The following is a 57205-nucleotide window of genomic DNA, read 5'->3' on the forward strand; positions in this document are numbered from 1 at the left end:
CGGCGTACTCGAGATCGGAAAAGCTCGTTTGCATGACGTCTGCTCACCCCCGCTGCGGACCAGGCCGCATTGTCTCAGGACCAAGGTCTCATGCCACCTAGACGTGGGAATAAATCAGCGTTTCCTTAGATCCCATATAAACCCAGCCCTGATATGGGTCGAGCTTTGGCTGGTGCTTTCCGTTCCAGTGGCCGTGTGGAACAGAGGGAAAGAAGTCGTCGTCGTATTGATGAAATTCCCAATTTGAAAGACCGGTGTGTGTTGCGGCGAAAAAGGACGGAAAAGCGCCGTCTTCATCCTCGTCAGGGGAATAGTCGGGAGTGCTATCGAACGAGGAGGGGCGATCCTTGCCCCGACAGCTGCTGGATGGCGACTCACCTTCATATTCCCAATCATCTTGAGCCTCCCATTCTTCGACTTGGAGAATGCGACCGGCGGCGATGCCCGAAGGATTGGATGGCGAACACATGCCTCTCAGGGCAACGAGCCTATCCATGAGTTGAGACCAACTGATCAAACCCAACAGAAATGCATTTCTTGAGCTATTGAGGAATAGTTGTGCAGCGTCGCGGGTGAGGTATTTCATGGTGGCCAACGTAGATTATCCGACATTTGTCGGAATAAATGAGTTGACAGGCATGTCCGATAAGCTGGGGCCTGCACATGAACGCTGCTCCTGCCGATCCGTCGGCGCCCCGGCCCCCAGGCTGCTCGATCAGCTTCGGGATGGCGTTCGGTTGAAGCACTACAGCTTGCGTACCGAACGTGCGTCAGCTCAGTGGGTGAAAAGATACATCTACTTTCACGGCAGGCGCCACCTGGCGGGGCTGGGCGCAGCCGTCAGGCGGGCGTCAGGCCCGCCATGTCCAGCATCAGCCATTTGCTGCCGGCGCCGGCGAACTTGACCTGCACGCGGGTGCGCGGGCCTTGGCCTTCCAGATCGGTGATGACGCCTTCGCCGAACTTGCCGTGCCGCACGCGCTGGCCTACCCACAGGCCGCTGTCGCTGTCGGGTGCCTTGGGTGGATCGTTCCAGGCGCTGACGCGGCGCGGTGGTGGTTGCAGGTCGGCACGTCCGCCGCCGTCGCGGCGGCCGGGGCTCCAGTCCGAACGCGATCCGCCGTGGCCGTAACTGCCCCGTTCGACGCCACCGGCCGGACGGGCGCTCACCGGTCGGTCGACGGTGCCGCGCAGGCGCACTTCGGTCAGGTGTTCGGCCGGGATTTCCTCGATGAAGCGCGAGGCCATGGCCGGGCGGGTCTCGCCGTGGATGCGCCGGCTCTCGGCGTAGCTCACGTACAGCCGCTCGCGGGCGCGGGTGAGGCCGACGTAGCACAGGCGGCGCTCTTCCTCCAGGCGCGCCGGGTCGTCGATGGAGCGCTGGCTCGGGAACAGCCCCTCCTCCACGCCGACCAGGAACACCTGGCGGAATTCCAGGCCCTTGGCGGAGTGCAGGGTCATGAGCTGCACGCAGTCGGCGCCGGCCTCGCCCTGGGCGTCGCCGGCTTCGAGCGCGGCATGGCTCAGGAACGCGGTCAGGTCGTCGAGGTCTTCTTCCTCGTTCACGAACAGGCTGGCGGCGTTGACCAGTTCGTCCAGGTTCTCGACCCGGCCTTCGCCGCGGCCGTCCACGTCCTTGGCGTGGTGGTCCTTGAGGCCGCTGTCGCGGATGGCGATCAGCGCCTGATCCATCAGCGCCTGGCCCTGGCAGGCGGCGCGCAGGCTCTGGATCAATTCCGCAAAGCCGCCCAGCGCCGCCGCCGTGCGGCCGGTCAGGCCGCCGCCCTGCAGCAGCCGGGTCAGGACCTCCCACATCGGCAGGCCGCTGGCACGGGCTTCGCCACGCAGGGTGTCGAGGGTTTTGTCGCCGATGCCGCGCGGCGGCTGGTTGATGACGCGCTCGAAGGCGGTGTCGTCGGCCGGGTTGGCGATCAGGCGCAGGTACGCCAGTGCATCGCGAATCTCGGCCCGGTCGAAGAAGCGCTGGCCGCCGTACACGCGGTACTTGATGCGCCGCACCATGAGCGCTTCCTCGAAGGCACGCGACTGGGCATTGGAGCGGTACAGGATGGCCGTTTCGGCGCGCGGGTTGCCGGCGGCGGCCCAGGCCTCGATCTGCTCGACCACGAAGCGGGCCTCGTCCTGCTCGTTGTAGGCGGCGTACAGGCGGATCGGCTCGCCGCTGCCGGCGTCGGACCACAGGTTCTTGCCCAGGCGCTCGCGGTTGTGGGCGATCAGGGCATTGGCGGCGGCCAGGATGGTGCCGGTGGAGCGGTAGTTCTGTTCCAGGCGGACGACCTTGACGTTCGGGAACTGGCGCTCGAACTCGCGCATGTTCTCCACCTTGGCGCCGCGCCAGCCGTAGATGGCCTGGTCGTCGTCGCCGACCGCGAACAGGCTGGTGTCCGGCCCGGCGAGGTTGCGCAGCCAGGCGTACTGCAGGGCGTTGGTGTCCTGGAACTCGTCGACCAGGATGTGGCGGAAGCGCCGCCGGTAGTGGTCGCGCAGCACCGGTTGCTGCACCCACAGCTCGTTCGAGCGCAGCAGCAGTTCGCCAAAGTCCACCATGCCGCCGCGCTCGCAGGCGGCCTCGTAGCGGCGGTACAGCTCGGCCAGCACGGCGCGGTCGGCAAAGCCTTGCGTGTCCACGTGGCGGGCGCGCTGGCCCTCGTCCTTGCGGGCGTTGATGAAGGCGGCAACCTGGGCTGGCTTGAGCGTGTCGTCGCCCAGCTCCTTGAGCAGGCGCTTGATCAGCCGCTGCTGGTCGTCGGAGTCCAGGATCTGGAAGGTTTCCGACAGGCCGGCCTCGCGCCAGTGGGCGCGCAGCAGGCGGTGGGCGATGCCGTGAAACGTGCCCACCCACATGCCCCGCGGCGGCAGCGGTACCAGCTGGCCGATGCGCTCGCGCATCTCGGCCGCGGCCTTGTTGGTGAAGGTGACGGCCAGAATCTCCAGCGGCGCGGCACGCTCGACCTCGATCAGCCAGGCGATGCGGTGCGTCAGCACGCGGGTCTTGCCGCTGCCGGCGCCGGCCAGCACCAGGGCGGTCTGGCCGGGGTCGGTGACGGCCTCGCGCTGCGGCGGGTTCAGGCGGTCGATCTGGCGTTCGAGACTCATGCTCATTCCACGATTTTCAGGATGTCGCCGGGCTTCGGTTCGCCCTGCGGATAGTGGCCGTTCAGCAGCCGAAGTTGGGCCTGGGCATCGCCGGGCAGGCGCGAACCTTGGGCCAGGCGGGCGTAGGTGTCGCCGGCCACGGCGGGTTTCAGGCGCAGGCGCAGCGGCTCGGCCAGCGCCTTCTCGTCGTCGCGCAGCGGGTGAAATCCCAGCGCCGTCTGACGCATGGCCGCGTCGACCGCCTGGCTGTCCGCCCCGTCCAGCGCCACGCTGGCCAGCACATAGGCCTGGTTGCGATGAAAGATGACGCTGACGCGGCCGGGCCGGCCCTGGATTTTCAGCGGCGCGGTGTAGCCGGGCAGCCCGCCGGGGCTGATTTCCTCGCCGGCTGGGTTCTTGATGCCCAGGCGACGGATCATGAACTCGCGCGGCGTCTCGCGCTGGTTGAGATCCTGGCTGGTCAGCTGCGCCTGGGCCTTGCCGCCGGGGGCGACGGCGAGCAGCCGATCGGGCCGGTTCTCCAGCCGCCAACCGGCCGGGAATTCGAGAGCGAAGTCCAGGTCGCGGTGATAAAAGCGATTGCCGCGGCGGATGCCCTGCGCCGCGCTGTCGCCGAACACCAGGCCGTCGATGTGCTTAAGGAACGCCTGGCGGCCATTGTCGGCCGGCTTGTCGGGGGCCAGGAAGGATGCCTTGGTGAGCACTTCCTTCAGGCGCGTGTCCTCGTCCGGGTGGCTTGCGAACAGACCGTGGTAGGACTGCGGCTGGCGGCCTTCGGCCTTGGCCTGCGCGGCGGCGTAATCGCCCTGCGCCTTGAGCGTGCGCAGCACGTCCAGGATGGCCTGCGGGTCGTAGCCGGCGCGGGCCAGGTATTCGGCGCCCAGGCCGTCGGATTCGAGTTCGTGCTCGCGCCCATAGCCGCTGAGCATGGCCTGCCCGAGCACGCCCATGACGTTCTGGCCCACATTGCTGCCCAGACCCGGCACGAAGATGCTGCCCAGCGTCATGCCCAATTGCGCGGCGGTGGCCGCGGTGTACTGGCGCACCGCATGGCGGGCCGTGACGTGGCCGATTTCGTGCCCGAGCACGCCGGCCATCTCGGCCTCGCTGCCCAGGTACGCCAGCAGGCCGCGGGTGATGTAGATGTAGCCGCCGGGCAGCGCGAAGGCGTTGATGTCGGTGGAATCGACCACCGTGAAGCGGTAGATCAGGTTGCTGCGGTGGCTGTGGGCGGCGAGCTTCTCGCCCACGCCCTGCACGTAGGCTTGCAGCGCCGGGTCTTCGTACTGGCCGTACTGCTGGAGCACCTTCGGGTGCATCTCGCGACCGATGGAGATTTCCTGCGCCTCGGACATCAGCGCCATCTCGCGCCGGCCGCTGACCGGGTTGGTGGCGCAGGCGGCGAGTGTCAGACACAGACCGGTGACGGTGAGGAACTTGCGCATGGTGACTACTTGGACAGTTCGATCTGCGCCGGGTGCCACAAACGCATCTGAGCAGCGCCGTTTCGGGACTGGATTTTGCCCCGCGCGATCACATCCCGGCCACGCCAGGCCAGGTGATCGGCCGGTTCGAAGCCTGTCCAGTCGGCGCGCGCGATGCGCAGCTGCACGCGCCTGTCGAGCTTCAGCAGTACCCAGTCGCCACGCTGCAGGGCGCTGGTGACCCGGCCGCGCACCAGACGATAGCGGCCGTCGGCCGGGACCTTGCCGGCCGCCTGCGGCTGGTAGTCGGGCAAGGCCCACAGGCCGCGGCGGGCCACGCGGGCCTGCCGCTCGGCAGCCAGCAGGCAGTCCGCCAGGGCGACGTTCGGCGGCATGATGAAGCTCACCGCGAGTCCCTCGCGCAGCAGGGTTTCCTCCACGCTGGTGCCGTCCGGGGTATAGGCATGCGCCAGCAGCCGGCCGTAGCGGTCCTGTGCCTGCCGGTCGCGCGCCAGACGCACCGGCCCGCCCTTGGGCAACAAGCTTTGCGTGCGCTGCAAGGCGCGCTGCGCCAGCGGCTGCGGCGTGCCCTTGCGGTAGTTCATCTCGGGCGTGTCGATGCCCAGCAAGCGCACGCGGCGGTCATCGACCAGGCGCAGCGTGTCGCCATCGTAGTACCCGGCCACGGTGGCCTGCTCCACAGGCCCTGGGGGCCGGCAGGCTGCCGGCGAGTTGCTCGCAAACAGAACCCCGGCCAGAAACACAAAGGGCGCCAGCAGGCGCCCTTTGTGAGCGAGGCCGGCGAACCGGCCCGGCATCACGCCATGCCGTAGCGGCGCTTGAAGCGCTCCACTCGGCCGCGGCGGTCGCCGACCTTCTGCTTGCCGGTGTAGAACGGGTGGCAGCTCGAACACACGTCGATTGCCAGCTCCGGCTTGGCCAGCGCGGAACGGGTCTGGAAGGTGTTGCCGCAGCTGCAGGTGACGGTGACTTCTTCGTACTTGGGATGGATATCGGGTTTCATGGCGCGGTCTGGGTTGGGAGGGCACGGCGCGGCGGGCCGCGTAGGGTAGAAGAAAGCGGCCCGCCGGGCAAGTTGCACTGCAAGTCACAGCAGGTGCTGGACGGCCTCGCGTTCTTCCAGCAGCTCCCGGGCGGTGGCATCCATGCGGGCGCGGCTGAAGGCGCTGATGGGGAGGTTCTGCACGATCTCGTAACGCCCGTCGCGGCAGGTCACCGGATAGGAATAGATGATGCCGTCCGGGATGCCGTAGCTGCCGTCGCTGGGAATGCCCATGCTGACCCAGTCGCCGTCGGCGGTACCCAGCGCCCAGCTGCGCATATGATCGATGGCTGCCGACGCAGCCGAAGCCGCACTCGACGCACCGCGGGCGGCGATGATGGCGGCGCCGCGCTGCTGCACGGTGGGGATGAAATCGGTCTCCAGCCAGGCCTGATCGACCAGTTCCGGCGCCGGACGGCCATCGACCAGCGCGTGCGAAATGTCCGGGTACTGCGTGGACGAGTGGTTGCCCCACACGGTCATGCGGCGGATGGCCGGCACCGACGAGCCGGTCTTGGCGGCCAGCTGGCTGATGGCGCGATTGTGGTCCAGGCGCATCATGGCCGTGAACTGACGCGGGTCCAGGTCCGGTGCGCTGCGCATGGCGATCAGCGCGTTGGTGTTGGCCGGGTTACCGACCACCAGCACCTTCACGCCGCGGCTGGCGTGGTCGTTCAGGGCCTTGCCCTGCACGGTGAAGATGGCGCCGTTGGCCTCCAGCAGGTCCTTGCGCTCCATGCCCGGACCGCGCGGGCGGGCGCCGACCAGGATGGCGTAGTCGGCATCCTTGAAGCCGACCGCCGGATCATCGGTGGCCACGATATCGGCCAGCAGCGGGAAGGCGCAGTCGCGCAGTTCCATGACGACGCCTTCCAGGGTCTTCATGGCCGGCGTGACTTCCAGCAAATGCAGGATAACCGGCTGGTCGGGGCCGAGCATGTCGCCGGCGGCGATGCGGAACAGCAGCGCGTAGCCGATCTGGCCAGCGCAGCCGGTGACAGCGATGCGGACGGGGGTCTTCACGGGGCGGGTCCTCTGCAGGTGGCGGATTGAAGGGTAGGCCGGCGTCAGGCCTTCATGGAGGCGAAGAATTCGGCGTTGCTCTTGGTGTTCTTGAGGCGCTCGAGCAGGAATTCCATGGCCGCCACCTCGTCCATGGAGGCCAGCAGGCGGCGCAGGATCCAGACTTTTTGCACTTCGTCCGGCTTCATCAGCAGCTCCTCGCGGCGGGTGCCGGAGCGGTTGATGTTGATGGCCGGGAAGATGCGCCGCTCGGCGATCTTGCGTTCGAGGTGGATTTCCATGTTGCCGGTTCCCTTGAACTCCTCGTAGATCACGTCGTCCATGCGCGAGCCGGTCTCGACCAGCGTGGTGGCGATGATGGTCAGGCTGCCGCCTTCCTCGATGTTGCGCGCGGCGCCGAAGAATTTCTTCGGCTTGTCCAGGGCGTGCGCGTCGACGCCGCCGGTCAGCACCTTGCCCGAGGACGGGATCACGGTGTTGTAGGCGCGCGCCAGGCGGGTGATGGAATCGAGCAGGATCACCACGTCGCGCTTGTGCTCGACCAGGCGCTTGGCCTTCTCGATCACCATGTCGGCCACCTGCACGTGGCGCGTGGCGGCTTCGTCGAAGGTGCTGGCGATGACCTCGCCGCGCACCGTGCGGCGCATTTCGGTCACTTCCTCGGGCCGCTCGTCGATCAGCAGCACCATGAGGTAAATCTCGGGGTGGTTGATCGCCAGCGAGTGGGCAACCGACTGCAACATCATGGTCTTGCCGGCCTTGGGCGGCGACACGATCAGGCCGCGCTGGCCTTTGCCGATTGGCGCCACCATGTCGATGATGCGCGGGGTGATGTCCTCGGTGGTGCCGTTGCCGCGCTCGAGCGTGAAGCGCTCGTCGGCGAACAGGGGCGTGAGGTTCTCGAACAGAATCTTGTTGCGGGCCGCTTCCAGCGGCTCGAAGTTCAGCTCGTCGATCTTGAGCAGCGCGAAGTAGCGCTCGCCGTCCTTGGGCGGACGAATCTTGCCGGAGATGGTGTCGCCGGTACGCAGGCCGAAGCGGCGAATCTGACTGGGCGAGACGTAGATGTCATCCAGGCTGGCTAGGTAGGAATTGGTGTTCGAGCGCAGGAAGCCGTAGCCGTCCGGCAGCATTTCCATCACGCCTTCGCCGAAGATGTCCTCGCCCTTGCGGGCGTGGGCCTTGAGCAGGGCGAAGATGATTTCTTCCTTGCGCTGGCGGGAGGCCCCTTCCAGACGCGATTCCTGGGCCATGGCCACCAGCTCGGCCACCGGCGTTTGTTTCAGCGCGGTCAGATTCATATGTGTCTGCGGATTTGACGAGGAGCACCGCGAAAGCGAAGCGCGGCGCAGTTGGAAGAGGCAGTCCGGGAGACGGACCGGGAATGAAAACCTGCGAAAAAATTGTTGTTGTTGGCATGTCGCGGCAACAGCCGGACACCCTGAACCTTCAGAACGTCTGCCGGTAATCGTCTACAGCCGGGCGGCCGGAATGAAGATGAGAGCCCGCCCGAGCCAGTCGAGCTATCGGCACCGGCGATGGGCGACTTGAGACAAAGCCGGGATCAGAGATTGCTGTCCAGCCACGCGGTGAGCTGCGACTTCGACAAAGCACCGACCTTGGTGGCCTCCACGTTGCCACCCTTGAACAGCATCAGGGTCGGAATGCCGCGAATGCCGTAGCGCGGCGGGGTCTTGGGGTTCTCGTCCACGTTCAGCTTGGCCACCGTCAGGCGCCCGGCGTATTCCTTGCCGACCTCGTCCAGCACCGGCGCGATCATCTTGCACGGGCCACACCATTCTGCCCAGTAATCCACCAGAACCGGCCCGGGGGCCTGCAGGACATCCTGCTCGAAGGAGTCGTCAGAAATGTGCTTGACGTGTTCGCTCATGGGCTCTGGTTATGGATCGACGGTGGCAGGGACGCAGGACAGGCCTGCGTGGGCGGTGGCATTGCGCCGGGCCGACGGGAAACAAAGGCTTGTCGGCATTCTAGTCGCAGGCGGACGCAAGTCAACAACCTTTCAATACGCGCTATGGGGCCGCCGATCGAGCAAGCGGTACTGCAGCGCCTCGGCCAGGTGCGGCATGTCGAGCGCGTCACTGCCGGCAAGATCGGCACAGGTGCGGGCAATGCGTAGCACCCGGTGCGTGGCACGCGCGGACAGGCCCAGGGCGCCGATGGCCCGCGCCAGGAACTGCTGCTGCGACTCGGTCAGCCGCGCATGCCGGCGCAGGCCGGCCGGGTCCAGACGCGCGTTCAGGCAGCCACTGCGGGCGAACTGGCGCTGCTGCGCCGCCTGCACGCGCTCGCGCACTGCGGCCGACGGCTCGGCGCCGGCGTGCTCCTGCGCCAGCAACAGCTCGTGCGCAACCGGCGGCAGCTCCACGTGCAGGTCGATGCGGTCCAGCAGCGGTCCGGACAGCCGGCCGCGGTAACGGCGCACCTGCTCCGGGGTGCAGCGACAGCGGCCGCCGGCATCGCCCAGATATCCGCAGGGGCACGGATTCATGGCCGCCACCAGCTGAAAACGGGCCGGGAATTCGGCTTTCAGCGCCGCCCGGGCAATGCTGATGTGCCCGGACTCCAGCGGCTCGCGCAGCACTTCCAGCACCTGGCGGTCGAACTCCGGCAGCTCGTCCAGGAACAGCACGCCGTGGTGGGCCAGCGAGATCTCGCCCGGCCGCGGCGTAGTACCGCCGCCGGCCAGTGCCGCCGCGGAGGCCGTGTGGTGCGGCGCGCGCACCGGCCGCTGACCCCAGTGGCGAACATCGAAACCGCCGGCGCTGATCGATTGCACGGCGGCCGTCTCGAGCGCCTCCTGCTCGGTCAGCGGCGGCAGGATGCCCGGCAGGCGCGTGGCCAGCATGGTCTTGCCGGCACCGGGCGGGCCCAGCATCAGCAGGCTGTGACCCCCGGCGGCGGCGATTTCGAGCGCCCGGCGCGCAGCGGGCTGACCGCGCACGTCGGCCAGATCGGGCACGCTGGTGCCGTCCTGCGGCAAGGCGCGCTGCGCTTGCGCAAGCGGCGCATTGCCGGTCAGGTGGCCGCACACCGCCAGCAGGTGCTCGGCACCGTAGGCGGTGAGGTCCGGCGCCAGGGCCGCCTCGGCCGCGTTGGCCTGTGGCAGCACCAGGCGGGCACCGGCGCGCTGTGCCTGCAAGGCCACCGGCAACACGCCACGCACCGGACGCAGTTCGCCGCCCAGGCCGAGCTCACCGATGAACTCGTAGCCTTCCAGGCAGGCCGGTGGCAACTGGCCGGAGGCGGCCAGGATGGCCAGCGCGATACCCAGATCGAAACGTCCGCCTTCCTTGGGCAGGTCGGCCGGGGCGAGGTTGATGGTGACGCGCCGGGCCGGGAACTCGAAACCGCTGTTCAGCAGCGCGCTGCGCACGCGGTCCCTGGCCTCGCGCACGGCGGTTTCCGGCAGGCCGACGATGGCCAGCGCCGGCAGGCCGCCGGTCAGGTGCGCCTCGATGGTGACCGGCGGCGCGTCGATGCCGAACTGGGCGCGGCTGCGCAGGGTCGCCAGCGACATGGGCGCCTGCGGACGGTCAGGGACTGCCGTCGAGACGGGCGGCGAGGGCCTCGACCTGTGCCTGCACCCGGGCCAGGCGCTCGCGGGCATCCTCCAGCAGCGCGCGCTGCACCTCGAATTCCTCCCGACTCGGCAAACCAAGTCGCTGGCTCAGGCGCTGCACCGTCACAGTGCGAAGGCCCTCCAGTTCGCTGGCAATGCCGTGCAGCCAGTGCAGCGGCGAAGGTGGCACGGAATCGGTCATCGCAATCACTCCGGACGGGGCGCCGCCGCTCGCTACGGGGTCGCCCTGTTTAAGGTCAGCCGCCCAATTCAAATGCACTCATATGGTGCAATCGATCGCCTGGGACGTCGTACGAACCCTATTCTCGCTTCGTTTCCGACTATACCCCAATGCCCGATAGCCACTCTGGCACAGGCCGTGCTTAACAGGCCCTACTGGTACATGCCGGTTCAGTCCGCACCGTCTCGCCTCCCTGAACGGGGGCTGGTGATGCGCTTGATATCGCGGTGCCGGGGGCAGGCTGCCCAGGGGCCTGCCTGCGGTTCCGTCTTGCCCGAGGAGTACTGCAATGAAGATGGTCTGTGCGGTGATCAAGCCGTTCAAGCTTGACGATGTGCGCGAGGCGCTGTCGGGGGTCGGGGTGCAAGGCATCACGGTCACCGAGGTGAAAGGGTTCGGTCGCCAGAAAGGGCATACCGAACTTTATCGCGGCGCCGAATATGTCGTGGATTTCCTGCCCAAGGTAAAAATCGAGGTCGCGGTCGACGAGACGGACGTCGACCGTGTCATCGAGGCGATCACCAACTCTGCCAACACCGGCAAGATTGGTGACGGCAAGATTTTCGTCTATGACCTAGGGCAGGTCATCCGTATTCGTACCGGCGAGACCGGTGCCGACGCGCTGTAGCGCCGACGTGCCGGTTCTTGGCCGACGAATCCTTAACTGAGGGAGTTTATCGATGAAAACCCTGATGCGACGCGGGCTTGCCGCACTGGCAACGATCGGGCTGTGCCTGCCCGGCCTGGCATTGGCAGAAGATGCGGCAGCCCCGGTCTTGAATTCTGGCGACACCGCCTGGATGCTGACCTCGACCGCCCTGGTGCTGTTCATGACCATCCCGGGCCTGGCCCTGTTTTACGCCGGCATGGTGCGCAGCAAGAACGTGCTGTCGGTGTTGATGCAGTGCTTTGCCATCACCGCGCTGATCACGGTGCTGTGGACGATTTACGGCTACAGCATGGCGTTTGACACCACCGGCATGGAGCAGGGAGTTGTCAACTTCAACAGCTTTGTCGGTGGCCTGGGCAAGGCCTTCCTGAGCGGGCTGACCGTCGAAAGCCTGACCATGACCATCCCGGAATCGGTGTTCATGTGCTTCCAGATGACCTTTGCCATCATCACGCCGGCGCTCATCGTCGGCGCCTTCGCCGAGCGCATGAAATTCTCGGCCATGCTGTGGTTCATGGCACTGTGGTTCACCATCGTCTATACGCCTACTGCGCACATGGTGTGGAGCGGCAACGGCGGCCTGATGTGGGACTGGGGCGTGCTGGATTTCGCCGGCGGTACCGTGGTGCACATCAATGCCGGCATCGCCGGTCTTGTGGCCTGCCTGGTGCTGGGGCCGCGCAAGGGCTTTCCGACCACCGCCATGCCGCCGCATAACCTGGGCTACACGCTGATCGGCGCCTGCATGCTGTGGGTCGGCTGGTTCGGCTTCAACGCCGGCAGCGCGGTGGCGGCCAACGGAACGGCCGGCATGGCCATGGCGGTGACGCAGATCGCCACGGCAGCGGCGGCGCTCGGCTGGATGTTCATTGAGTGGATCAGCCACGGCAAACCGAGCGTGCTGGGCATCGCCTCGGGTGCGGTCGCCGGTCTGGTTGCCATCACCCCGGCCTCCGGCTTCGTCGGCCCGATGGGCGCGCTGGTGATCGGCGCCGTGGCCGGTGTGCTGTGCTTCCTTGCCGCCACCAAGATGAAGCGGGCCTTCGGCTACGACGACTCGCTCGACGTATTCGGCGTGCATGGCATCGGCGGCATCATCGGCGCGCTGCTGACCGGCGTGTTCGCTGCGGCCAGTCTGGGCGGCGTCAAGACCGAGTTCGACATGGCCGCCCAGCTGTGGATTCAGCTCAAGGGCGTGCTGGTGACGGTCGGCTTCAGCGGCATCGCCACCTTCATCATCCTGAAAGTGATCGACCTGGTGATCGGCCTGCGTGTCACGCCCGAGCAGGAGAACGAAGGCCTCGACCTGGCCCTGCACGACGAACGCGGCTACAACCTCTAAAGCCATTCGGTGTGCCAAAAGGGCCGGGGGGCACCCTCCCCGGCCCTTTTTTTGTTGCCGGACGCGAGCGTCGTCGACCAAACGGCGCGGTGTAAAATGCCCCGCCGCTGCAGCCCCCCAAATGAAGCCGCGTCCCCGCGCCGCCAAAGCCCCCGGGGCGCGATGCGCCGAGGCACACGCCCCTATAGCTGGAAGGTCTAGCAGACGCCTTGTAAGCGTCAGACCCGAGTTCGATTCTCGGTGGGGGCACCAACACGGCACGACGGTCGATCATCCGTCGCTGCGCGGGCCCCTCCTGTTGCCGATGTCCGGGGGTGCCGGCTCAGCGCCGTCGTTGGGCAGGCCGCCCGGCTGCCTCCCAGCCCCCTGCTAAACTGGCCATCACTCGCATTCCCAACGCAACGGCCACGGCATGACCCATCCCGCTTTCGAACTGCTGCGCACCGAGCGCGTGTCGGCGCTGAGCCTCACGGTCGAGGAATACCGCCACCGCGTCACCGGTGCCCGACACATCCACCTGGCCGCCGCCGACGACAACAACGCCTTCCTGGTGGCCTTCCTGACCGTACCGCAGGACTCGACCGGCGTCGCCCACATCCTGGAACACACGGCCCTGTGCGGCAGCCGCCACTACCCGGTGCGCGATCCGTTCTTCCTGATGCTGCGCCGCTCGCTGAACACCTTCATGAACGCCATGACGGCCAGCGACTGGACCGCCTACCCGTTTGCCAGCCAGAACCGCAAGGATTTCTTCAACCTGCTGGACGTGTACCTGGATGCGGCGTTCTTCCCGACGCTCGATCCGCTCGACTTTGCCCAGGAAGGCCATCGGCTCGAATTCGCCGAGGCCGAAAACCCGGACTCCGAGCTCACCTTCAAGGGCGTGGTGTTCAACGAGATGAAGGGCGCCATGAGCGCACCGGTGTCGGCGCTGTGGCAGGCCCTGGCGCGCGAGGTCTACCCGACCACCACCTACCACCACAACTCCGGCGGTGACCCGCAGCACATCCCGGACCTCACCTACGAACAGCTCAAGGCCTTCCACGCCCGGCATTACCACCCCAGCAACGCGACCTTCTTCACCTACGGCGACATCCCGGCCGCCGAGCACCAGGCGATCATGGAAGACCGCGTGCTGCGGCACTTCCAGCGTCTGGACATCGACCTTCGCGTGCCGCCGGAACAGCGCTACCCGGCCCCGCGCGTGGTGGAGGAAACCTACGCCGCCGAGGACGGCGACACCGCGCGCAAGACCCACATCGTGCTCGGCTGGCTGCTGGGCGACATGACCGATCTGGACCAGGTGCTGCGCCTGAACCTGCTGTCGCGCCTGCTGCTGGACAACTCATCCTCGCCGCTGATGCATGCGCTCGAAACCACCGAGCTTGGCAGCGCGCCCTCACCGCTGTGCGGCCTGGACGATTCGGCGCGCGAACTGCTGTTCGCGGCCGGCGTCGAGGGCTCGGAGCCGGAACACGCCGAGGCGGTGGAGAAGCTGGTGCTCGACGTGCTGGCGCAGGTGGCCGAAAGCGGCGTGCCGACCGAGCAGGTCGAGGCCATGCTGCACCAGATCGAGCTGTCGCGACGCGAGATCGGCGGCGACCGCTACCCCTACGGCCTGCAGCTGATCATGAACGCCCTGCCGCAGGCCGTGCACCACGGCGATCCGGTACAGGCGCTGGCCATCGACGCCGCGCTGGAGCGCCTGCGCGCCGCCGCCGCCGAGCCCGGCTTCGTCCAGAACGAGGTGCGCCGCTGGCTGCTGGACAACCCGCACCGCGTGCGCCTGACCATGAAGCCCGACCCGACGCAGGCCGAGCGCGAGCTGGCCGCCGAGAAGGCCCGCCTGGCGGCGCTTCGCGAAGGCCTGGACGCCACCGAGCGCGCGCGCATCGTGGCCCAGGCCAAGGCGCTCGAAGCCCGTCAGGCACAGCAGGACGACCCCGACATCCTGCCGCGCGTGACCCGCGAGGACGTCGCCCCGGCGCTGAAGATTCCGCCTGCCGTACACGAACCGGTGGTCGGCCTGCCGGCCACTTGGTACGACCAACCGACCAACGGCCTGGTCTACCAGCAGATCGTCATCGACCTGCCGCCGCTGGATGACGATGCCCTGGCGCTGCTGCCGCTGCTGGCCGAGACGCTCAGCGAAGTCGGCGCCGGCGGCCGCGACTACACGCAAACGCAGGCCCTGCAGGCGGCGCTGACCGGCGGCATCAGCGCCAGCGCCAGCGTGGGCGCACTGGCACAGGACAGCCAGACCAGCCGCGGCCTGTTCGTGGTGTCCGGCAAGGCGCTGGTGCGCAACCACGGCGCGCTGTCGAAGCTGCTGCACGAGACGCTGCACACGGCGCGCTTCGACGAACTCGCCCGCCTGCGCGAGCTGATCGCCCAGGCCCGGATGAGCGACGAGAACTCCGTCACCGGCAACGGCCACGCGCTGGCCATGGCCGCCGCCAGCGCCAGCATGAGCCCGGTGGCGCGCCTCGCCCACCACTGGTCGGGCCTGGCCGGTATCAAGGCCATCAAGGCGCTCGACGACAGCCTGGACGATCCGGCCGCGCTCAAGGCGCTGGGCGAGCGATTGGGCGAACTGCGCGCGCGCATTGCCGCCGCGCCGGTGCAGTTCGTCATCGTGGCCGAGGACGAACAACACCCCGACATCGCCCTGCGCCTGGCGCAGGTGTGGCAAGACACCGGTGCCCAGCCCAGCGGGTCTGATCAGACCCTCGCCCTGCCGCCGGTCAGCGGCCGCGTGGCCGAGGCCTGGACCACCAACACGCAGGTCAACTTCTGCGCCCGCGCCTATCCTGCCGTGGCCTGGAGCCACCCGGACGCGCCCGCCCTGACGGTGCTGGGCAGCTATCTGCGCAACGGCTTTCTGCACACCGCGATCCGCGAAAAGGGCGGTGCCTACGGCGGCGGCGCCGGCTTCGACGCCGACAGCGCGGCGTTTCGCTTCTACAGCTACCGCGACCCGCGCCTGGCCGAAACCCTGGCCGACTTCGATCGCGCCCTGGCCTGGCTGCACGAGGCCGATCATCCGCCGCAGGCGGTGGAAGAAGCCATCCTGGGCGTGATTTCCGCCATCGACAGGCCGGCCTCACCGGCCGGCGAGGCGCGCAAGGCCTTTCATGCCAGCCTGTTCGGCCGCACCGCCGAGGCCCGTCAGGCCTACCGGCAAGCCGTGCTGGGCGTCACGCTGGACGATTTGCGCCGGGTGGCGGCGACCTATCTGGTGCCCGAACGCGCCAGTACGGCCGTGGTCACCAGCCCGGCGGCATTGGAAAAGGCCGGTGGTCTGGGCCTGACGCCGATCCGGCTGTAGGCAGCCGGCGGGCACGCGCGGGCCCAGGGGCAAGGCAACGGCAGCATCCTCAGCCATCGGCGTTCAGTGCCCCGCGCCGGCTACGCTCAGCGCCACCTCGACCTCCTCGATGATCTGCTCCTGGCGCGCGTGGCGCTGGCGCTGGCGCAGCTCATCGCAGCGGTCATCGAGCCGCTGCAGGGCCGCCTGCAGGTGGGCGATGCGCTGCTGGTTCTCGACCAGCAGCGAGCCGATCAGCAGGCCGTTGAACACCGCGAACAGGTACTGCTCCAGCAGCGCCGCCGCGAACTGCGGCGCCGGCAGTTGCAGGCGCGGCGTGGCGTCGGACGCTGTCCCGCCCGTTGGCGGCGGCAGCACCGCCACCCGGCGCACGCGGTGCTGCTGCGGCTCGTGGCAGAGCACGTCCAGCCGCCCGCCGGCTGCATTCAGTCCGGCCAGGGTCTGCGCCAGGCCGGTCAGCACCGGCCCCACATCGTCAGCCGCCAGCGCCCCCGGGCAGCGCGCCGCGACGGCCGGCATCCGCAAGGCGGTGGCCGTGAGCTTGGAGCCCACCAGCACCAGCGGCTGGGCGTCGCCCGCCGCGGCGGCCAGCAGGCGTTCGTTGAAATCGCCGCACAGGCCTTTTTCGCTGCCCAGCAGCACGCACACGCCGACATCCGCCGTCGCCGGTGGCGGGGGCCGACCGGCGAAATGGGCCGCCACGGCGGCTTCGAGCCCCTGGCGCAACTGCTCGCTGGCGTCCTGCAGGCGCGTCACCCGTTGCAGCTCCACCGCCGCCAGGGTGCGCATGCCGGCCAGGATGGCGCGCATGTCCTCCAGCCCCTTGAGGTGCTGGGTGAGCTCGCGGTAGCGGCTCATGAGCCCTTGGCCAACGCGGCGCGCAGCCAGGCCAGCCAGTCGGCCTCCGGACTGCCGAGGTCGAGGCCGCTGCCGCCGAGGCCGGCCAGCAGCCGCGCCAGCGTGCCGGCCACCTCGGCCGGCGGCACGGCGTCCAGCAGCTGGTGCTTGAAGGCCAGCAGCCAGGCCAACTGAGCGGCGGCCGACACCGGCGCCAGGCGCTCCTGCTTGAGCAGTTCGCGCAGCACCCGCCCGCGCGCAAGCCGCGCCTGCATGGCCGGCTCCAGGCGTGCGCCGAAACGGGTGAACAGCTCCAGCTCCTGGAACTGCAGGTATTCGAGCTTGATGCTGCCGGCGGCCTCGCGGATGCGCGGGTGCTGCGCCTTGCCGCCGATGCGCGACACGGACAGCGCGATGTCGATGGCCGGCCGAAAGCCGCCGGCGAACAGCTCGGCATCCAGGTAGATCTGGCCGTCGGTGATCGAGATCAGGTTGGTCGGGATGTAGGCGGCGATCTCGCCCTGCTGGGTCTCGACGATGGGCAGCGCGGTCATGCTGCCACCGCCGGCGTCGGCCGCCAGGTGCGTGGCCCGCTCCAGCAGCCGCGCGTGCAGGTAGAAGATGTCGCCGGGGTAGGCTTCGCGCCCCGGCGGCCGGCGCAGCAGCAGCGACAGCTCGCGGTAGGCGCGGGCATGGGCGCTGAGGTCGTCGTACACCACCAGGGTGTCATGCCCGGCGTGCATCCAGGCTTCGGCCAGGGTGCAGCCGGCGAAGGGCGCCAGGTATTGCAGGCCCGGCAGGGCGCTGGCCTCGCCCACCACCACCGTGGTGTAGGCCAGCGCGCCGTGCTCGCGCAGCAGTTCCAGGGTACTGACCACAGCCGAGCGCTTCTGGCCGATCAGCACGTAGACGCAGCGCACGCCGCTGTCCTTTTGATTCAGCACCGCGTCCAGCGCCAGGGCGCTGCGGCCGGTGCCCTCGTCGCCGATGATGAGCTGACGCTGACCGCGGCCGATGGGCAGCATGGTGTCGATGATCTTGCTGCCGGTCAGCAGGGGCTCGGTGACGAAATCGCGTTCGATCATCGGCGGCGCCGGCGCTTCCAGCGGCCGGCGCTGGTTGGCCTGCGGCGCCGAGTCACCGTCAAGCGGCCGGCCCAGCGGGTCCACCACCCGGCCGAGCAGGCCATCGCCAACCGGCAGGTCCAGCACGCGGCCGCCCAGGGCGGCCCGGGTGCCGGCAGCGAGTCCGCCGGTCTGGTGCAGCAGCACGGCGCCCAGGCGCGCGTCGCTGAGCTGAAAGACCTGCCCCAGACTGCCATCCTCGAAGCGCAGCAGCTCGTCCATGGCCGCCGACGGCAGGCCCGCCACCCAGGCGATGCCGTCGCCCACCGACTGCACCACCCCCAGCTCGCGCGCCCGCAGGCCGGGCCGGTAGTCCGCCAGCCAGGCGCGGGCGCGGGCCAGCGGCGAGGCCAGGGCAGCGTCCTCAGCCATCGGTCGGCAGCAGCTCGGTAAACGCCTGCAGCTCGTCCTGCAGGTTGGCGCCCAGTTGCCAGGCGCCAACCTGCAACCGCACCCCGGCCAGCAGGGCCGGATCCTCGGCATAGCTCATCGCCGGTGCGCTGCCGCCGATCAGCGCCGCCAGCGCCTGGGCCAGGTCGGCCCGCTGCGCGTCATCGAGCGGGTAGGCGCTGATCACCTGCAGCGGCGCCGCGGCGCTGGCCAAGGCCTCGCGCAGCGCCGCCCGGCGTTCGGCCGGCAGGGCCGCCAGGTCATCCACCAACAACTGCAGCAGCCGCGCCTGCAGCTGCGGCCCGGCGGCGGCGCCGAGCAGGCGCGCGGCAAAGCGCCCGGCCAGGGCCAGCGCGGCGCGCTCGGCCGCCTCGCGGGCCTGCTCGGCCTGCCGGCTGGCGAGGGCTTCCTCGCGCCGGCGGCGGTCGGCCAGTTCCGCCTCCAGCGCCTGCAGGCGGCGCTCGCGCTCGCGCTCGAGTTCCTCGTCCAGCTCGCGGCGCGCCTTGGTGCGCTCGCCGCCCCAATCCTCCAGGCGGCGGTCGTACTCGGCCTTGCGCTGCTCGGCCTCGGCTTGCTGGGCTGCAGCGGCACGGGCTACGGCGGCGATCTCGTCGCGGCGGCGCTGGATCATGGCCAGCACCGGCCGGTACAGCAGCCGGTGCAGCAGCCACACCAGCACCAGAAAGTTGACGATCTCGAAGCCGAAGGTCAGCCAGCTGAATTCCATGCCGGCCTCATAAGTCTATGAATCAATGCACATCCTGTGCATTGATTCTGTCGCAACTCCGGTACACGCCCGGACTTGCTCCCACGGATCAAGCACTGGTGTGCTCGATCCGTGACCGGCCATCCCTGGCCGGCAGAGAGCTTGAAAAACTCACAAGCTCTCACGGCAGGTAGGCGAGCAGCGGGTTGCGGAACAGCACGATGAGGATGATCACCAGGCAGTAGATGGCCAGCGATTCGATCATCGCCAGACCGATGAACAGCAGCCGCGAGATCGCCGGTTCGGCCTCCGGCTGGCGGGCGATGGCATCCAGTGCCTGGCTGATGGCGCGGCCCATGGCCAGCGCCGGCAGCATCACCCCCAGCGCGATGCCGAGCACCGCCACCACCGTGCTGGCGATCACCAGCCAACTCATATCGGACATTCGACTATCCTCCTTCGCCGTGGGTTTGCTCATGCGCCTGCATGCCGCCGGCGATGTACACCAGCGCCAGCATGCCGAAGATATAGGCCTGTACCACGGCCTCGATGACGTGCAGCAGCAGGATCGGCACCGGCACCAGCAGGCCGGCCACCGTCAGCACCAGCAGCGCGGTCAGTTCCAGGCTCATGATGTTGCCGAACAGGCGCACCGCCAGCGCCAGGGTGCGGGTGAACTCGCTGACCAGGTGAAACGGCAGCATCAGCGGGCTCGGCTGCAGGTAATGGCGCAGGTAGGCGCGCCAGCCGCTGGCACGGATGCCGAACCAGTGCACCGAGAAAAACACCAGCACCGCCAGCGCCGCGGTGACCGACAGGTCGCGGGTCGGCGACTCCAGCCCCGGCACCAGGCCGACCAGGTTGGCGCACAGCAAAAACACCCACAGCGTCGCCACGAAGGGCAGCACCCGCGGCGCCTGGTCCTCGACCAGCACCCGCACCGCCGACTCGGCGGCGCCGACCAGCCCCTCGACCGCGGTCTGCCAGGGGCCCGGCGCGGCGCGCAGGCGCAGCCCCAGCAGCGCCGCCAGCCCCACCAGCAGCAGACTCACCGCGAGGCTGCCGAACAGGGATTCGGACAGCCGAAGCGGCCCCAGTTCCATACCCGGCATGCCCAGCAGATCGTTGCCGTCCATCTCCATCAATCCCGCAGCATCAGGTACACGTTGATCGCCCCCACCAGCACGCCGAGCAGCAGCAGACTGAGGGTCCAGGATTGCGAATAACCGGGCAGGCGCTCATCCAGCCAGCGGCCCAGATAGGCCCCCGCCACCATGGGCAGCACCATCACCAGCCCCAGCGTGCCCAGAAAGCGCGCCTGGGCCAGCACGCTGCGCTTGCCGCGGCGGGCCGCGTCGAGCCGGCGGGCGTCGCGGTCCACTTCCTCGCGCAGCCGCCGACCGTCGTTCATGCCGGCGATCCCCGCTGTTCGAGCTCCCACAGCCGGCGCAGCAGCTGCTGTTCCATCTGCTGCAGACTCACGCGCGTCTCGCGCAGCGCCTCCTCCTCGGCGCGCAACTGGCGCTCGAGTTCCCCGCCCAGGCGCCGGTAGTCGCTGTCCTCGAGGTAGCGGCGGGTGAACAGCCACACGGCGCCGGCCGCCACGCGCAGGATGCCACCCGGCAACGCCAGGTACTGCCAGTCGACGGCACCGGTGCGGTAGCGGGCGAGGCCGAATTCGAGCGCGGTCAGGAAGTCCTCATGGCCGGCCTGGATGCCGAAGCTACCGCTGGCGTCACGCGCCACCAGGCTGCGCACGCCGGGCACGCTGCGCGCCGCCGTCATGCTGTGCAGGTGCAGGGTGAAGGTGCTCACGAGGCGGCATCCGCAAGAGTGCCGCGCATGTAGAAGCGTTCCTCCGGCCAGTCGTCGTGGCGGCCGCCCAGGATCGCCTCGCAGTCGGCCAGGCAGTCGTCGAGCGTGACGCTGGCGCCGGCAAGGCCCGAGTGCTGGGCGGTGACGAAAAACGGCTGGGTCAGATAACGCTCCAGGCGCCTGGCGCGGTGCACGATCTGCCGGTCCTCGGCCGCCAGCTCCTGCAGGCCGAGCATGGCGATGATGTCCTCGAGCTTGCGGTAGCGGGCGATGTGCTCGCGCACCGCCTCCGCCACCCGGTAGTGGCGGTCGCCGACGCTGTGGCGGTCGGCCAGCTTGCTGAACGAGCGCAGCGGGTCCACCGCCGGGTACAGGCCCTGCCCCGCCTGCCGGCGCGACAGAATCACCGTGGTGTCCAGATGTCCGAGGATGGCACTCACCGCCGGGTCGGTCAGATCGTCCGCCGGCACATACACCGCCTGCACCGAGGTCACCGCGCCGGCCGCGGTGGAGGCGATGCGGTCCTCGACCTCGGCGATCTCGGTGCCCAGCGTCGGCTGGTAACCGACCGTGGCCGGCATGCGCCCGAGCAGGCTGGACACCTCGCTGCCGGCCTGCACCATGCGGTAGATGTTGTCGACCAGCAGCAGCACCTCGCGGTGCTGGGTGTCGCGCAGGTATTCGGCATAGGTGAGCGCGGTCAGCGCCACGCGAAAGCGCACCCCGGGCGATTCGTCCATCTCGCCGAACACCAGCAGCGCATTGGCCATGACGCCTGTCGCTTGCATGTCGTGCCACAGTTCGTGGCCCTCGCGGATGCGCTCGCCGACCCCGGCGAACACCGACACGCCCTGGTGCACCGCCTCGATAGCGTGCATGAACTCCATGATCAGCACCGTCTTGCCGACCCCGGCGCCGCCGAACAACCCGGTCTTACCGCCGCGAAAGAACGGGCACAGCAGATCGATCACTTTGATGCCGGTGGGCAGCAGCTCACTCACGCCGCGCACATCACGCAGCGCCGGCGGCGGCTGGTGCACGTTGCGAAAGGCGCCGCCGGCCAGCGGCGGGCCGCCGTCCTGCGGCTCGCCGAACACGTTCAGCACCCGGCCCAGGCAATCGGCCGACACCGGCACATGCAGCGGCGCGCCGGTGTCGTACACCGGCATGCCGCGCGTCAGCCCGCTGGTGCCGTGCAGCGTCACGGCGCGCAGGTGGTGCTCATCCAGGTGCTGGTGCACCTCGAACAGATAGGCCTCGTGATCGAAACGCGTCAGCAGCGCCTGACGCAGCGGCGGCAGGCGCTCGCAGGCAATCTCCACCACCGGCCCCTGCACGCCGACGATGTGGCCGATGCAGATCAGTTCGGCCTGGGACTGGCCGAAACCGACCACTGCGCTACACCGTCACCCGCCGCAGCCGCAGCGCATTGCCGATCACCGACACCGAGCTGAACGACATGGCGGCCGCCGCGATCACCGGCGACAGCAGAATGCCGAAGAACGGATACAGCACGCCGGCGGCGATGGGCACGCCCAGGCTGTTGTAGCCGAAGGCGAACCACAGGTTCTGGCGGATGTTGCGCATGGTGGCGCGGGACAGGCGGATGGCGCGCACGATGCCGGTCAGATCACCCTTCACCAGGGTCACGCCGGCGCTTTCCATGGCCACGTCGGTACCGGTGCCCATGGCGATGCCGACCTGCGCCTGGGCCAGCGCCGGGGCGTCGTTGATGCCGTCGCCGGCCATGGCGACGAAGCGGCCCTGGGCCTGCAGTTCCTTGATCTTCTGCGCCTTCTGGTCCGGCTGCACCTCGGCCATCACCTCGTCGATGCCAAGCTGCCGGGCCACCGCGCGGGCCGTGGTGGCGCTGTCGCCGGTGAGCATGACGATGCGGATGCCCTCCTCGTGCAGCGCGCGGATGGCGGCGGGCGTGGTTTCCTTGATCGGATCGGCCACCGCCACCAGGCCGGCGGCGCGACCGTCCACGGCCAGGAACATGGCGGTCTTGCCCTCGCCGCGCAGGGCCTCGGCGCGCTCGGCCAGCGCGCCGATCTCGACGCCCAGCGCGTCCATCAGCGCGCGGTTGCCGAGCGCCACCGCCCGGCCCTCAACGCGCCCGCGCACGCCTTGGCCGGTCACCGAATCGAAATCCTCGTAGCTGCCCGGCTCGATGCCGCGCGCCTTTGCGCCTTCGACGATGGCGGCCGCCAATGGGTGCTCGCTGCCACGCTCCAGCGTCGCTGCCAGGCGCAGGACTTCGCTTTCGTCGAAGCCTTCGGCAACCACCACCTCCTGCAACCGCGGTCGGCCTTCGGTGAGGGTGCCGGTCTTGTCGACCACCAGGGTGTCAACGTCGCGCAGGGTCTGGATGGCCTCGGCGCTCTTGAACAGCACTCCCAGCGAGGCGCCCTTGCCGCTCGCCACCATGATCGACATGGGCGTGGCCAGCCCCAGCGCGCAGGGGCAGGCGATGATCAGCACCGCCACCGCGTTGATGAGCGCATAGGCCATGGCCGGCGGCGGCCCCCAGACGCTCCAGATGATGAAAGTGAGGATGGCGCTGCCGACCACCGCCTGGACGAAGTACGCGGCAACCACGTCAACCAGGTTCTGGATGGGCGCGCGCGAACGGCTGGCCTCGGCCACCATCTGCACGATCTGCGCGAGCAGCGTATCGCTGCCCACCCGCTGGGCCTCGATGACCAGCGAGCCGGTGCCATTGACGGTGGCACCGATCACGCTGTCGCCCGCCGCCTTCTCGATCGGGATCGGTTCGCCGGAGATCATGGATTCGTCGACGGCGCTGTGGCCTTCCCGCACCACGCCGTCCACCGGCACCTTCTCGCCCGGCCGCACCCGCAGCCGGTCGCCGATCTGCACTTCTTCGAGCGGCACGTCGCGCTCGCTGCCGTCGGCCTCGATACGCCGGGCAGTCTTGGGCGCCAGACCCAGCAGCGCCTTGATGGCGGAGTTGGTCGAACTGCGCGCGCGCAGCTCCATGACCTGACCGAGCAACACCAGGGTGACGATGACCGCCGCCGCTTCGAAGTACACCGCAACCCGTCCGCCCGCGTCGCGGAACGAGTCCGGAAACAGATCCGGCGCCAGCGTGGCGACCAGGCTATAGACGTAGGCCACGCCGACGCCGAGCCCGATCAGCGTGAACATGTTCAGATGCCAGGTGCGCACCGAGCGCCAGCCGCGCACGAAAAATGGCCAACCGCACCACAGCACCACGGGCGTGGCGAGCGCCAGCTCCAGCCAGCGTCCGGTGGCGCCGTGCGGCAGCAGGCCGGCAAGGCCAGGCAGCATCGCGCCCATGGCCAGCACCAGCACCGGCAGCGTGAACGCAGCCGCCAGCCACAGCCGGCGGGTCATGTCGGTGAGCTCCGGGTTGTCCTGCGGCTCGGCGCTGACCGTCACCGGCTCCAGCGCCATGCCGCAGATCGGGCAGGCGCCCGGATGGTCCTGGCGCACCTCGGGGTGCATGGGGCAGGTGTACATCGCCCCCGCTGGGGCCGGCGGCGTGGGCCGGAGCGCATCGTGACCCTGGTCGCCGGTGCCAGCGGTCACAAACGCCGCCGGATCGGCGACGAAGCGGTCATGACAGCGACTGGAGCAGAAATAAAACGTCACGCCAGCGTGCTGCGCCGTGGCTGCCGCCCGGTCCTCCGCCACCTGCATGCCACATACCGGGTCTTTCGCCATGTCGGTCTCCGTGTCGAATAGCCGTTACGTGTGGCCGTCCCGGGCGCCACCGGCCAGGAGGTCGTAGAAGAACGCGGGCAATATGCCGGCGACGAAAACCGTCGCGCCGTCCAGAAAATTGACCACCACCACGGCGCCACCGAATGCTCGGACCCCGAGCGTGTTCGTGGGCAACCCCCTTTTGTTCGCTGGACAAGGCAAGGGCCGCACCGGAAGGCGCGGCCCTACCGGTCACGGTTTGGGATGATGCGCCTCGTGGTCCTGGTCCGCGCCACTGGCGGCGCCGCCCTGCATATCGCCACCCATCCCGCCCATGCCGCCGCCGTCCATCATGCCCATGCAGTCCTGCATGCGCTTGCGCATGGCGGCGCGGTCGGTGGCATCGATGACACCGTCCTTGTTGGCGTCCATGCGGGCGAAGCGCGCCTCGGCGTGCTTGAGGAACTCCTCCTTGCTCACCTTCTGGTCGCCCTCGCCCATCATCATCCCGTGCATGCCCATCCCCATCTTGCCCTGCGCCAGGGCGCTGCCCGAGAACGCCAGGGCAGCCGTCAGGGTCCATGCCAAAGGTCGTATGTTCATTGCAGATCACTCCTGCGGGGCCGCTGGCCCCGTCGATTTACCAAGCTATCAAGGCGGTACCGGCACCCGCCTTGCCCATCCACGTGACCACGGGTGCGGATTGCGCCGACCCGACCGGATACGTCACCTCATCCCAGACCTTGCTTCGATGAAGAAAGCCGCATGCCGCCCAGAACTGCCTGCGTAACCGAAGTCACGCGAAAAAATCATTGCCGGATGGACGGCCGGCCCGACGGTTTCCAAGCTTGTTTTGTGCAATTTAGAACCTGTGTCCCGGGCACAGGTCCAGTCAGGAACGGATCGCATTTGATCGGGATCAACCACCGACGAAATGAGGGGGCAAGCAGGTAGCCCGCTTACCGAGCGCCGCTGCGCTTGCCCAGCCTGCGCTGCAGGGTGCGTCGGTGCATGCGCAGGGCACCCTGCAGTAGCCGACACCTCCTCGCGACGCCCGCCGCGCGGCGACGGGTTTAGGTGATGTATGCCTCGGTGGCGTAGCGGCGCATCATGCGGTGGCTGTTGAAGAACGAGGCGTTCTTGGCAATGGCGCCCTGCATCACGCGCACCCAGCCATCGGCCGCGCCGAGCTGGCCGTAGTACAGCGGCAGGACCACCTGCTCCAGCTTGTCGTACAGGGCGCGGGCGTCGGCCTCGTGGCCCACCTCGGTGGCGGAACCCACGCTCCAGCCGGTCACGCCCTCGATGCAGCCTTCCACCCACCAGCCGTCCAGCACCGACAGCGACGGCACGCCGTTGAAGGCCGCCTTCATGCCGCTGGTGCCGGAGGCCTCCAGCGGCGGCAGCGGCGTGTTCAGCCACACGTCGCTGCCGGAGACGATGGCCAGCGCCGCGTCCAGATCGTAATCGGGCAGATAGACCACGGTCACGGCGCCGGCCAGTTCGCGGATGTGCCGGTGCAGCTGTTCGATCAGCTGCTTGCCGCCCTCGTCGCGCGGGTGCGCCTTGCCGGCCAGCACCACCTGGAACGGCCGCGCCTTGGCGACGGCCCTCAGCCGCTCGAGGTCGGTGAACAACAAATCCGGGCGCTTGTAGGCGGTCATGCGCCGGGCAAAGCCCAGGGTCGCCAACGCCGGGTCCAGCGCCACGCCGGTGCGCGAGGCGACCTGCGCGATCAGCGCCTGCTTGGCCTCGGCGTGCGCCTGCAGCAGCGCCGCCTGCGGCACGCAGCAGTCGGCGCGCACCAGCAGCTCCGGCTCGTGACACCAGCCGGGCAGGTAGCGGTCGTACAGCGCGCGCAGCGGCGGCGCCGTCCAGGTGTGCGGATGCACGCCGTTGGTCACCGCGTGCACCCGGTAGCCGGGGAACATGCGTCGCGACACCTCGGCATGGCGCTGCGCCACGCCGTTGACGTATTCGGACAGGTTCAGCGCCAGGCGCGTCATGTTCAGCGCGTCCTCGCCGCCGAGCTGCTTGAGCACCGCCAGCGGGATGAAGTCGTCCAGCACCTGCTGGACCAAATCGTAGCCGAAGCGGTCGTGCCCGGCCTCGACCGGGGTGTGGGTGGTGAAGCAGCACTGGCCACGGACCAAGGGCACGTCGTAGGGCGACTCGCCCGGCCGCAGTTCCTCCGGCCGATGGACATACCGGCGCAGCAGTTCCAGCGCCAGCAGCGCCGAGTGACCCTCGTTCATGTGGTACTGGCGAATCTCGAAGCCGAGCGCCTGCAGCAGGCGCACGCCGCCGATGCCCAGCACGGCTTCCTGCTTGAGGCGATATGGCCCGTTGTCGCCATACAGGCGGTGCGTGATGTGCCGGTCGTCCGGGTGGTTCTCGTCCAGGTCGGTGTCCAGCAGCAGCACCGGTTGGGCGCCGCCCAGGTGGCCCCGCAGCACGTACAACCAGCCGCCGACCCACACCTCGCGCTGCTCGAGCGTCAGCGCCACCTTGGCCGCCAGCGCTGTGGCGTGCTCGCGCGGCTCCCACGGCGCCGGCTGCTCCACCTGGCGCCCGGCCGGGTCGAAGGTCTGGCGAAAATGCCCGCCGCGCGACACCAGGCTCACCGCCACCAGCGGCAGCTCCAGATCGGCGGCCGCCCGCACGGTGTCCCCGGCCAGCACGCCCAGGCCGCCGGCGTAGGTGGGGATGGCGCTTTCCAGCGCGATTTCCATGGAGAAATACGCCACGCGCGGCGTGTGCAAGAAAGGCTCTAGTGGGGACATGGGAAGTTTCCGTTGGGGCTGCGGCCGACCTGCCGCGCGATGGCCGCCCGGCGGGCCGGCGACGACCTGCGCGCTTTATTTAGAAGAGAAGCTGCGACCGACTCACAAATCGGCGCCGCGAGCGCGCAAGCGGCGGCGCCGGGTCGCAAAAGAGCATCATCGCGCTATCGCCGCCGGGCCGTCCACGGCCACCGCTTCACAGGCTGCCGCTGCGTTTGCCCAGCTTGCGCTGCAGGGTCCGCCGGTGCATGCGCAAAGCGCGCGCGGCGGCCGACACGTTGCCGCCGCAGTCCTTGAGTACGCGCTGGATGTGTTCCCACTCCACGCGCCGCACCGACGGCGGCTCGGCCGGTAGCGGCCAGATTGCCGGCAGGGCCGCATCGCCGGCATCGAAAGCCCGTACCACGGCATCGGCATCCACCGGCTTGGCCAGGTAGTAGGTGGCGCCGAGCTTGATGGCGTCGATGGCGGTCGGGATGCTGGCGTAGCCGCTGAGCACCACGATGCGCACCTGCGGCAGTCGCTGGCGCAGCAGGGGCACCAGCTCCAGCCCGCTGCCGTCCGGCAGGCGCAGGTCGAGCACGGCGTGGCTGGCGCGCAGCTGCGGCAGCAGATCGCGCGCCTGCGCGACGCTGGCGGCCAGCGTGACCTGAAAGCCGCGCCGGCCGAGCGCCGTTGCCAGCACCTGGCCGAACACGGGATCGTCGTCGACCAGCAGCAGTTCGGCCGCGGTGGCCACCGCCGGCGTGGGGGCGTGGTCCGTCAACTCAGGCCGCCAGGGCTGCCAGCGGCAGCGATACCTGCGCGAGTGTCCCACCGCCGTCGCGGGGTGCAATCACAAGACGACCGCCCAGGCGTTCGATCACCGCCCGCGCCAGGTACACGCCCAGACCCAGACCACCCTGCTTGCCGGTGACGAACGGCTGTCCCAGCCGCGGCGCTAGTTCGCTCGGGATACCCGCCCCGCGGTCGGCGACTTCCATCAGCACCGCCTGCCCGTCCCAGCGCGCGCACAGATCGACTGCGGCGCTGGCGTCGGCGGCGTTGTCGAGCAGGCTGCACAGTGCCTGGCGCAGGGTTTCGTCGACAACCACCTGCGGCGGCTCGCCGGGGCCGGAGCACGACAGCCGCACCTGCGACTGCGGCCGTATGCGCTGCCAGTCGTCGACCAGCGTGCACAGCCAGGTCTGCAGGCTCAGGCGCCCGCCTCCTTCAGCCCGCCCCTGTCCGGTGACGGTGAGGTTGCGCGTCAGCACCTCGCGGCAGCGCTCGATTTGCTGCGACAGCAGGTCCAGATCGGTGCGCTGGTCCGCGCCGGCGCCGCGGCGCAGCTCGCCGACCAGCACCGCCATGGTCGACAGCGGGGTACTCAGTTCGTGCGCAGTGCCGGCGGCGAGCGCGCCCAGCGCGGCCAGTTGTTCGCCGCGCAGGGCCGCCTCGCGCAACTGCGCCAGGTGCGCCTCGCGCGCCCGCAGCGTCGCCGCCAGGCGCGCCACGAAGGCCGCGATCACCACTGCCGCCACCACCAGGCTCAGCCACATGCCCAGCAGATGCAGGTCGAAACTGTCGCCCAGACTGCCGTGGTAATGCGGCAGCGGTCGGTAGGCGAACATCACCAGGCTGTAGCCGGCCACCACCAGCGCCGTCAGCCCGGCGGTGTGGGGCATCGGCAGCACCGTGGCGGCCACCGCCAGCGGCAGCAGGAACAGCGACGCGAACGGATTGGCATAGCCGCCGTTGAAGTAGAGGAAGGCTGTCAGGCCGACGATATCGAGCGCCAGCTGGGCAGTCAGCACCCACGCCGAGGGCTCATCGCCACGCCTGGCATACCACCAGGCCAGCGCGTTCATGAAGGCCAGCGCGCCCAGGATCAGTCCGTCCATCGCCAGCGGCAGCCGCATGCCGAGCACGCCGGTCGCCAGCAGCACGGCCAATGCCTGCGTGGCCAGCGCCACGGCGCGCAAGTACACCAGCAGCAGAGCGCTGGAGGAGGAGACGGTCGACATGGCTGCGGGCCCCGGGGCGTTGCCGACCGATCATTTTATCCATCCGGTACGCGCTGCCCCTGCGACACAGGGCCGCAGGGGCAGCGTTCAGTGCGTGCGGCGCTGGCGCGAGGACAGCCCATAGTGCAGGGCAGCACCGATGATCAGCACCGCCTGCGCCGCCAGACTCTGCACGGTCGGGTAAATACCCAGCAAGTCCACGCGCGGGAAGGCGATGCTGCTGGCCGGCAAGATGCCGGCTTCCTGCAGGGCGACGATGCCCTTGCCGGCGAACACGATCGCCAGCACATACATCAGAAAAGCGCTGACGCCGAAGAACAGCCCCAGCGGCAGGCGGGCGCTCAGGCGCAGCAAGCCCCAGCTGACTACCGCCAGCACCAGCGCGCCGCACCCCGCCCCGACCAGCACCATGCTCTGGCCGGCCGGCGTGGTCTGCAACCACAGCGCCTGGAAAAACAGGATGGTCTCGAACACCTCCCGGTACACCGCGAGGAAGGCCACGAACGCCAGCAGCCACAACGACCGCCCGCCCACGGAGCCGAGGTGCTGATTGATGTAGGCCTGCCAGCGCTGGGCATGCGCCTTGTCGTGCAGCCAAAAGCCCATGTAGAACAGGATGCCGGCCGCCAGCAGGGCGGTGAAGCCTTCGCTGAGCTCCCGCGTCGCGCCGCTGATGGAAATCACGTAGGCGGCGACCGTCCAGGTGGCGATGCCAGCCGCCAGCGCCCCGACCCAGCCGATGTGCAGGTAGCGGTAGGCCTCGCGTCGGCCGGCCTTGCCCAGGAAGGCAAACATGGCCGCCAGCACCAGCACCGCCTCGAGTCCCTCGCGCAGTAGGATGAAAAACGCGCTCGCAAAGGCCAGTTTGGCATCCAGACTGCCTGCCGCGAGCACCGTCTCGACCCGGTCCAGCGCCGCCAGCAGGTCGGCATGCAACTGCCCGACATCCGCCGATGAGCCGCTCGCGCGCAAGGGCTCCCGATACGCCAGCATGCGTTTTTCGACTTCCAGGCGCAGCGCCGGGTCGACCGCCTGCAGGGCCTGCTCCAGCGGCTCGAAGCCGTCCAGGTAGGCAGCCAAGGCCTGCCGGTAGGCACCCGCGCCGTCACCGGCCCGATAGCTGGCCAGGCTTTGCGCGAGCAGCCGCCGGGCCAGGGCCAGCGATTCGCCGCGGCTGTTGCCCAGCGCCTGCGGGGTGCTGCGCAGATAAGCGAGCACCTCGCCGGCCGGCGATCCACCCACCTGATCCGGCACCGCGCCGGCAACCGCAGACAGGTCTGTGAATCGGTCCCGGCAACAACCGTCCTGCCAGGCCGCCGCGCCGGCGCGGCGCGTGGCCTCGTCGTAGCGCAGGCTGCCGACATAGAAGGCCAGCGCCCAGCGGTCCTGTTCGGGCAAGTTGCCAAAGCCGCTCATGGCGGTGCCACTGACGCCATAGCTGATGGTGTTGTAGAGCATGGCCAGGCTCTGCGAACCCTGACGCACCGGGTCGTGAAAATCGCTCGGCGGCGGCTCGAGGTTCTGGCCGGCCGGGCCGTCGCCGCGACCCTCGGCGCCGTGACAGGAGGCGCAGTGCGCGGCGTAGAGCTGCGCCGCGGCGGCCACGTCCGGTGCCCGTTGTGGGGCAAGACGCAACTCGTACAGCGCAGCAACGCGCGTCTTGAGCTGCGCCGCCAGACCGGCCACCTCGGCGGCCGGCGCCTTGCCATCAACGGCCGCGCGCAGCACCGCGGCCTGCGCGACGAGCTCGTCGCGGCCTGGCTTTTGCGGCAGGCCGCCCATCAGCTCCACCACGCTGGCGGTGAATTCCTGCATCTCGGCGTACTCGGCGTTGCTGACCACAGCGCCGCCGACCACCGCGCCGCCGTAATCGACGCCGATGTAATCGAGCAGGTGCACCAGGCGCCCGGCCGTTTCATCCTGCGCCAGCGCCCGGTGCAGGGGCAGCGCCAACAACAGGCAAGCGAGCAGCCGGACGAGAGAACGTTGCATCGCGGGTCGGACCGTAGGTAGAGGCGGCGCGGGCGGGGACTCAATCATAAACGCGAATCATTATTGATTGTGAACCTTCCGGTACAAAAAGCAGGCTGACCGCCTGGCCTCATTTCTTCGGCCGCGTGCGGCCTGGAAGCTGCGATTCGGTGTGAACTCGCTGCGCTGCCAGGACGGGCGCGGGCACCGTTTTCACGACTCGCCCGCCACCTTCGCCGGCACCCCGTCACACCCCCACGTTCGGATTGCTCCGTAACAGCCGGGCCGGATCGCCCCAGGCTGCGATACGCGCCCGAAACGCCGGATCATCGGCCAGCAACAGGCGGCCGTGCTCCAACAGCGTCTTGCCGCCGAAGCGCACCGTGGGGTCCAGCAGCGGGATCGAGCCCTCGCCCGGCGGCGCTTCGCCGATGACGTGAAAGTGCGCCAGGCGCGGGTTGCCGTGGGCGTGCAGGATCCAGCCGAACAGGTCGTCCTGCGGCCGCAGCGGCGCAAAGCAGCCCGGGTGCGTGCCCACGTGCCAGGAATTGACGAGGTAGCCGTTCTTGTGCATTTCCGCGCCGGCGGCGTCCAGGTACCGCCGCAGCGCATCCACCGCCGCCGGCTCGCCCTCGAAATCCACCATGCGACCGCACTCGAGCGTGGCCAGCACTGGACTTGGCAGGATCACGCCGCGGGCCTGCATGACGCGGATGGTCGAGGGCGTCACCCAGCGGATGGCCAGCCGGCCACTGGCCTCGAGGCACGAGTAAACCGCCGTTACGCTCAGCGGGAAGGTGCGCAGCGTGAAGCTGTCGACCGCCGTCGGCGCGGCCGGCTTCGGATGCAGCGGCGCGCGCAGGTCGGTGCCCAGCGGGCAGGTGACCTGGTAGTCGCCGGCCGCCGCCAGCTGCGGCGCCAGCGCCTGCAGGATCTCGGCGCTGACCTGGAACGGAATGCGCGCGTACTCGGAGCCGAGCTGATCCCAGGTGGTCAGCGGGTTCATCACCTTCAAGCCCCGGCCCTCGAACGGCACCAGCCGCAGCACCGCCGCCATCAGGTGATTCAGCAGTGCCACCTCGGCCTGGCTCACCGCCGCCAGCAGGGCGCGCGGGACATCGTCCGGGCCGGCGATGGCGTCCGTCCACAGCACGTGCACGCGGGCACCCAGCTGGCGCGCCTCGTCCTCGATGATGGCCGCCACGGCCGGGTCCACCAGACCGTTTTCGTTGACGATCATCAACTCAGTGCCGCGCCGGAGCTCGCAGCAGTTGATCAGCAGGTTGCGCGCGCCCTCGCGCACCTGCGCCTCGCTGCACAGGCGCGGGGCGGTGCGAAAGTCGATTTCCTTGATCATGCCCATGGCGGGTTCCTCACGGCGGGTCAGGCGGCCGTGACGGCCGGGGCTTCGTCGGCCCGGTAGTAGTAGTCCAGCCAGTGTTCGCCCAGCACCAGCATGGTCTTGTGGACCACCGAGCGCAGCTGCGCCTGTAGCGCCTGGTCCCCGGCCGGGACTTTCTGTTCCAGGATGAACAGGCCATCGTTGCCGTGCTGCATCTCCACTTCGCCGCCGTGCCAGACCAGCCAGTCGAGCGCCTCGTCCCTGAGGCCGTAGTGCCGCTCGCAGCCCTTCCAAAGCGGGTGGATGATGCTGGGCACCAGCGCCTCGATACCGACCGCGAACGCGGCGATGCCTTCCAGCCACGGCTGGTTGTAGGCGTACAGCAACTGCCAGTTGCGCAGGTGCCAGGCATAGGGCAGCGCCTCCCAGGCCGTTTCCGGGCCGTTGAATATCCGGTCACCCGGACCGCCCAGGGCGTTGACCGTCTGCGACAGCGCGAAGGCGTGGTTCCACTCGGTGTAGGCGTTCTCCAGCAATTTGGTCTTGATCGGGTGCTCGTAGTGCGGCGTGCGGGCGGCCAGACTCGCCACCACGCCGGGGGTGGTGATCACCGTCCAGCACAGGTCGGCGAAGAACCGGCGCAGCTTGTGGACCGGAAAGGTGCCGGCGGCCACCTCGGCGATGAACGGGTGCGCCACCGCCCTGGAGCGGATCGGTTCGATCACCTCGGCGCGCAGCTTGACCAGCCAGTCGGCTTTCAGGTCACGCAGGTAATCGGGGGCATGTACGGCCTGATCCATCGTTGTCTCCTCCTCGGGATGAAGCGGCCATTGTTCGCGCTCGTGCCGGCCCGAAATTGATGATCGTCAAGGCGGCGGCACGTACTGGCGTCAAAACCTAACGGCCGTTCATAATGGCCGCCGTTTCGAGCACGCGCCTGCTTCCGGCAACGCCGACCGGCCGCTGGTGCGCACTACAAGCCGAGGGGGAGATGAACCGACCTGTAGAACGGCCCGTGCCGACCGCAGGCCCTGTGGATTTCGATCGTTACATCGACGATCGCATCGACGAGGGCCAGTTCGCCGTCCACCGCGACATATTCCGCGACGAGTTCCTGTTCGAGCTGGAGATGAAGTACATCTTCGAGTCGAACTGGGTATTCCTGTGCCACGCCTCGCAGCTGCCCAAGCCGCAGGATTTTTTCAGCACCCACATCGGCCGCCAACCGGTGCTGGTCACGCGCAATGCCGGCGGCGAGCTGAAAGCCTTCCTGAACACCTGCACCCACAAGGGCTCGCTGGTGTGCCTGAACCGCTCCGGCAACCGCAAGTTCCACAGCTGCACGTATCACGGCTGGACCTTCGACACCAACGGCCGCTGCGTGTCGATCAAGGACCACGCCGAGGCCGCCTACACGCCGGCCTTCGAGGCGCACAGTCACGATTTGCAGGCCGTGCCGAAACTGGCCGAGTACCGCGGCTGGATTTTCGGCAGCCTGAATGCGGACGTGGTGCCGCTGGAACAGCACCTGGGCGACGCGCGCGTGTTCATCGACCTGCTGGTCGAGCAGGCGCCGGACGGCATGGAGCTGGTGCGCGGCAACGCCAGCTACACCTTTCCCGGCAACTGGAAGCTGCAGGTCGAGAACTGCCTGGACGGCTATCACCTGAACATCGCCCACAAGGGCTTCATCGAGATCACCCGCCGGCGCATCGCGCGTGCCGGGGCGGCCTACAAGGGGCCGGACATCGAGGCCATGTTCGGCGTGAACCTCAAGACCGGCAGCTTTGGCCTCAAGAACGGCCATGCGCTGTTTTTTACCGAAAACCCGGCGCCGCAGTTCCGGCCGCTGTGGCCGCAGCGCGAGCAGCTGGCCGCGCGCCTGGGTGCTGGCCGGGCCAAGTGGCTGCTGCAGTACGGCCGCAACCTGACCGTCTTTCCGAACGTGCAGTGCACGGACAACGCGGTGATCGGCCAGTTCCGGGTGCTGCGCCCGCTGGCCACGGATCTGACCGAAATGGAAATCTACTGCTGGGTGCCGGTCGGCGAGCCGCCCGCCGCGCGCCGCCAGCGGCTGCGCCAGTACGAGGATTTCTTCAACATCAGTTCCACCGGCACGCCGGACGACGTGGGCGCCTACCGCAACTGCCAGGAAGGCCTGCAGGCGCGCGCGGTCGAGTGGCTGCAGGGCCACGGTCGGGGCCTGGGACGCATGGTGCGCGGCGCCAACGACTACGCGCGCGAGCTGGGCATAGAACCCGAAACCTGCAGCGAGGGGCCGCTGAACATGTCCGACGAGACGCTGTTCCATGCCAACTACCGGCAGTGGCTGCGCCTGATGAAGGACGGCCAGCGCCGCGAACTGGCGGCCCGGGAGGCCCGCTGATGGTCAGCCCGGAACAGCACCTGACCGCCGCGGCGGTGGTCTTTCGCGAGGCCGACTGCCTGGACCGCTGGCAGTGGCAGGACTGGCTGGACCTGTTCACCGACGACTGCGAGTTCTGGTGCCCGGCCTGGGTGGACGAGCAGACGCTGGGCGACGACCCGGACCGCTTTGTGTCGTTCTTCTACCTGGCGGGCCGTGCGGCGCTCGGCGACCGGGTGTTTCGGGTCGAATCGGGCCTGACGCCCTTCGTCACGCCCCTGCCGCGCACCTGCCATGTCATCGGCAACCTGCACGTCACGGCGCCGGACACCACGCACCTGCAGGTCAGCAGCCACTGGCAGACCAGCACCTACCACCGGCGCCAGACGGTGCACCTGTTCGGCTTTTACGACCACACGCTGGTGCTGGAAGGCGAGCGCTGGCGCATCGCGCGCAAGAAGATCACGCTGCTGAACGACCATCTCGATTTGCCGATCGATTTCAATCAGATCTGACTACAAACGGAGGGGAAGCCATGCCCAAGAACAAGGATCCGCGCATGCAAAAGGCGCTCGAAATGCTGCACGCCATCGAGGACAAGGACGCCGCCGACGCCGTCGTCAGCGTGCTGAACGAGCTGGCGCCCGACTATGCCAAAGCCACCGTCGCCTACGCCTTTGGTGACACCTACGCGCGCACCCAGCAGCTGGCCCTGCGCGATCGCGAGATCACCACCATCGCCGCCCTGGCCGCCATGGGCAACGCCCTGCCGCAGCTGAAGGTGCACATCCGCAGCGGCCTGAAGGTGGGTCTGTCGCAGCAGGAAATCGTCGAGATCATCGGCCACGTGGGCGTCTACGCCGGCTTTCCGGCCGCCGCCAACGCCTATTTCGCGATGAAGGAAGCGCTCTCCGAGAGCGCCGCGGCGCGCCAGGCGGCGGCTGCCAAGGGCGCCGCCGAACCGGCAGCCGGCAAGGTCAAGTCCGTGAAGGCAAAGCCCGGCAAGGCCGCTCCTGACGGCAAGGCCAAGCCGGCCAAGGCCGGCAAGAAGGGCTGAAGCGGTGGCTCCGGTGCTCGGTTTCATCGGCCTGGGCACCATGGGCCTGCCCATGTCCGGGCATCTGGCGCGTGCCGGCCATCGGGTGCTCGGTTACGATCCGTCCGCTTCGGCGCTTTCCGCGGCGGTCCAGCAGGGCCTGGCTGCCTGCAGCGATGCCGTGGCCGTCGGGCAGGGCGCGCAGATCGTGTTCACCTGCCTGCCGAGCCAGAACGTGGTCCGCGCCACGGTGAATACGCTCATCGCCAGCATGGCGCCCGGCGGCGTGATCGTCGATTGCAGCACCATCAGCCCGCAGCTGGCGGGCGAGCTGGCGGCCGATGCTGCCAAACATGACATTGGTTTTCTGGACGCGCCGCTCAGTGGCGCCGGCGCCGGGGCGCAGGCGGCCACGCTCAGCATCATGGTCGGTGGCGAGGCGGCCGTCTTCGAGCGCGTGCGACCGCTGCTGGAACACATGGGCAAGCACATCTTTCACCTGGGCGCGGCCGGCAGCGGGCAGACCGCCAAGCTGTGCCAGAACCTGATCCTGGTGTCCACGCTGTCGGGGGTCATGGAATCGGTGGCGCTGGGTCGGGCGGTCGGCATCGAGCCGCAGCGCCTGCTGGAGGTGATGGACACCTGCCTGGCACCGACGCGGGTCATGGAGGTGCTGGTCAAGCCCAAGTTCGACGGCCGCGTACCGTTCGACCACAGCACCGACGGCCTGACCATGATCTGCAAGGACATCACCCTGGTGCGCGAGCTGGCCGAGCGGGTGGGCGTGCACCTGCCGGTCGGCAGCCGCATCCAGAGCCTCTACCAACAGGCGGTGGAAAAGGGCCATGGCCGCAAGGACCTGCTGGCCTGGTACGAACTGATCGAACAGGGCGTATTCGAGGCCGACTGACCGCCCTGGCCGTGCGCCTGGGTGCCGGTGCACACTGATGACGGCGACAGGAACACCCGGACGGGTAAGCACATGGACCTGCTGGCAGGCGACATCGGCGGCACCAAGACGCTATTGCTGCGCGGGCGCTGGCAGGCGGGCCGGCTGGAAACGCTGGCCGAGGCGCGCTTCGACAGCAACGCCTATCCCGATCTGGCCGACATCGTGCACGAATTCCTGGCCGGCGCGCCGCCCCCCGAGTCGGCCTGCTTCGCCGTGGCCGGTCCGGTGCAACCGGCGCCCGGTGGTGGAGCCCAGGCACGCATCACCAACCTGCCGTGGTTGCTCGACAGCGACCGGCTGGGGCGTGTCCTCGGCATCGGGCGGGTGACGCTGATCAACGACCTGGCAGCCGTCGGTCACGGCATCGGCATGCTCTCGGCGACCGACATCCTCACCGTGCAGGCAGGCCAGCCGCAGGCTGACGGACTGCGCGCCGTCATGGGTATCGGCACCGGCCTTGGCATGGCGCTGGTCCTGCCTGGCCGGGAAACTGCGCAGGTCTTCCCGAGCGAGGGCGGACACGTCGATTTCGCACCGCTGGATGAACAGCAGGTGCGGCTGCGCGAGTTCGCCCGCCAGCGGCTGGGAATCGACCGCGTGTCCTTCGAGCGGTTGGCGGCAGGTCCGGGCTTGGCGCTCATTCACGCGTTTCTGGGCGGCGCGGACCTGGACACGCCCAGCATCGCCGCCGCTGCCGCCGCGGGCGATGCGATTGCACGCGAAGCCCTGCAGCTGTTTGCCAGGCTGTGCGGCGCGGTGGCCGGCAACCTTGCCCTCACCTGCCTGCCTTTCGGTGGCTTCTACCTGACCGGCGGCGTGGTGCAGAAGAATCAGCCGCTGTTCTCGAGCCCGGCATTTGTGGACGCCTTCCACGCCAAGGGACGCATGGCCGGGCTGCTGCGCCGGATGCCGCTGCACGTGATCGGCGAACCGCGGGTGGGTCTGTTGGGCGCGGCCGCTCATGCAGCACGCCACGGCGATCGCGAGTAAGTTCATGGAAGCACGCTTACGGGGCCGGTTGAGTACGGTCAACGCAGCCCTCCGGGACCGCCGCTAGGGTGTGAAGCGTGCGCCTTCAGGCGCCACCACCACCGCGGAGCAAGTCATGACCGGACCCCACAAAACCCCCGACGTCCCCCACCATGGCCACCACGACCGGCCGGGCCTGCAACAGGGGCATGACCCCTACCTGGCGCGCCAGAAGCTGTCCGAACCCAGCGTCTGCGGCGACTGCGGCGTGGTCTGGCACGGCGGGCACTGGCAGTGGCTGGCGCGGCCGGCCGATGCCGCCGAGGTGCTGTGTCCGGCCTGCCAGCGTGTACGCGACCGGGTGCCGGCCGGCTACCTGACCCTGAGCGGTGCGTTTCTGTCCGGGCACCGCGAGGAGATCGAGCACCTGATCGACAACCACACTCAGCGACAGACGGCGGAGCATCCGCTGCAGCGCATCATGGCCCGCGAGGACACCGAGGGCGGCCTGCTGATCACCACCACCGACGCCCACCTGGCGCGCGGCCTGGGCGAGGCCGTGCATCACGCCTATCGTGGCGACCTCGATTATCACTACGCCGACGACGACACCACGCTGCGCGTGCGCTGGCACCGCGAGGCCTGAGCCGGCCCCAACCGGCAGCCAGTGTCGGCGCGATTGGGCGGACTGGATTGGGCCGCAGTAACCGCTGACCTTGACGTGTTCAGCGGCCTGGCTGGTCCGGTCGTGGCGATGGCAGCGGCCTGGGCGCCGCCCGTTCAAGCTCGCGAAACAGGCGCTGATGCTGCGCCCGCTGCGCGTCCTGCGCCGTCGGGGCAGGCGTCGTGGCGCCGCGCTGGCGCTCGCCGGCTGTGTCGCGCAGCGTCTCGTAAAGTTTCGCGTCGGCATCGCGGACACAGGTGGCCTGCTGCTGCGTGCGCGCGCAGTCCTGCAAGGCTCGCGTGTGTCGGGCGCGGGCTTCCATCTCGGCCTGTTGGATGTCGGCGGCTGGCTTGGCAGGGCTCTGAACCGTCGGCGGTGCCGCCCCGGCGCCCTGCAGGGTGCAGGCCAACCACAGCGGCAGCGCGACCAATGCCGGTTTCATGCTGCGCATGGCGCGGTCATGCCGGGCGCGAGCGCAGCGGCCTGCAGCACGTTCCAGAGCTGCCGTATCAGGCCCGATGTTAGAGCAGGACACATCGATAAACCTTTCAGCGTTTGAAATGAAAATGGCGTGAGGCTTTCGCGAGCCTGTCGCAAGATACGTGCTCGAAAAACCACGCCGCAGCGGTTGTCCGCGCCACCCACGGCGCAGGCGCCCATGGCCGTCAATCAACTGCCCGCTTCGCCGGGGCCGTGCGCCGGCTTCCCGGCCAGTGTGGCCGATGGCCCTGCGCCGATCAATCGAAGCCCGGCTTCGCCGTCTGCGGCGACCGCACCGTCATCGCCGCGCTCATGACCCAGGCAGTCCTGCAGCGTGCGATCGAGTACCTCGTCGTTGAACAGGCTGCCCGGCAGCAGGCCGGTGCGTGCAGCCGCCTCCCGGTCCAGGAGCAGACGATCGACCAAGGGTCGCAGCGTCGCCGCCTGCGGATCGATCAACAGTACCCAGCGGGCCCGTCGGTGTTGTGCGGACCTGACCTGGCCCACCCAGCCGAGGGCCTCCAGCGCCTGCAACACGCCCTCCAGGCGCTGCGGATCGGCGGCCAGGCCGCGCGCCAGCGTGGCCATATCGAGGCCACACAACGGCGGCTGGCGGGCGACCGCCAGCCGGTGCACCACCAGCAAGGCGAGCAGAAAATCGCCCCCCACCGGCGCCGACCGGGCCATCACCCCGCTGCGCAGTGCCGGCAACCAGGCCGACACGATGGCGCCACCGAGCACCACCAGCCAGCTCCAGTAAATCCAGATCAGCGCCAGCGGCAGCGTGGCGAACGTGCCGTACACGGCGGCATAGGTCGGCAGACGGCCGATGTACCAGGCAAACACGCGGCTGGCGAGGTTGAAGGCCACCGCCGCCAGTACGCCGCCTGCCAGCGCGTCGCGCCACAGCACCTCGGTATTGGGAACCACCCGATACACGACCGCCAGCAGCCCGCCCATGACCAACCACGACACCAGCGTGCCAAGCAGGGCGGTGGCACCGGGAATCGCGCCCAGCCAGCCGGACGACAGCGCAGCGGCCAGCGACAGCTGGCCGAGTGCGAAGGCCATCAGCAGCGGTCCGGCCGTCAGCCAGGCCCAGAACAGCATCACCCGCTGCAGGAACGGCCGGGGGCGCGACGTGCGCCAGATCAGATTCAGCGAGCGGTCCACCGTCAGCAGCAGCAGGGTGGCGGTCACCAGCAGGCCGATCACGCCGGCGGCACCGAGCCCGGCGGCTTTTTCCGCAAACTGATTCAGATAGCCGAACACCGCCTCGGCAATGTTGGGCGGCAGCAGAGCCTGCGCAAACCAGTACTGCAGGCGCTCGCGCAGCTCGTCGAAGGCCGGAAAGGCCGTGAACACCGCCAGCATCACCGCCAGCAGCGGCACCAGCGAGATCACCGTGGTGAACGTGAGACTGGCGGCGGTCTGGGTGATGCGCTCCTGCGCCAGGCGCCGGCCAATGAACCGCAGCCCGGCCAGCAGCGCCCGAACCCGCGATGGGTTGGTAGTGGTCATGCGGCTACCGTAGCCGATTTGCGCGGTGCCGGGCCAATCGACGCCCTGAAAAGCGCCCGCTTGCGTGCCGCCGGCGCCCCGTCGCCGCACCGGCGAGGTTGACGCCGGTCAATTCGGGCATCAGCCGCTGCGGCATAGTCGCGGCCCGACACCCCCACAGACGCGCGAGGTTCACGGCGTGAGCGACACCATGTACGACTGGATCGGCGGCGAGGCCACGGTCCGCAGGCTGGTCGACCGGTTCTACGAGCTGATGGATACCGATCCGGAGGTGGCGACCATCCGCAAGATGCACAAGGATGATCTCGGCCCCGTGCGGCAGTCGCTGTTCGAGTACCTGTCAGGCTGGCTGGGCGGGCCACCGCTGTTCGTCCAGAAACGCGGCAGCCCGTGCATCACCAAGGCGCACAAGCCGTTTCACATCGACGAGGCGGCCGCCGAGCAATGGATGAAGTGCATGCGCCAGGCCATGATCGACGTCGGCATCGACGAGAAATACCGCCAGATGCTCGAGCCGGCCTTCGGACGCGTGGCGCAGGCGCTGCGTAACGACTGATCCCGGCGCCGCGGCTCAGCCCTCGGGCGAGGGCCGGGCGCCCTGCGCCCACCAGCGCCGGTGCAGGTCGAGCAGCAGCCGCGGCTGGCGCAGCAGCAGCTTCTGCTCGCGCGGCGCGAGCGCCGCGGGACCGGCGCGCAGCACCTTCGCAACCAACTCGTGGCGACGGGCGAGAATCGCCGCTGACAGGCGCTCGCCGCGCGCCAGCCCCTGCATGACCACATGCAGGGCGTTGACCGCCGGGTCTTCCACCACCGCGGCAAACCCACCCTGCCGGGCCGGCGCCCGTTCGGCCTCCACCAGATACCGTGCGAAGTCCTGCAGCACCGGCGCGGGGGCCGTCTCCGGCGGGGTCAGAAACAGGCCCCGCTCACGCGCGCTGCGCCCGACGCTGCTGCGACTGCTCAGCACCGATACCGGAATCGCCAGCAACAGCGCCGCCACCACCGGCGTCAGCCACCAGAAAAACGCCGGGTTCAGCCAGAACACGCCAAGGCCCCACACGGCCGCAAACAGCGTTGCAAGGCCGTGGTAGCGCAGCGCCTCGGCCCAGCCGGTGCTGGCATCGCCGCGCGACTGGGCGCCCCAGCCCACCTGCTGACCAAGCAGCGTGAACAGCACGAACTTGGAGTGGAACACCGCCTGCACCGGCGCCAGCAGGGCCGACATCAGGGTTTCCGTGATGGCACTGGCCAGCAGCCGCAGCACGCCGCCGAACTGCCCGGCCCGCCGCTGCACGATGATCAGCAACACCGCCAGGATCTTGGGCGCGAACAGGATCACCGTCGTGGCCACGATCAGCAGCAGCGCCCACTGCGGCTGCCACACCGGCCACTGCGGAAACAGCGCCGGGCCGGTCGGGAAGTAATCCGGGGGCTTGAGCGCCTGCCACACCGCCTGGCCGCTGGACAGCAACAGGAACACCAGCCACAGCAGCGCCGACACGTAGGACATGATGCCGTTGATGAACAGCGCCCGATGGGCCGGAAACAGGCCTTCGGCAAACAGCAGGCGCAGGTGCTGCAGGTTGCCCTGGCACCAGCGGCGGTCGCGCTTCATGGCGTCCAGCAGGGTCGGCGGCAGTTCCTCGTAGCTGCCCGGCAGGTCGTGCGCCAGCCAGATGGTCCAGCCGCCGCCGCGCAGCAGGGCCGATTCGACGAAGTCGTGACTGAGGATGTCGCCGCCCAGCGGCGGGCGGCCCGGCAGGCGCGGCAGGCCGCAGTGCTGGCGGAAGGCCTCGATGCGGATGATGGCGTTGTGGCCCCAGAACGGCCCGTCGCCCAGCTGCCAGAAATGCAGGCCGGCGGCGAAGATCGGCCCGTAGGCGTGGCCGGTGAACTGCAGCATGCGCGCGAACAGCGTGTGCTGGCCCATCGGCTGTGGCAGGGTCTGGATCAGGCCCACGCGCGGGCTGGCTTGCATCATGTTGACCAGCTTCACCAGCGCCTCGCCGCTCATCACGCTGTCGGCGTCGAACACCACCATGTAGCGGTAGTGCGCGCCCCAGCGGCGCACGAAATCGGCCACGTTGCCGCTCTTGCGCTTCAGGTTGACCTGCCGGTTGCGGTAAAAGAGCCGCCCGCTGGCGCCCATCTCCCGGCACAGCGTAGCCCAGGCGACCTCCTCATCGACCCAGCGGCCGGGGTCCTGGGTGTCGCTGAGGATGAAAAAATCGAAGCGGGCGATCTGACCGGTGGCAGCCAGGGACTCGTAGGTCGCGCGCAGGCCGGCGCCGACACGCCGCATGTCCTCGGCGAAAACCGGCAGCAGCACCGCCGTGCGGGCATCCGGGTCGATCGGCCGCATGGAACCAGTGGCGCGCACCAGGTTGTAGCGGTCGCGGCGCAGCAGCAGGCTGAAGAAACCGATCGCGGAGGTCCACAGGCCGATCGAAATCCAGCCAAACAGCACGCCGAACACGATGATGATGGCCAGTTCAAGTCCAGTGCGCCCGCCGTAGGGCAACACCTCGCGCATGAACTGGCTGGCGATGGTGGCCGGGATCAGCACCAGGCCCAGCAGCAGCATCCGTCGCCAAGTGGCGGCGAAGGCGTGCGGCTTGTCGAAATCGGCGTGGCTCATGGGCGTTCCACGTGGCCGATGAGCAGTTGCAGGCGGCGCAGCACCCGCGCCGCCGGCCGGTACAGGAACATCCCCAGCAGTTGCCGCACGAAGCCGCGGTGCAGGGTGTGCGCCGTCATGTGCTGGCGGCGCAGCGGCAGCAGGGCCGGCATCAGCGCCCGCTGCGGTGCCGGCACCGGCAGGCCATAGGCACGCTGCACCGCCGCGCGCAGCCAGGCGCAGTCCGCATCGGCCGGGCCGGCTGCCTGATCGGCGCCGCACATGGCCTGTGCCAGCCGCGCCTGCAGCTGGGCAACGGTCAGCACGTCGAGGTCGGAAAGACCCACAAGCAGGCGCTGCGCCTGCTCACCGGTGATGCCCAAACGCGCCAGATAAGCCGGCCCCCCCGCGGCGGAATCGGTCACCGAATCATTCCTCACCGAGGTGATGCAGCCAGGTTTCGCTGCGCGTGCCGGTGTCCGTGAGCAGGCCGGCACGGATGTTCAGCGGCGCCCCATCGTCGTGCTCCACCGGCAGCGTCAACCGCCAGCCATCGCCCAGCGCCTGCAGGCCGGGCTCGCCACCCTTGCCGCCTTGAACGCTGATGTGCGGCTTCGGCGGCACGCTGCCGGCGCCAAGCGATGCAAAATCAATCTGGTAGGTGCTGACGCCGTTCTGGCGAGCGACGCGCGTGGCGAGCACCCGGCCGGCTTGTTCACCCGGCTCCCGATCACCCCACCGCAGGCGGTAGCGCAGCGACAGGTGATCGCCGCCCCGCACCTTGGCCTGCGGCACGAAATAGGCCAGCACGTTCTGGTTCAAGCCGTCGCGCACCGGCAGTTCCAGCAGCTCCAGCCGGCCGGCGCCGAAACCCTTTTGGGGTTCGAGCACCACGCTCGGCTGGGCTTCGAAGGCCGCGTCCAGATCCTGGTAATGCCCGAAATCCCGGTCCCGTTGCAGCAGGCCATAGACCGTAGCCGGCGGCACCGGCAGTGACTGCTGCGCCAGCCGCGGCGGATTGGCCAGCGGACGCCACAGACGCTCCTTGCCGGCATGCACCAGCAATCCGTCTGAGCTGTGCACCTCCGGCCGGTAATCGTCCACCGGCGGGCCGTTTTCGCCGTACCAGAACATGCTCGACAGCGGCCCCAGGCCCAGCCGGCCGACCGCATCGCGGAAAAACAGCTCGCTGTCGACCCGCGTGACAAGCTGTGTGCCGGCCGTCAGCTCGATCCGGTAGGCACCGCTGACACGCGGCGAGTCGAGCAAGGCATAGACGGTCAACCGTTTGGCGCCCGCCGCGGGCCGCGCCAGCCAGAAATCGGTAAAGACCGGGAACTCCTCGCCACTGGGCAGGCCGGTGTCGATGGCCAGCGCCCGCGACCGCACGCCGCCGGGCAGCAGCGGCGCCCCGCCGCGCATGAAGCTACCGCCCAGGAATTCCAGCACCGGCTGCCAGCTGTCCTTGTTGCGCGCGTAGACGGTGAAACCGGCGTAACCCAGATCGCCCGGCACCCGCTGGCGATCCACCCCCGGCCCGTAGAAGAACTGCCCCGGCGCAAAAGCCAGGAGCTTGGCTTGCCCGGATTCGATCTGGCTGATCGCGACCGGCTGGCGATAGATGCTGCCCGGATGATGGAAGCGGACCGAGAACGGCAAGTCCTGGCCCGCCCACAGGGCCACGTTCGGGTCGAAGCGAATGTCCTGCCAGGCGCGATAATCAAGCTGCAGCAGCCAGTCGGGCAGCGGCGCCGGCATGGGCTGGTAGGGCGCCGCGGCACGGTCGCGCGCTTTCTGCACCACCTGCGACCAGTCGAACTCGGCGCCCTGCGCCGCCGCCAGCAGCAGCCAGCAGCCCAGCCCCACCAGCCATCGCCGACCGGTCCCCGGCGCAGCAGAAGCCCCAGGCGGCTGGGGCCGTCGCGATGGCCGCAGGTAATCAGCGAGGCGGATCGACATAGTCCCAGGTTTCGGTCAGAGGCTGGTCGGCGTGCTGCAAATAGGCGCGCAGTTGCAGCGGGGCGTCGGTGTCACGGTTGAACTCGAACAGCAGACGCCAGCCACCCGTATGCGGGTTCGCCACCACTTGCTGGCGCTGCAGGCTGCCGCCGCGGCCGATGTCGATGACCGCCACCGGCGCCGCGCCGGGCGGCAGCCCCTGCAGGGCCGGGCCGACGAAATCCACCGCATAGCGGCGGCTGCCATTGCTCCCTGCGGCACCGCTGCGGGTGGCGATCACCCAGCCGCCGGCACGCGGCAGCGACGCGTCCGTCGACCAGTGGACGGCGTAGCCGAGCTCCATCCCCGCGCCGGGTGCCGGCTGCTGGTCTGGCACGAATCCGACCTGCACGTTGCGCACAGCGGCGCTGCCCGCCGGAGCTTCGAGCAGGCGCAGCTGGCCAGCGCCCCAGTCACCGCCCGGCACCAGCCACAGGTCCGGCTGGCGGGGATGCGGCGCGTCCGGCTCGTAGTGGCTGGCGTCGCGATCACGCTGCAACAGCCCGAACCCACGTGGCGTGTTGACCAGAAAACTATAGGCGCTCGGCTGGGGTGGATTGTCGAGCGGCCGCCACAACCAGCCGCCAGCGGCGGTGTGGATGGCCAGGCCGTCCACGCTGTGCACCTCGGCCTGCAGCGGCAACACACGCCCCGGTCGATGCTCCCCCTGCACGAAACTGCCCGCCAGCGGCGCCAGCAGCAGTTTGCCGGCGCCCTCGCGCGGATACAGCGCCACCTGCACGTCGGCGCGACTGGCAACGCCCGGCACCAGGTCGATCTGGAACGCAGCCGCCAACGCCGGCGAATCGGCCAGCGCATACAGCCGCAGCTGACGGGCGCCGGCCGCCGGGCGCACCAGCCAGAACTCGCGAAACGGCACCGGCTGCGCCCGACCGTCGTTATCGATCACCCCGACCGCGAGTGCGGCCGCACCGAACAGCGAACCGGCGCCGACCAGCTGCCAGGCATCGCCCTCGAAGCGCGCCAGATCCTCGCGTTTGCCATCCCCGGGGAGCGGATACAGCAGGCGAAAGCCGCAAAAACCCGTCGCGGCAGGCCCCGCCTCCGGCAGGCCGGCGGCCGACCAGTCGAACAGTTCCGGCCGGTAATCGAAGCGCTCGATACCGCTGGCCTGGATGGAACTGAACAGCGTCGGCGCGCAGCCGGCGCGCGGCGCCAGCGGCAGCGGCACGAAGCGCGACGCCATCGACCACGGCGCGTAGCGGACCTTGAGCGGCGCCGCATCCCGGCGCGCGGGATCGATCTGCGCCAGGACAGCGTCGGCCTCCGGCGGTGGGCTGTACGCAGCCGCCGCCTGCTGCCGGGCGCGCGCTTTCAGGGCGTCGAAATCAAAGTCCTTGCCAGTCGCGCTGGCGGCGCCGGCGCACACGACCAGCAGCAAGCCCAGGCTGCGCCAGTTCAGCATGCGGCTGCCGCGATGTACTGGTAGAGCCAGGTTTCGGTCAGAGTCTTGTCGCCCAGGCGCACGTAGCAGCGCAGCTCCACCGGCTCGGCGCCTTCCACGTACAGGTCAAACGAGGCCCGCCAGCGATCGGTACCGACCACCTTGAGCACGTGCGCGTTGTCCACTCGTCCGCGCGAGGCGGTCACCATCGGCGTCAGGTCGAAGCGCTGCTCGAGTGCCGCCAGCGGCCCGCCGGAGAAATCGATGACGAACTTCATCCCCGGAGCCTGCTGTGCGGCCTGCTGGGCGGTGATGCCGGGAATGCCGTGGCGACCGCGCCAGGTGTGGCGCACACGCCCGACCTCGGGGATGAACGGCTCGTCATCACCCCAGTACAGGCGGTAGTCGAAGGTCCAGGCGCCGCCACTGCGCACCGGCTCCTTGGGCGTCCAGTAGGCGACCAGGTTGTCGTGGATCTCGTCGTCGGTCGGGATTTCGACCAGCTGCACCGCGCCCTCGCCCCAGTCACCCAGTGGCTGCACCCACACCGAGGGACGACGGTCGTAGAAGGCGCCGTCGTCCTGGTAGTTCTCGAAATTGCGATCCCGCTGCGACAGGCCGAAACCGCGCGGGTTGAAGTCCACGAACGACGAGGTCATCACCACTGGCGGGTTCTCGATCACCCGCCACAGCCGCTCGCCGGCCCCGGTCCACAGCGCCAGGCCGTCGGAGTCGTGGATTTCCGGCCGCCAGTCGGCGCTGCGTCGACGGTTGTTCTCGCCGTACCAGAACATGCTGGTCAGCGGCGCCACGCCCAGACGGCCGATGTCCTGGCGCGCGAACAGCTCCGCATGCACCTCGGTCAGCACCGGCTTGGCGCGCGTGCACACGAAGCGATACACGCCGGTCAGGCTGGGCCCATCGAGCAGGGCGTACAGCGTGATGCGGTCCCCGACCGGGCGTTCCAGATAGAAGGCGGTGAAATCCGGAAACTCCTCCGGCTGCGGCATGGCGGTGTCGATGGCGATGCCGCGCGCCGACAGGCCGTACTGGCCCTGCACGCCGCAGGTGCGGAAATAGGACGCGCCCTGAAACGCCAGCCAGTCGGTCTTGGCCGGCGCCGGGTCCATCACCCGGAAACCGGCAAAGCCGCCGTGGCCGGCCATTTTCTTCGCCAGTCCCGGCGTGCCGTAGTCGAACAGGTCGGTCGAGAACGGCACCTCGCGCGCCTCGTCACCCTCCACCAGATGGATGCGCACCGGCTTCTGGGCAAAGCGGTGCGGGTGGAACAGCTGCACGCCGAAGGGCGACGGCGGCTCGTTCCACAGCGTCTGCTCGGGCTTGAAACGGATTTTCTGGATGGTGTCGAAGTCGATCGTGTACAGCAGCTGGGTATCCGGAATCGTCGGCGCGACATACGGCCGGGCGGCCAGTTGGCGGGCCTGTTCGCGCAGTGTGTCCATGCTGAACTTGCGCTTTGGCCCCAGGCTTGCGCGGGCCAGCGCATGGGCCGGGTACAGGCCGGCCAGCGCCAGCAGGCCGCCGGCACTCATGAATTTCAGCAGGTCGCGACGCGTGCTGCGCAGCGGCATACGGTTGCTACTCCAAAGGGTGGCGGGCTGGTGCTGACCGCGGTGCGGATACTTAACCGACCGTTCGGCGCGCGAGGGATGCCGTCAAGGCGGGCGGAATTCTACTTGGGAGACGGCGCGGCCACATGGCGGCAGTAAAATAATGGCTGTGCCACGGGCCTGCCAACAGCCGCATGTCGGCAGCGGCCGATCCGCGGCGCGGGCTTGCTAGACTGTCGCGCCCTCAAACGCCTGCCAGACCGTCATGAAGCGCCACATTCCGCTCGAAACCCTCCAGTTCGCCACCCGCTGCGTACACGGCGGCGTCTACAAGGACCCGCTGTACAACTCGGTAGTGACGCCCATCTACCCGTCCTCCACGTTCTATTTCGAGGGACCGCGGCAGACCTCCGGCTACGACTACACGCGCACCAAAAATCCCACCCGCGACGCGCTGGAAGAAAACCTGGCGAGCCTGGAAGGCGGCGCCGGTGCCACCGCCGTGGCCACCGGCATGGCGGCCATCACGACCACCTTGCACCTGCTGCCGGCCGGCGCGCACGTGATCGCCGGCAACGACATCTACGGCGGCACCTACCGCCTGTTCGCGAATGTGCTGCCGGCGCGCGGCCTGCGCTTCACGCTGGTCGACATGGGCGATCTGGACGCGGTCGCCTCGGCCATCGAGCCGGACACGGCCCTGATCTGGATCGAGACCCCCAGCAACCCGCTGCTGCGCCTGACCGACATCGCCGCCGTGTGCGCCCTGACCCGCGAGCGCGGCATCCTCAGCTGCGCCGACAACACCTTCCTGAGCCCCTACCTGCAGCGGCCGCTGGAACTGGGCGCCGATCTGGTGGTGCATTCGACCACCAAGTACCTGAACGGCCACAGCGATGTGGTCGGTGGCGCCATCGTGTCCGCCACGCCGGAGCTGGCGGCAAGAGTCGCCGCCACCGCCAATGCCCTTGGCACCACCTGCTCGCCGTTCGACGCCTGGCTGGTGCTGCGCGGCGTCAAGACCCTGCCGCTGCGCATGCAGGCGCACGAGAAGAACGCCACGGCGCTGGCGCAGTTCCTGGATGCACACCCGCTGGTCGAGCACGTCTACTACCCGGGCCTGCCCGCTCACCCGCAGCACGCCCTGGCCAAGAGCCAGCAGCGCGGCTTCGGCGCCATGCTCAGCTTCGACCTCAAGGGCGGCGAGGACGCCGTGTTCGGCCTGGTCGAGCGCCTGAAGCTGTACGCCTTCGCCGAGTCGCTGGGCGGCGTCGAGAGCCTCATCGAACACCCGGCCAGCATGAGCCACGCGGCCATGAGCCCCGAGGCGCAGGCGGCCGCCGGCATCGGCCCCGGCCTGGTGCGCGTGTCGGTGGGCATCGAGGACAGCCGGGATCTGGTGGCCGACATGGCGCAGGCGCTGTCCGGCTGACGCGGACCGCGGGCGCTGCATGAGGCAAACGCGCCCACAAAAAAGCGCCGCCATCCTCGCGAAGACGGCGCCCTGTTTCAAACCATTACCGCCTACAGGCGCTTGACGTGCGCCACCAGCAGCGCCGAGCGGCCTTCTTCGCGCACCGCCTTGACGCAGCGGGCAATGGCAGCCGGCAGGTCGTCCGGATTGATCACGTCCTCGCCGTGGCCGCCGGCAGCTTCGCAGACCTTCTGGAACTGGTAGGCCGGGTTCAGGCGCGCCTGGAACTCGTCCGTGTCGCGCGACACGCCGTCCGGGTGGACCTTGATGGTGCACTCCTTGACCGCCGACCAGCCGCCGTTCTCGAACACCACGGTGAAGATCGGCAGATTGTGCTCGCGCGCCACCTCGTAGGTGGAGCTCGGGTTGCCGAAGTAGAAGCTGCCGTCACCGGACAGGTGCAGCACCATCGCATCTGGCTTGGCCAGCTTGACGCCCAGCGCCGCGCCGGGGCTGTAGCCCAGGCCACCACCGCCCAGACCCAGCACGGTGCCAGGCTTGGTGCGCAGCACCTGCATGCCGACCGAGGGCTCGTTCATCACCGCCTCGCTGACCAGGATGTCGTCCTCGCGCAGCACCTTGTTCAGCTCCGCGCACAGGTAGGCGGGATTGATCAGGCCCGGCGTGCCCTTGTCCTTGGCCAGGTTCTGGATGTAGGCCACCGCTTCCTGGCGCTGCTTGGCGAAACCTTCCAGGCGCGCCTTGGCACGCGCGCGGTGGGCATCGGTGAGCTTGCCTCTGACGATCTCGATCAGGCGCGTCAGGGCCAGGTAGCTGTCCGCCTGAACCTTCAGGTGGCCGGGGAAGCCCCACATCGGAATGTCGTTCTTGATCGGGTCGATGTCGATGTGCGCCCAGAAGGTATTCGGATTCGGGCTGGCCTCCTTGGGCATCCACGGCAGGTCGGTGTCGACCATCAGACCGAAATCGACCTTCGGCAGGTGCGGCTCGGACAGGTTGCCCAGGAACACCGGCGAGGCTTTGGAGATGTTCAGCACCTGCGGGTAGGACTCGATCACGCCCATGCCGACCAGCTGCCCCAGTTCGTCCAGCAGCGCGGGAGTCTTGATGTTGCGCCCGGCGAAGCTGGTGATCAGCAGCGGATACTCGGCCGCCAGCAGGCGGTCGGCGATCTGCGTGAGCGGTGCGTCGTCGACGCCGGTGAAGCGCAGCGGGCCGTAGGCATCAACCGGGAAGGAGGCCACCTGCTGCGGCTCCCAGGTCTGGGCCAGGATTTCGCGCGGCAGGGTCATGTAGACCGGGCCCGGCGGGTCGCTCTCGGCCATGCTGAAGGCACGGCGCATGGCTTCCTTGACGATGATGCCGGTCGGCAGCTGGTATTCCCACTTCACGTAATTGCGCACGATCCCCTTCATGTCGTAGGGATCCTGGATGAAGTGCACGTAGGTGTCGCGGGTGCCCAGCAGCTCGCCGCGGATGGTCACCGGCGCGGTACCGGCCATCAGCACCAGCGGCACGCGGGAACGGAACGCGTTGTGCAGGCCCATGGCGGCGTTGGCGGTGCCGGCATCCACATGCACCAGCACGGCCTGCGCCCGGCCGGTGGCACGGTAATAGCCGATCGCCATGTGCACGGCGGTGTTCTCGTGCGGGCACAGGATGACTTTGGGGTATTTGCGGCCTTCCTGGCGCCACTGCGCCATGGTTTCGATGATCGGCGCGTGGTCGGTACCCATGTTGCAGAACAGGTAATCGACGCCGATCTCGTTCATCGCCTCCAGCCAGTAGGAGGCGGTCATGTTCTGCGGCGACTGGTCGCGCTGCGGGGCGACGGATTTGGCGGTCACGGACATTGCAATGGCTCCTGATGAATCGGGTCGGCGGTCAGATGTTGTAGATATCGAGCATGGTCGGCACGTAATCGTTCTTCAGGACGATGTACTTGCGGGCAATCTTCCAGCCGTCCGCGCTCATGCGCAGGCTGTGCCGGTAATCGCCAAAAAACACTTCGCTGGCGTTCAGCTTGTGGAAAAAGCAGTGCGCGGTCCAGGTGGACAGCACGGTCATGCTGTCGGCGGTCACGTCCTCGACCAGGATGTTGTGCACCGCGTGGGTGGTGCGCGGCAGCGGCGTGCTGGCGATGGACTGGCCGGAGCGGATGCGCCAGATGCGGTCCTCCAGGCCAGCGCGGGTGCCGTAGTAGATCAGCGAGATCTCGCGCTTCGGGTTGGCGGTCAGCGCGTGCTCGCCCTTCCAGGCCGGCAACCAGTACTCGCAGTCCTCGGTGAACAGGCCCAGCCACTCGTCCCAGCGCTGGGCGTCGACATACATGGCTTCTCGATACAGCACCTGGCTGGCTTCGGCCAGTGCCCTGACTAAATCGGTCACGCTGATCCCCTCGCAAATGAAGTTATTGATGGCACCGTGGCCTCACAGCAGGCCGTCGGCTTCCAGCCCATCCTTGATGAACTGCTTCCAGGCCCGGTAGCCGCCGAAATAGACGGTCTCGTCCCAGGCGCCCATGGCACCCATGAAACCGCTGTCCGGCTGGATGCCGATTTCCTGCGACAGTTCATCAGGGCCGGTGTGGTAGCCGGTCATGCCGCGCGCGGTGCCCTGCAGCCAGTCGAGCGCTTTGGCCCTGAAACCGAACTGGCAGTCCTCGTAGGCGATCGTATCGTCCGGCGTCGCCAGGCCCGAGGTGTTGAAGAAGTCCTCGTACTGGCGGATGCGGATCTCGCGCGCCGCGTCGCTCTCGCCCTTGGCGCCGATGCAGTAGATGGTCATCTCGGTCTTGTCCACCGACAGCGGCCGGATCACGCGCATCTGCAGCGAGGCGTTCTCGGCGAACTGCACGTTCGGGTAGATGGTCAGGTTGCGCGTGGCCAGCATCCACTTGGTCTTGGTCTCGCCGCAGCGGGCGACCGCCTCGTCCCTGTGCACGAACATGCCGCGCTCGTTCTCGAGCGGATTGGTGGCGTAGATGACGGCATGGCCGCGGGGGAAACAGGCGGTGCCGCCCTTGACCACGTCCATGACGTTGAAGTCGATGGACTTGACCTGCTTGTTGCGACTCTCGCCGGCCTTGCGGCGGCTGACGATGTTCATGAAGCTCGGGTGGCAGGAGGTCAGGTGGTAGGCGTCGATGCAGTTCTCGACCTGCATCTTCCAGTTGGCGTTGTAGGTGTAGCTGGACACGCCCGGGATGGCCTCGATGCCTTCCGGCCCCTGGTCCCACACCAGATCCAGCATTTTCTTCGCATCACCCAGGTGCTCGTCCAGGCTCGGCACATCGTCCGACAGGCTGGCGAACAGGAAGCCCCGGTACTGGCCGAACTTCACTTTCTTGAGGTTGTGGTCCAGCTTGTTGAACGGCTCGGCGTAGCAGCCGGCGTCCTGGTCCTTGATGTAGATGCACGCGCCGGCCGTGTCGAAGGCCCAGCCGTGGTACGAACACACCCACTGCTTGGCGTTGCCGTCGCGGTGGTGGGCGATGCGTGCACCCTTGTGCGAGCAGGAATTGATGAAGGCGCCCAGCTTGCCCTGCTTGTCGCGCGCCACGATGATCGGCTGGCGGCCGATCCAGGTGGTGAAGTAGTCGTTCGGGTTCGGTGCCTGGCTGTCCAGACCCACGAACACCCAGTTGCGCTCGAAGATGTATTTCATCTCCAGCTCGAACACAGCCGGGTCGCGGTACAGGTCGCGGTGCACCCAGAACTCGCCCTGCTCGACGTTGTCGACGATCAGGCGGTCGATGTCACTGAATTTGAGTTCGTTTGCTTTCATGAGTGTCTTGCTCCGGTCAGACGTTGTTCCGGCTGGCGGGTGGATCAGGCCGCGCCGTCGGCCGCCAACCCGTCCTTGATGAATTTCTTCCAGGCCCGGTAGCCGCCGAACATGACGGTCTCGTCCTGCATGGCGAAGGGGCCGGTCGAGCTGGTGGCGGGCGTGAAACCGATTTCGGCAGCCCGGTCGTCGGCGCCGGACACGACGTTGGTCATGCCACGGCAGTAGCCCTGCATCTGCGTCAGCACGCCGGCCTTGAAACCAACCTGACAGTCCTCGTAGGCAATCGTGTCGTCCGGCGTAGCCATGCCCGAGGTGTTGAAGAAGTCCTCATACTGGCGGATGCGGATCTCGCGGGCCGCGTCGCTCTCGCCCTTGGCGCCGATGCAGTAGATGGTCATCTCGGTCTTGTCCACCGACAGCGGCCGGATCACCCGCATCTGCAGCGAGGCGTTCTCGGCGAACTGCACGTTCGGGTAGATGGTCAGGTTGCGCCCGGCATACATCCAGCGCGCCTTCTGTTCGCCGACGCGAGCCACGAGCTCGTCGTGATGCTGGTACAGGCCACGTTCCTGGGGCACCGGGTTGTCGAAAAAACCTACCGCGTGACCGCGCGGGAAGGTGTAGCCGCCGCCCTTGACCTGCGACATGAGGTTGAAGTCGATCGACTTGACCTGCTTGTTGTCGCTTTCGCCGGCCTTGCGGCGGCTGACGATGTTCATGAAGCTCGGGTGGCAGGAGGTCAGGTGGTAGGCGTCGATGCAGTTCTCGATCTGCATCTTCCAGTTGGCGTTGTAGGTATAGCTGGACACGCCCGGAATGGCCTCGATGCCGTCCGGTCCCTGGTCCCACACCAGATCCAGCAGCTTCCTGGCTTCACCCAGGTGCTCGTCCAGGCTCGGCACATCGTCCGACAGGCTGGCGAACAGGAAGCCCCGGTACTGGCCGAACTTCACTTTCTTGAGGTTGTGGTCCAGCTTGTTGAACGGCTCGGCGTAGCAGCCGGCGTCCTGGTCCTTGATGTAGATGCACGCGCCGGCCGTGTCGAAGGCCCAGCCGTGGTACGAACACACCCACTGCTTGGCGTTGCCGTCGCGGTGGTGGGCGATGCGTGCACCCTTGTGCGAGCAGGAATTGATGAAGGCGCCCAGCTTGCCCTGCTTGTCGCGCGCCACGATGATCGGCTGGCGGCCGATCCAGGTGGTGAAGTAGTCGTTCGGGTTCGGCGCCTGGCTGTCCAGACCCACGAACACCCAGTTGCGCTCGAAGATGTATTTCATCTCCAGCTCGAACACAGCCGGGTCGCGGAACACATCGCGGTGGACGCGAAATTCGCCCTGATCGGCCAGGTCAACGACCAATCGGTCAATGTCGGGCGCGGCCAAGTCGTTGGGTTTCATCGCTTTCCATCCCCTGCTTTGAATGCTGTCGGTGCGGCGACGCCAGTGTGCCCGTCGCCGAGCATCCGTTTGCTTCGGAACATCGACGGGTGCTGCGCCGGCATCCGTGCCGGGGCTGAACGTGACAAGTCTAACCGCCACCGACCCCATCCGGCGCAACCGGACGTCGTCGCGGTTATCGCGCATTTGCGCTGTGAGCGGGTTTCCGGATACTAGCACCAACGCCAAGTGCCACCAACGGCCATCTAAACGGCTGCACGAGGGGAAATCCCGCATGGCGAGCATCGCCCACGCCAGCGCCTTTGCAGCGCACCCGGAACCCGCCGAACTGGCCGATCGCCTGCTGGCCGTGCGCCGGTTGACGCCGTCCCTGTGCGCGCCGCTCGCCGTCGAGGACATGGTGATCCAATCCATGCCGGACGTGAGCCCGCCCAAATGGCACCTGGCGCACACGAGCTGGTTTTTCGAGACCTTCCTGCTGGCGCCCAACCTGCCGGCGTATCGGCCGTTTCATCCCCGTTTCGGCTATCTGTTCAATTCCTACTACAACCAGGTCGGGCCGTTTCATGCCCGCGCCCGGCGCGGCCTGCTGGCCCGGCCCACTACCGACGAAGTGCTCGCCTACCGGGCGCACGTGGACCGCCACCTGACAGCCCTGCTGGACACACTGGACCCAGCCGGCTGGGCGCGCCTGGCGCCGCTGCTGGAGCTGGGCCTCAACCACGAGCAGCAGCACCAGGAGCTGCTGCTGATGGACGTGAAGCACAACTTCCACGCCAATCCGCTGCGCCCGGCCTATCGCGAGGATCTGCTGCAGATCGCTGCGGAGGACGCCGCGGGCGCAGTCAACTTCCTGTCATGCGACGGCGGCATGGTCGAGGTCGGACACGACGGACCGGGCTTCGCCTTCGACAACGAAACACCGCGCCACCGCGTTTTCCTGCAGCCGTATCGTCTGGCCGATCGCATGGTGACCTGTGGCGAATACCTCGATTTCGTCACCGCGGGCGGTTATCAAACGCCCGAACTGTGGCTGTCGGACGGCTGGGCTACGGTGCAGGCGCGCGGCTGGACCGCGCCGCTGTACTGGGAGCAGGGCGAAGACGGCTGGCAGGTATTCACCCTGGGCGGCCTGAGTGCCCTCGATCCGGCCACGCCGGTGAGCCACCTGAGTTTCTACGAGGCGGATGCCTATGCCCGCTTCGCCGGCCGGCGCCTGCCGACCGAGTTCGAATGGGAAGCGGCCGCCCGAACGATCGCCGCTCCGGCCGGCGGCAATTTTCTGGACCAGGACCGGCTCGAGCCCCGGCCGGCCGCGGCCCGCGCCGGCTTCAAGCAGATGTTCGGCGACGTCTGGGAGTGGACCGCCAGCGCCTACCTGCCCTACCCGCGCTACCGGCCGGCCGCGGGCGCGGTCGGCGAGTACAACGGTAAATTCATGTCCGGCCAGATGGTGCTGCGCGGCGGTTGCTGCCTGACGCCGGCCGATCACCTGCGCGCCACCTACCGCAATTTCTTCCCCCCCGACGCGCGCTGGGCCTGCGCCGGCCTGCGCCTGGCAGACGACCTATGAACACACTCGCCAAACTGCGCCTGCACGACCTGGCGCCGGAACAGGAGGACTTTCGCACCGCCGTGCTGGAAGGCCTGGCCAAGCCGCACAAGAGCCTGCCGTGCAAGTTCTTTTATGACGATGTGGGCTCCGCCCTGTTCGATCGGATTTGCGAACTGCCGGAGTACTACCCGACGCGCACCGAGATCGGCATCCTCACCGAAGCGGCGTCCGAGATCGCCGCCCTGGCCGGGCGTGGCGGGGTGCTGGTGGAATACGGCAGTGGCAGCAGTCTTAAAACCCGCTTGCTGCTTGATGCCCTGGCGCCGGATGTCTACATGCCGATCGACATCTCGCGTCAGCACATGCTGGGCGCCTGCCACGCGCTGGCGCGGGACTATCCGGCCCTGCACCTGATGGCCGTGTGCGCCGACTACACGCGGCCGTTCACGCTGCCGCGCGTGGCGCGCGGCGGGCAGCGCCGGCTGGCGTTCTTCCCCGGCTCCAGCATCGGCAACTTCGCGCCGCTGGAGGCGCTGCGGTTCCTCAAGAACGTCGCCCAGCAACTGGACCCTGGCGATGGCCTGCTGATCGGCGTGGACCTGAAGAAAGACCCGGCCATCCTGAACGCCGCCTACAACGACGCCGCCGGCGTCACCGCCGCCTTCAACCTGAACCTGCTGGCTCGCTGCAACCGCGAACTGGGTGCCGATTTCGACCTGGACGCCTTTGCCCACCGCGCCTTCTACAACGCGGCTGCCGGGCGCATCGAAATGCACCTGGACAGCCTGCGTGCGCAGACCGTACGGGTGGCCGGACAGCGGTTCGCCTTCAGCGCCGGCGAGTCCATCCATACCGAGAACTCGTACAAGTACCGACCCGACGAGTTCCGGCACCTGGCCACGCAGGCCGGTTTCGCGCCCGTGCAGACCTGGACCGACGCCGCCGACCTGTTCGGCGTGCTCTATTTGCGGCGCCTGTGAAACGCGCCGCTCAAAC

General features: G+C 68.5%; 50 protein-coding genes, 1 tRNA gene and 1 pseudogene. 15 read left to right on the top strand and 37 right to left on the bottom strand.

Annotated elements, in window-relative coordinates:
• Positions 1 to 97: 97 nt before the first annotated feature.
• Positions 98 to 586: a hypothetical protein gene (locus H5U26_RS11990; protein WP_290619987.1), complete on the bottom strand. Its 489-nt coding sequence runs from the start codon at positions 584 to 586 to the stop codon at positions 98 to 100.
• Between the two features lie 52 nt (positions 587 to 638).
• Here H5U26_RS11990 and H5U26_RS14950 point away from each other — a divergent pair, with 52 nt between their 5' ends.
• A complete protein-coding gene (locus H5U26_RS14950; protein WP_366055944.1) occupies positions 639 to 905 on the top strand; it encodes a phage integrase N-terminal SAM-like domain-containing protein in 267 nt (88 codons plus the stop codon).
• On the opposite strand, the gene uvrD is transcribed toward H5U26_RS14950, so the two are convergent.
• The 9 genes from uvrD to H5U26_RS12035 form a co-directional block, all read right to left on the bottom strand.
• Positions 841 to 3123, bottom strand: a complete 2283-nt coding sequence (uvrD, locus tag H5U26_RS11995; protein ID WP_366055943.1) for a DNA helicase II — start codon at positions 3121 to 3123, stop codon at positions 841 to 843. The two genes, H5U26_RS14950 and uvrD, sit on opposite strands and share 65 nt — an antisense overlap.
• Entirely contained in the window at positions 3120 to 4562 is a 1443-nt protein-coding gene (locus tag H5U26_RS12000) for a M48 family metalloprotease (protein ID WP_290619991.1), read from the bottom strand. The genes uvrD and H5U26_RS12000 overlap by 4 nt, the downstream gene beginning before the upstream one ends.
• Positions 4563 to 4567: 5 nt before the next feature.
• Positions 4568 to 5227: a thermonuclease family protein gene (locus H5U26_RS12005; RefSeq protein WP_290619993.1), complete on the bottom strand. Its 660-nt coding sequence runs from the start codon at positions 5225 to 5227 to the stop codon at positions 4568 to 4570.
• Positions 5228 to 5358: 131 nt separating this feature from the next.
• Positions 5359 to 5565 carry a 50S ribosomal protein L31 gene (gene rpmE / locus H5U26_RS12010; protein WP_068806450.1) on the bottom strand — a complete coding sequence of 69 codons (207 nt, stop codon included), beginning with the start codon at positions 5563 to 5565 and terminating at the stop codon, positions 5359 to 5361.
• 84 nt (positions 5566 to 5649) lie between these two features.
• Positions 5650 to 6627, bottom strand: coding sequence for a malate dehydrogenase (locus H5U26_RS12015; RefSeq protein WP_290619997.1), 978 nt, complete (start codon positions 6625 to 6627; stop codon positions 5650 to 5652).
• A 44-nt stretch (positions 6628 to 6671) separates the two neighbouring features.
• Positions 6672 to 7928, bottom strand: a complete 1257-nt coding sequence (rho, locus tag H5U26_RS12020) for a transcription termination factor Rho (RefSeq protein ID WP_290619999.1) — start codon at positions 7926 to 7928, stop codon at positions 6672 to 6674.
• Between the two features lie 263 nt (positions 7929 to 8191).
• Entirely contained in the window at positions 8192 to 8518 is a 327-nt protein-coding gene (gene trxA / locus H5U26_RS12025) for a thioredoxin TrxA (protein ID WP_290620001.1), read from the bottom strand.
• 132 nt (positions 8519 to 8650) lie between these two features.
• Positions 8651 to 10168 (bottom strand): YifB family Mg chelatase-like AAA ATPase, encoded by a 1518-nt coding sequence (locus tag H5U26_RS12030; RefSeq protein ID WP_290620003.1) that lies wholly within the window; start codon positions 10166 to 10168, stop codon positions 8651 to 8653.
• Between the two features lie 16 nt (positions 10169 to 10184).
• Positions 10185 to 10412 (bottom strand): accessory factor UbiK family protein, encoded by a 228-nt coding sequence (locus H5U26_RS12035; RefSeq protein WP_290620005.1) that lies wholly within the window; start codon positions 10410 to 10412, stop codon positions 10185 to 10187.
• 328 nt (positions 10413 to 10740) lie between these two features.
• Between H5U26_RS12035 and H5U26_RS12040 the strand changes: the two genes are divergently transcribed.
• From H5U26_RS12040 to H5U26_RS12055, 4 genes are all read left to right on the top strand, one after another.
• Entirely contained in the window at positions 10741 to 11079 is a 339-nt protein-coding gene (locus H5U26_RS12040) for a P-II family nitrogen regulator (RefSeq protein ID WP_068806431.1), read from the top strand.
• Positions 11080 to 11140: 61 nt separating this feature from the next.
• Positions 11141 to 12463 (top strand): ammonium transporter, encoded by a 1323-nt coding sequence (locus tag H5U26_RS12045; protein WP_366055945.1) that lies wholly within the window; start codon positions 11141 to 11143, stop codon positions 12461 to 12463.
• 178 nt (positions 12464 to 12641) lie between these two features.
• Positions 12642 to 12715 (top strand) — tRNA-Thr (locus H5U26_RS12050).
• Between the two features lie 160 nt (positions 12716 to 12875).
• Entirely contained in the window at positions 12876 to 15791 is a 2916-nt protein-coding gene (locus H5U26_RS12055) for an insulinase family protein (protein WP_290620010.1), read from the top strand.
• A gap of 63 nt (positions 15792 to 15854) precedes the next feature.
• Here H5U26_RS12055 and H5U26_RS12060 read toward each other — a convergent pair whose 3' ends face one another.
• From H5U26_RS12060 to H5U26_RS12135, 16 genes are all read right to left on the bottom strand, one after another.
• Entirely contained in the window at positions 15855 to 16649 is a 795-nt protein-coding gene (locus H5U26_RS12060) for a F0F1 ATP synthase subunit gamma (RefSeq protein WP_290620012.1), read from the bottom strand.
• A complete protein-coding gene (locus H5U26_RS12065) occupies positions 16646 to 18124 on the bottom strand; it encodes a F0F1 ATP synthase subunit alpha (RefSeq protein WP_290620014.1) in 1479 nt (492 codons plus the stop codon). The genes H5U26_RS12060 and H5U26_RS12065 overlap by 4 nt, the downstream gene beginning before the upstream one ends.
• The gene (locus H5U26_RS12070) at positions 18117 to 18869 is read right to left on the bottom strand and encodes a F0F1 ATP synthase subunit delta (protein WP_290620016.1); all 753 of its coding nucleotides are present in this window, start codon (positions 18867 to 18869) and stop codon (positions 18117 to 18119) included. The genes H5U26_RS12065 and H5U26_RS12070 overlap by 8 nt, the downstream gene beginning before the upstream one ends.
• Before the next feature lie 160 nt (positions 18870 to 19029).
• Entirely contained in the window at positions 19030 to 19293 is a 264-nt protein-coding gene (locus tag H5U26_RS12075) for a hypothetical protein (RefSeq protein WP_290620017.1), read from the bottom strand.
• A gap of 4 nt (positions 19294 to 19297) precedes the next feature.
• Positions 19298 to 19984 (bottom strand): F0F1 ATP synthase subunit A, encoded by a 687-nt coding sequence (locus tag H5U26_RS12080; RefSeq protein ID WP_290620018.1) that lies wholly within the window; start codon positions 19982 to 19984, stop codon positions 19298 to 19300.
• A gap of 5 nt (positions 19985 to 19989) precedes the next feature.
• The gene (locus H5U26_RS12085) at positions 19990 to 20259 is read right to left on the bottom strand and encodes an AtpZ/AtpI family protein (RefSeq protein ID WP_290620020.1); all 270 of its coding nucleotides are present in this window, start codon (positions 20257 to 20259) and stop codon (positions 19990 to 19992) included.
• Positions 20256 to 20663, bottom strand: coding sequence for a hypothetical protein (locus tag H5U26_RS12090; protein WP_290620022.1), 408 nt, complete (start codon positions 20661 to 20663; stop codon positions 20256 to 20258). The genes H5U26_RS12085 and H5U26_RS12090 overlap by 4 nt, the downstream gene beginning before the upstream one ends.
• Positions 20660 to 22057 carry a F0F1 ATP synthase subunit beta gene (gene atpD, locus H5U26_RS12095; protein ID WP_290620024.1) on the bottom strand — a complete coding sequence of 466 codons (1398 nt, stop codon included), beginning with the start codon at positions 22055 to 22057 and terminating at the stop codon, positions 20660 to 20662. Before atpD ends, H5U26_RS12090 begins: the two co-directional genes overlap by 4 nt.
• Before the next feature lie 4 nt (positions 22058 to 22061).
• The gene (locus H5U26_RS12100) at positions 22062 to 24374 is read right to left on the bottom strand and encodes a heavy metal translocating P-type ATPase (protein WP_290620026.1); all 2313 of its coding nucleotides are present in this window, start codon (positions 24372 to 24374) and stop codon (positions 22062 to 22064) included.
• Between the two features lie 231 nt (positions 24375 to 24605).
• On the bottom strand, positions 24606 to 24956 hold the full coding sequence (locus H5U26_RS12105; RefSeq protein WP_290620028.1) for a hypothetical protein: 351 nt from the start codon (positions 24954 to 24956) through the stop codon (positions 24606 to 24608).
• Positions 24957 to 25426: 470 nt separating this feature from the next.
• Positions 25427 to 27136, bottom strand: a complete 1710-nt coding sequence (glgP, locus tag H5U26_RS12110) for an alpha-glucan family phosphorylase (protein WP_290620030.1) — start codon at positions 27134 to 27136, stop codon at positions 25427 to 25429.
• 196 nt (positions 27137 to 27332) lie between these two features.
• Entirely contained in the window at positions 27333 to 27902 is a 570-nt protein-coding gene (locus H5U26_RS12115) for a response regulator (RefSeq protein ID WP_290620032.1), read from the bottom strand.
• Between the two features lies 1 nt (position 27903).
• Positions 27904 to 29142, bottom strand: a complete 1239-nt coding sequence (locus H5U26_RS12120; RefSeq protein ID WP_290620034.1) for an ATP-binding protein — start codon at positions 29140 to 29142, stop codon at positions 27904 to 27906.
• Positions 29143 to 29229: 87 nt separating this feature from the next.
• Positions 29230 to 31134 (bottom strand): cytochrome c/FTR1 family iron permease, encoded by a 1905-nt coding sequence (locus H5U26_RS12125; RefSeq protein WP_290620036.1) that lies wholly within the window; start codon positions 31132 to 31134, stop codon positions 29230 to 29232.
• A 226-nt stretch (positions 31135 to 31360) separates the two neighbouring features.
• On the bottom strand, positions 31361 to 32476 hold the full coding sequence (locus tag H5U26_RS12130; RefSeq protein WP_290620038.1) for a hypothetical protein: 1116 nt from the start codon (positions 32474 to 32476) through the stop codon (positions 31361 to 31363).
• Between the two features lie 20 nt (positions 32477 to 32496).
• Complete coding sequence (locus H5U26_RS12135) at positions 32497 to 33255, bottom strand: iron-containing redox enzyme family protein (protein ID WP_290620040.1); 759 nt, start codon at positions 33253 to 33255, stop codon at positions 32497 to 32499.
• A 233-nt stretch (positions 33256 to 33488) separates the two neighbouring features.
• On the opposite strand from H5U26_RS12135, the gene H5U26_RS12140 reads away from it, so the two are divergent.
• From H5U26_RS12140 to H5U26_RS12165, 6 genes and pseudogenes are all read left to right on the top strand, one after another.
• A complete protein-coding gene (locus H5U26_RS12140; RefSeq protein ID WP_290620042.1) occupies positions 33489 to 34841 on the top strand; it encodes a Rieske 2Fe-2S domain-containing protein in 1353 nt (450 codons plus the stop codon).
• Complete coding sequence (locus H5U26_RS12145; protein WP_290620044.1) at positions 34841 to 35335, top strand: aromatic-ring-hydroxylating dioxygenase subunit beta; 495 nt, start codon at positions 34841 to 34843, stop codon at positions 35333 to 35335. Before H5U26_RS12140 ends, H5U26_RS12145 begins: the two co-directional genes overlap by 1 nt.
• A gap of 44 nt (positions 35336 to 35379) precedes the next feature.
• Positions 35380 to 35724, top strand: a pseudogene (locus H5U26_RS12150) (carboxymuconolactone decarboxylase family protein); the annotation flags it as partial.
• A gap of 166 nt (positions 35725 to 35890) precedes the next feature.
• The gene (locus tag H5U26_RS12155; protein WP_290620048.1) at positions 35891 to 36766 is read left to right on the top strand and encodes an NAD(P)-dependent oxidoreductase; all 876 of its coding nucleotides are present in this window, start codon (positions 35891 to 35893) and stop codon (positions 36764 to 36766) included.
• A 72-nt stretch (positions 36767 to 36838) separates the two neighbouring features.
• Entirely contained in the window at positions 36839 to 37798 is a 960-nt protein-coding gene (gene glk, locus H5U26_RS12160; RefSeq protein ID WP_290620050.1) for a glucokinase, read from the top strand.
• 115 nt (positions 37799 to 37913) lie between these two features.
• Positions 37914 to 38423, top strand: a complete 510-nt coding sequence (locus tag H5U26_RS12165; RefSeq protein WP_290620052.1) for a BCAM0308 family protein — start codon at positions 37914 to 37916, stop codon at positions 38421 to 38423.
• A gap of 79 nt (positions 38424 to 38502) precedes the next feature.
• On the opposite strand, the gene H5U26_RS12170 is transcribed toward H5U26_RS12165, so the two are convergent.
• Positions 38503 to 38892, bottom strand: coding sequence for a hypothetical protein (locus tag H5U26_RS12170; RefSeq protein ID WP_290620054.1), 390 nt, complete (start codon positions 38890 to 38892; stop codon positions 38503 to 38505).
• Positions 38893 to 39110: 218 nt separating this feature from the next.
• Complete coding sequence (locus tag H5U26_RS12175; RefSeq protein WP_290620056.1) at positions 39111 to 40442, bottom strand: YihY family inner membrane protein; 1332 nt, start codon at positions 40440 to 40442, stop codon at positions 39111 to 39113.
• 178 nt (positions 40443 to 40620) lie between these two features.
• Between H5U26_RS12175 and H5U26_RS12180 the strand changes: the two genes are divergently transcribed.
• The gene (locus H5U26_RS12180) at positions 40621 to 40998 is read left to right on the top strand and encodes a group II truncated hemoglobin (protein ID WP_290620058.1); all 378 of its coding nucleotides are present in this window, start codon (positions 40621 to 40623) and stop codon (positions 40996 to 40998) included.
• Positions 40999 to 41013: 15 nt separating this feature from the next.
• Here the strand turns inward: H5U26_RS12180 and mdoH are convergent, their stop codons facing one another.
• The 5 genes from mdoH to H5U26_RS12205 form a co-directional block, all read right to left on the bottom strand.
• Complete coding sequence (gene mdoH, locus H5U26_RS12185) at positions 41014 to 43080, bottom strand: glucans biosynthesis glucosyltransferase MdoH (protein ID WP_290620060.1); 2067 nt, start codon at positions 43078 to 43080, stop codon at positions 41014 to 41016.
• Entirely contained in the window at positions 43077 to 43484 is a 408-nt protein-coding gene (locus H5U26_RS12190) for a hypothetical protein (protein ID WP_290620062.1), read from the bottom strand. The genes mdoH and H5U26_RS12190 overlap by 4 nt, the downstream gene beginning before the upstream one ends.
• 4 nt (positions 43485 to 43488) lie before the next feature.
• Entirely contained in the window at positions 43489 to 44925 is a 1437-nt protein-coding gene (locus H5U26_RS12195; RefSeq protein ID WP_290620064.1) for a glucan biosynthesis protein, read from the bottom strand.
• Positions 44926 to 44998: 73 nt separating this feature from the next.
• Positions 44999 to 46483 (bottom strand): glucan biosynthesis protein, encoded by a 1485-nt coding sequence (locus tag H5U26_RS12200; RefSeq protein ID WP_290620066.1) that lies wholly within the window; start codon positions 46481 to 46483, stop codon positions 44999 to 45001.
• Entirely contained in the window at positions 46477 to 48054 is a 1578-nt protein-coding gene (locus H5U26_RS12205) for a glucan biosynthesis protein (protein ID WP_290620068.1), read from the bottom strand. The genes H5U26_RS12200 and H5U26_RS12205 overlap by 7 nt, the downstream gene beginning before the upstream one ends.
• A gap of 244 nt (positions 48055 to 48298) precedes the next feature.
• Here H5U26_RS12205 and H5U26_RS12210 point away from each other — a divergent pair, with 244 nt between their 5' ends.
• Entirely contained in the window at positions 48299 to 49465 is a 1167-nt protein-coding gene (locus tag H5U26_RS12210) for a PLP-dependent aspartate aminotransferase family protein (protein WP_290620070.1), read from the top strand.
• Between the two features lie 92 nt (positions 49466 to 49557).
• On the opposite strand, the gene H5U26_RS12215 is transcribed toward H5U26_RS12210, so the two are convergent.
• Genes H5U26_RS12215 through H5U26_RS12230 form a run of 4 tightly spaced genes read right to left on the bottom strand, consistent with a single transcriptional unit; the run spans position 49558 to position 54654 of the window.
• Positions 49558 to 51321, bottom strand: coding sequence for a thiamine pyrophosphate-requiring protein (locus H5U26_RS12215; RefSeq protein WP_290620072.1), 1764 nt, complete (start codon positions 51319 to 51321; stop codon positions 49558 to 49560).
• Positions 51322 to 51352: 31 nt separating this feature from the next.
• Positions 51353 to 51856, bottom strand: a complete 504-nt coding sequence (locus H5U26_RS12220) for an aromatic-ring-hydroxylating dioxygenase subunit beta (protein ID WP_290620074.1) — start codon at positions 51854 to 51856, stop codon at positions 51353 to 51355.
• A 42-nt stretch (positions 51857 to 51898) separates the two neighbouring features.
• Complete coding sequence (locus H5U26_RS12225; RefSeq protein ID WP_290620076.1) at positions 51899 to 53254, bottom strand: aromatic ring-hydroxylating dioxygenase subunit alpha; 1356 nt, start codon at positions 53252 to 53254, stop codon at positions 51899 to 51901.
• 44 nt (positions 53255 to 53298) lie between these two features.
• On the bottom strand, positions 53299 to 54654 hold the full coding sequence (locus H5U26_RS12230) for an aromatic ring-hydroxylating dioxygenase subunit alpha (protein WP_290620078.1): 1356 nt from the start codon (positions 54652 to 54654) through the stop codon (positions 53299 to 53301).
• Positions 54655 to 54928: 274 nt separating this feature from the next.
• On the opposite strand from H5U26_RS12230, the gene egtB reads away from it, so the two are divergent.
• Together egtB and egtD are read left to right on the top strand one after the other, a co-directional pair.
• A complete protein-coding gene (gene egtB, locus H5U26_RS12235; protein ID WP_290620080.1) occupies positions 54929 to 56227 on the top strand; it encodes an ergothioneine biosynthesis protein EgtB in 1299 nt (432 codons plus the stop codon).
• Positions 56224 to 57189: an L-histidine N(alpha)-methyltransferase gene (gene egtD / locus H5U26_RS12240; protein ID WP_290620082.1), complete on the top strand. Its 966-nt coding sequence runs from the start codon at positions 56224 to 56226 to the stop codon at positions 57187 to 57189. The genes egtB and egtD overlap by 4 nt, the downstream gene beginning before the upstream one ends.
• Positions 57190 to 57205: the final 16 nt, after the last annotated feature.

This window comes from Immundisolibacter sp. (genome assembly GCF_014359565.1).
Classification (GTDB): domain Bacteria; phylum Pseudomonadota; class Gammaproteobacteria; order Immundisolibacterales; family Immundisolibacteraceae; genus Immundisolibacter.

Bases quoted from the DNA above. Each gene is read 5' to 3' on its own strand.
- rpmE (WP_068806450.1), bottom strand. From the start codon at position 5,565: ATGAAACCCGATATCCATCCCAAGTACGAAGAAGTCACCGTCACCTGC.
- H5U26_RS12040 (WP_068806431.1), top strand. From the start codon at position 10,741: ATGAAGATGGTCTGTGCGGTGATCAAGCCGTTCAAGCTTGACGATGTG.
- H5U26_RS12120 (WP_290620034.1), bottom strand. From the start codon at position 29,142: ATGTCGACCGTCTCCTCCTCCAGCGCTCTGCTGCTGGTGTACTTGCGC.
- H5U26_RS12035 (WP_290620005.1), bottom strand. From the start codon at position 10,412: ATGACCGATTCCGTGCCACCTTCGCCGCTGCACTGGCTGCACGGCATT.
- H5U26_RS12165 (WP_290620052.1), top strand. From the start codon at position 37,914: ATGACCGGACCCCACAAAACCCCCGACGTCCCCCACCATGGCCACCAC.
- H5U26_RS12125 (WP_290620036.1), bottom strand. From the start codon at position 31,134: ATGCAACGTTCTCTCGTCCGGCTGCTCGCTTGCCTGTTGTTGGCGCTG.
- H5U26_RS12030 (WP_290620003.1), bottom strand. From the start codon at position 10,168: ATGTCGCTGGCGACCCTGCGCAGCCGCGCCCAGTTCGGCATCGACGCG.
- H5U26_RS14950 (WP_366055944.1), top strand. From the start codon at position 639: ATGTCCGATAAGCTGGGGCCTGCACATGAACGCTGCTCCTGCCGATCC.
- H5U26_RS12100 (WP_290620026.1), bottom strand. From the start codon at position 24,374: ATGGCGAAAGACCCGGTATGTGGCATGCAGGTGGCGGAGGACCGGGCG.
- glgP (WP_290620030.1), bottom strand. From the start codon at position 27,136: ATGTCCCCACTAGAGCCTTTCTTGCACACGCCGCGCGTGGCGTATTTC.
- H5U26_RS12215 (WP_290620072.1), bottom strand. From the start codon at position 51,321: ATGTCCGTGACCGCCAAATCCGTCGCCCCGCAGCGCGACCAGTCGCCG.
- egtB (WP_290620080.1), top strand. From the start codon at position 54,929: ATGGCGAGCATCGCCCACGCCAGCGCCTTTGCAGCGCACCCGGAACCC.
- H5U26_RS12205 (WP_290620068.1), bottom strand. From the start codon at position 48,054: ATGCCGCTGCGCAGCACGCGTCGCGACCTGCTGAAATTCATGAGTGCC.
- H5U26_RS12070 (WP_290620016.1), bottom strand. From the start codon at position 18,869: ATGGAATTCAGCTGGCTGACCTTCGGCTTCGAGATCGTCAACTTTCTG.
- H5U26_RS11990 (WP_290619987.1), bottom strand. From the start codon at position 586: ATGAAATACCTCACCCGCGACGCTGCACAACTATTCCTCAATAGCTCA.
- rho (WP_290619999.1), bottom strand. From the start codon at position 7,928: ATGAATCTGACCGCGCTGAAACAAACGCCGGTGGCCGAGCTGGTGGCC.
- egtD (WP_290620082.1), top strand. From the start codon at position 56,224: ATGAACACACTCGCCAAACTGCGCCTGCACGACCTGGCGCCGGAACAG.
- H5U26_RS12080 (WP_290620018.1), bottom strand. From the start codon at position 19,984: ATGGACGGCAACGATCTGCTGGGCATGCCGGGTATGGAACTGGGGCCG.
- H5U26_RS12105 (WP_290620028.1), bottom strand. From the start codon at position 24,956: ATGAACATACGACCTTTGGCATGGACCCTGACGGCTGCCCTGGCGTTC.
- H5U26_RS12060 (WP_290620012.1), bottom strand. From the start codon at position 16,649: ATGAGCCGCTACCGCGAGCTCACCCAGCACCTCAAGGGGCTGGAGGAC.
- H5U26_RS12000 (WP_290619991.1), bottom strand. From the start codon at position 4,562: ATGCGCAAGTTCCTCACCGTCACCGGTCTGTGTCTGACACTCGCCGCC.
- H5U26_RS12175 (WP_290620056.1), bottom strand. From the start codon at position 40,442: ATGACCACTACCAACCCATCGCGGGTTCGGGCGCTGCTGGCCGGGCTG.
- H5U26_RS12230 (WP_290620078.1), bottom strand. From the start codon at position 54,654: ATGAAACCCAACGACTTGGCCGCGCCCGACATTGACCGATTGGTCGTT.
- H5U26_RS12210 (WP_290620070.1), top strand. From the start codon at position 48,299: ATGAAGCGCCACATTCCGCTCGAAACCCTCCAGTTCGCCACCCGCTGC.
- glk (WP_290620050.1), top strand. From the start codon at position 36,839: ATGGACCTGCTGGCAGGCGACATCGGCGGCACCAAGACGCTATTGCTG.
- H5U26_RS12145 (WP_290620044.1), top strand. From the start codon at position 34,841: ATGGTCAGCCCGGAACAGCACCTGACCGCCGCGGCGGTGGTCTTTCGC.
- H5U26_RS12055 (WP_290620010.1), top strand. From the start codon at position 12,876: ATGACCCATCCCGCTTTCGAACTGCTGCGCACCGAGCGCGTGTCGGCG.
- H5U26_RS12135 (WP_290620040.1), bottom strand. From the start codon at position 33,255: ATGGATCAGGCCGTACATGCCCCCGATTACCTGCGTGACCTGAAAGCC.
- H5U26_RS12200 (WP_290620066.1), bottom strand. From the start codon at position 46,483: ATGCTGAACTGGCGCAGCCTGGGCTTGCTGCTGGTCGTGTGCGCCGGC.
- mdoH (WP_290620060.1), bottom strand. From the start codon at position 43,080: ATGAGCCACGCCGATTTCGACAAGCCGCACGCCTTCGCCGCCACTTGG.
- uvrD (WP_366055943.1), bottom strand. From the start codon at position 3,123: ATGAGCATGAGTCTCGAACGCCAGATCGACCGCCTGAACCCGCCGCAG.
- H5U26_RS12170 (WP_290620054.1), bottom strand. From the start codon at position 38,892: ATGCGCAGCATGAAACCGGCATTGGTCGCGCTGCCGCTGTGGTTGGCC.
- trxA (WP_290620001.1), bottom strand. From the start codon at position 8,518: ATGAGCGAACACGTCAAGCACATTTCTGACGACTCCTTCGAGCAGGAT.
- H5U26_RS12225 (WP_290620076.1), bottom strand. From the start codon at position 53,254: ATGAAAGCAAACGAACTCAAATTCAGTGACATCGACCGCCTGATCGTC.
- H5U26_RS12075 (WP_290620017.1), bottom strand. From the start codon at position 19,293: ATGTCCGATATGAGTTGGCTGGTGATCGCCAGCACGGTGGTGGCGGTG.
- H5U26_RS12065 (WP_290620014.1), bottom strand. From the start codon at position 18,124: ATGGCTGAGGACGCTGCCCTGGCCTCGCCGCTGGCCCGCGCCCGCGCC.
- H5U26_RS12130 (WP_290620038.1), bottom strand. From the start codon at position 32,476: ATGGGCATGATCAAGGAAATCGACTTTCGCACCGCCCCGCGCCTGTGC.
- H5U26_RS12085 (WP_290620020.1), bottom strand. From the start codon at position 20,259: ATGAACGACGGTCGGCGGCTGCGCGAGGAAGTGGACCGCGACGCCCGC.